This is a genomic window from Phaeocystidibacter luteus (genome assembly GCF_008933115.1).
Lineage (GTDB): Bacteria > Bacteroidota > Bacteroidia > Flavobacteriales > Schleiferiaceae > Phaeocystidibacter > Phaeocystidibacter luteus.
This window is the reverse complement of the sequence record NZ_WBVO01000002.1, coordinates 230,685-288,355: the sequence shown is the minus strand read 5'-3', so window position 1 is coordinate 288,355 and position 57,671 is coordinate 230,685. Positions and strand designations below refer to the sequence as shown.

Sequence of the window (57,671 nt, the reverse complement as noted above, 5' to 3'; positions counted from 1 at the left end):
ATAGAGGCGCAAGATTTGGCCATATTCAACTTGATTCAGAAGAACAGAAAAGGTGTAGTAGTATTGGTGAACAAGTGGGACCTTCTCGACAAGGAAACCAACACCATGCGCGACTTTGAGGCCTTGGTTAGAAAGCGTCTCGCTCCATTTGTTGACATCCCGATTTTCTTCACCTCGGCACTTACACGTCAGCGTGTATTGAAGGCTGTAGAAGAGGCCATGATTGTTCATGAGCGACGTATTACGAAGATTTCTACCAGCAAACTGAATGATAAATTGTTACCGATTTTGAAAGACAACCCGCCGCCAATGACGAAGGGGAAGGAAATCAAAATCAAGTTTATTACGCAGTTGCCGACACACGCGCCATCGTTTGCATTTTACGCGAACTTGCCGCAGTATATCAAGGAGCCGTACAAGCGCTACATTGAGAATCAGATGCGAAAGATTTTCGATTTGAGTGGAGTTCCTATTCAGCTATTCATGAGAAAGAAGTAGAAGAATATGGCACACAAATCTGGATTTGTAAACATCATTGGCAACCCAAACGTGGGGAAGTCAACCACCATGAATGCCATGTTGGGAGAGCGTTTGTCGATTATTTCGCCAAAGGCCCAAACAACGCGTCACCGCATTATGGGAATCCTCAATGAGGAGGACTATCAGATCGTATTCTCGGACACTCCGGGTGTGATTAAGCCGGCATATGCCTTGCAGGAATCGATGATGCAGTTTGTGTCATCGGCCTTTGAGGATGCCGATATATTCATCTATTTGATTGAGATAGGTGAGCGAGCTTTGAAGGATGAGAACTTTTACGCGAAGCTCAAGAAGACCAACACTCCGCTGCTGATTTGTTTGAACAAAATCGACAAGGTAGATCAGGATAAGTTGGAGACTGAAGTAGCGTATTGGAAGGCAGAATTCCCGGAAGCTGAAATCATTCCGTTGAGTGCATTGAACGGCTTCAATACAGACTACTTGTTAGAGCGAATTGTAGCGCTCTTGCCGGAATCGCCTCCATACTTTGGCAAGGATCAGTTGACGGATAGAACGGAGCGATTTGTGGCCAGTGAGATTATTCGCGAGAAGATCTTGATGAACTACAAGAAGGAGGTTCCGTATTCGGTAGAAGTAAATATTGAGGAGTTCAAGGAAGAGGATGACATTATTCGCATTCGTGCGGTTATTTTGGTGGCTCGCGACTCGCAGAAGGGCATTATCATTGGGCACAAGGGAGCTCAGTTGAAGAAGGTAGGCACGGAGTCGAGACTAGAGATGGAGAAATTCTTCCAGAAGAAGATTTTCTTGGAGCAATATGTGAAGGTGAATAAGGACTGGCGGGATGACCAGCGTAAGTTGAAACAATTCGGCTACTAATTCACCTCATTATTTTGCCAGTTTAAAATCTCGTCTTACATTTGCCGTCCCAATCACGAAGACAGTCCCGCACAAGCGGGAGTCAAACATACATCGCGGGGTGGAGCAGTTGGTAGCTCGTCGGGCTCATAACCCGAAGGTCGTAGGTTCGAGTCCTGCCCCCGCTACTAGGAAAAGCCTGAGTTTCGACTCGGGCTTTTTTTGTTTACACCTTCGCCGTCTTCCACTTCCCTCTTGTAAACAACCACAGCGTAAAGATTCCTACTGAGGCTTCGGAAAAGAAGACCGCCCAGAAGACACCTGACTCTGCCCAATCGAGTTCAATAGCCAAGATGTAGGCTAGAGGAATCTGAATCATCCAAAAGAAAACAAGGTTGATCTTGGTTGGGGTTCGAGTATCGCCCGAACCATTAAACGCCTGTACAGAAACCATCCACCAGCCGTAGATGAAGTAGCCATATGCGAGAATTCGTAGCCATTCTCCGCCTATTTCAATCACCCGCGGCTCATCGGTGAAGATGGCTATCAAATCGTAGTTGAAGAAGTAGTAAATCAGCGAGACTGTAATCAGGAATATCATGTTGTACACCCCTACTTTCCAAACGGCAGATTCCGCGCGATCAGGTCTGTCGGCACCGAGGTTTTGCCCCACAAGTGTTGCCGCAGCATTCGACATTCCCCATGCAGGCATCAGGGTGAAGAGCATCACTCGAAGCCCAATTGTAGCCCCAGCAACGGCCTCGCTGCCAACGTCAGCTAAAATGCGCATCACAAAGATCCAAGAGGTCATGGCAATGAGCATCTGACCAATACCTCCAAGTGAAGTTTTGAGGATGTTGAGCATCATTTCACCATGCCACTTAATGTCGTTTAGGAGCACGCGAATATGTTTTCCGCCTTTGGCCAAAATATAGATTTGAACGGCCACAGCTATGCTTCGACCAATGGTAGTTGCAATTGCAGCACCTTCAATACCCATGGCAGGAATCGGTCCCCATCCGAAAATGAGAAGCGGATCGAGAATCATGTTGAGTCCGTTTGCGGTAATGAGCACCCACATGGCAATTGATGCATCGCCTGCGCCGCGGAAAACGGCATTAATAACGAACAGTAGGATAATAATTCCGTTTGCGCCCAACATCCACTGAGTATAGTGGAAACCGGTCGTCTGACTCCATTCATCGCCCCCCATAAGATCGAGCAGCTCTGGGGCGAAAAAGATACCAGCAATGGCAAAGGGTACGGAAATCAATATGGAAAGAAGGATGGCTTGCACGGCCGATTTACCCGCGTCTTCCACTTTCTTTTCTCCGATACGGCGCGCAATGATTGCGGTTACTGCCATGGCCAAACCCATCGCCAAAGAGTAAAGCAAGAAGAGGTATGTTTCGGTGAGTCCTACTGTAGCGACGGCCGAAGAACCCAATTGACCTACGAAATAGATGTCTACGACGGCAAACGTCGATTCCATGACTAGTTCAAGAATCATGGGAACGGCCAAGAGAAAGATGGCCTTCTTCAGGTCGAGGGTGGTATAATCGGCGTCGGTTCCGCGAATGGCATCGCCAAGTGCGCGAAGAAGCGATTTTTTCGCGACCGGCAATTCGGTGCTTTGGTTGGTTTGTTCCATCGGGGGTAGTTTGTGAAGGTAAGATACGACGGAAGAAACTTTGAAGCCTTACGAGCTTCGGGGTTGTGCCGGATCGCTATAAGGTTACAATTAACCCAAAATGATTCATCCCTCCAGATTCAAAAGGTGAAAACTCATTCGGAAAAACAAGACCATACCCGTAGGTAATAAAAAAGGGGCGAAGGTTTAAAGCAACATTTCCTTTAGCATACAATTCATTTGCACCAGCTGGACCATCGTTGTCCCAAATTGATGTTCCCGCCCCTAATCCTAGCATCAAATTAAAACCGTCGGTAATGCGATATACGTTGAAATAAGTATCAACTCCGAGAATCGTTTGGTTCTCTCCTAAGCCAAAGTCCATTTGAACGATACTGCCGTCAAGATACACTCCGATTCCCACGTGAGGTGCGTCATAAAAATCATCGTACCCGGCGGACATGGCAAAGCTTAGGGTTTGAGAATACGTGGCGAAGGAAACCATGCAGAAGGTCAACACGACCCATAACCGTGAAATCATAGTCAGTAGGTTTGCTGATGAAGATAGCGAATATGTCGATTATCAATACCTGCCGCTCTCCTTACTGAAGTATCACCTTTTCGACAACAATGTTTCCAGAGTCATTCTGCAGTGCCACGAAATAAATACCCTTTGGAAGATTGCCAAGCGAAATGGTCGACCGTTCGATTTGTTCTGATATCAACACCTTCCCAGAAATGCTGAGAACCTTGTACTCCTCGAATTTCTCTGACGAAGAGATTGTCAGTTCACCGTTGGTAGGATTTGGGTATAGAAAGGCGTTAGGGCGATTGTATTCAGGAACGTTTATCCCTGTAATTTCAAAGCAACTACTCGTATCTCTACACCCTCCTTTATTCACAATCAAGGAATAGAATCCATTTGCTGAAGGTCTGAATGAAATGTTATCCTCACCCGCAACCACCTTGGCGCTGTCGCATGAATACCATTGGTAGAATGTATGGTTTGAATCAAGAGCGAATAGTTTAGTGCCATTATAGCCGATTCGAGCGTCGAGGGAATCTGTGCAATAAACGGATCTCCAAAGAAAATTCAAGTTGGAATGAGGATATTCAAAATGCCTCTCTTCGAACATGTCATCGTCGCCATCATTGTCGACATCGAAAATCCCAAATCGAAAATACAAGACATCTGTGTTGTTAGCCGGGTCTGATATAAACGTGGTGAAAGTTAAATTACCGGTACCATCATTCATGTAGCCATTAACTCCGGACCAATCTTCATGAGATAGAACGACTTCCATCGCGCCATCACCATTAAAATCTGCCAGCTTTTGAAATTGTCCTTTTGTTGAGAAAGGCACGGTATCCAAAGTAAAGACTCCGAGGCTGTCATTGTAGAAAATATGCAAGGTCTCATCTGGCGTCCCTCCGAGAGGCTCAACTGCCGCTACTATATCCACATCGCCATCGCCATCCATATCTCCTGTTGCCAGGGGGTTTACACGAAAATTTGAATAATCTGGCTGAACAACTTCTGTCAGCGTTCCAAAGCTGTCAACCTCAAAGATCTGATACACCCCTTGTGAATAAGGTGGTCTCCCAATGAAACCCTCTTTTCCGTCATTGTTGAAGTCATCCACGAGAATGCTCCAGTTTGATGTTGACGAAGCAACTGAAATGCTTTGATGTTGCGAAAGACTTCCTGCGGTATTCTTGATTACGTTCACATTCCATCCTCCACCGGTGGATAGGAAATCCTGAACTCCATCACCATCTACATCGATAAAGTAATAGTCATTGCCTGTAAAAGATGCCAAGCTTGACATCATGCCTTGAGCTTCAGCGAAACCACCGTTGCCCGTATTCTTGTAGAGGCGTATACTTATCTTTCTTGACATCAAATCGATATCACCATCGCCGTCTAAATCTCCCGCGAAGTGTAAACCATGATCATCTTGTACCCATGGAGTGCTCGTATTACTTCGTGTGAAATTACCAGTGCCATCATTAAAATAAAGCCATTGCCCGAATCCCTCAGGTTCTATGGCCCCAACTATTGCATCATTGAATCCATCGCCATTAAAATCTGCCGAGCAAAAAGTCGTCCCGGCAGAAACGGTGAATGGACTGTTACAGTTATAACGTAAGTCCAGATTCCCAACTCGTTCGATGGTTGAGAACTGTCCGGTATTCTGAAAACTCATATCAAACTGGACATAATCTGGATCGCCATCGGAATCCACATCGAACTCAAAAGTCCTCCCATTCGTGATGATATGGGGTTGATCGATTTCTGTGAACAACCCTCCACCTCGATTATTAAAGATTTTCGCATGGGTAGTGTATCCAGTTCCCTGTCCGATTAGCAGGAAATCTGGGCGTCCATTGCCGAGAAAATCTTGTTGGAAAAGTGATGGATTCCTTACGGCATCGAACGGACTTGATGACCGTACGGTAAAACTGCCGCTCGAATCGGTGAGGTAAATTTTTACAGACTTGTTGTTCCCTGAAGGGATAAACACGATCAAATCACGAAGTGAATCACCGTTGAAATCATAAATAAAACTATGCGAAAGAAGTCCGGGCACGAACGGGGCTGATGAGGTTGAAGTCCATTGCCCATTGGATGAAACATCATACCGAAGAGCGGCTTCAGGTCCTGAGCTGTATGGGCTTGTAGTGCCGATCATATACACTTCGAGCGCTCCATCTTGATTTAAGTCTTCGATTACAATATCGCAGTATCGTGCGCCGGGGTATGAGTAATCTGGACTTACAGAAAATCCGTTACCAACATTGAGGTGTACATGCGCTTCGACGATATTCAGCGAATCGACGATCCCGCTTTGAACCATGTCTATAAGCCCATCTCCATTCAGATCTTCGAATGCGAATGAGCTTCTGGAAACGCCTGTTTTAAAGTTACTTCGTCTAGTAAAGTTCCCTGAGCCATCATTAATGAACTGATAGAGACGAGTATCCGAATTGACAACCAAGTCCACATCAGAATCGCCATCAATATCTGCGGAATATGCCTGCACATCGACCCAGGAATAATGTCTAATCATACTGATGCCATTACTGGAATCAACTTGATACTTTCCACCTCCCATATTTACGTGTAGGAATGATAATGTATCCCGATTATAGTTGGCGGCGCGATTTACTACGAGCACATCCTTCAACCCATCTGACGTAAAATCGTCTACAACGAAATCACTGCCTTCGGGGATGAAAACATCCAGTTCGATGGGGTTCTGTGGTGCCGGGGCGTGAATTCTTTCGAACGTTAATTGTTGAGCGAGAGCCAGAGTGGAAATCGCGCAAAAGCAAGCAAGAAAAACGAAGCGTTTATTCATGAGAGAGCAATCTAGATGAAGCTGGTTGCAAAGTTTCGACTAAGATAAGTTGTTATTATGTAACGGTCTAGCCAGAAAACACACTGCCCTAAGTTGGAATTACGGAGGAGGTGAAACACGATCTTGAAAAATATGTGCAACACGACCAACTGGTCATATATGCGACCAAAAAATGTCGTTGAACGGAGATTGGCTTGGTAATTTGCCTTTATCAAAATTCATGAACCTATTGCTCATTGAGATGCTTGATGAGCCAGAATAGAAGGAAATGAAGGCTTCATGCCTAAAGAATAACAGAGTTAACAGCCCTTCTTACCTGTATGAGGGGCTGTCCTAGTATAATCCCTATCGTCTAATCTCCCCTATGAAGACCCTACTAAATTTCGTAGTTGCAATCTGTGCTCTATCATCTTTTGGTGGTTGCTCCGCAAGTGGCTCCAATAATAAACACCAAGGGCCACGCGCGACTATCAACTTCAGACTTGAAAAGACTATTGAAATAGATCTTCCTTTTGAGTATGAGGCAGGTTTTAACTTGACTTCTCAAGCATACTCACGAAATGACACAGATTTTGTGTTGCTAGGAGACATGATGGAGGCAAGGTTAATTGAGATTGACTTAAACCACGGGAAGTTCGTGAGGTCAATTCCATTGCCAAGGATTGCGCGTGGACGCTATCCTGTGTTCACTTTTCACTATGTTAACGAGGATACGATTGTGATACTTCCAGATATCAGCAATGAGCATGGATTATATCATGATTCACTGTTATTCTCTATAAACATTCAGGGAATTGAGAATGGTAGTTTCAATCTAAATGACAGCCCATTTATTATGAGTTGGATGGATCGTGATTCATCAAAGGCGACTTTTTTTCATCACTTCAGCCCTATGAAAATGCAGGGGAACACCCTGTTTGTCAACCCACTACCTCTGAAATCAGGAATGACACAGGGGGACATTGAAAAACACGATGTGCCTGAACTTGGCTACTTCAACCTAAATGGTATGAAGGATCTTTACTTCCAACGAATTCAATATCACCCCAATGAAAGAGTAGATACTCAGTTCTATGCCCATGAACAAGAGCGTTTGAACATTTGTCTGCGAGACCCAAATACGATTATGGTATCTCACGCAAACCTACCAGAATTACACCTCATTAATAAAAATACAGGTCAATTCAGTTCGTCCAACGAGACGGGGAGATTCATTCCTGACCCAACCCCATTGAAGAATTCTGTTGTGCAACCTTCATACAACCCAAATAGTACTGTTTTTCGGAACCTGATTTTTGATAGCCAGACAGATTTCAGTTATCGCTTCGCGACTTACCCTTCTGATGAGAATCTTAAGCCAGGCGACCTTTCGGCATTTAGGGCAGACTTTGTTTGGGTCGGAGCTTATGACGATGAATTAAAGCTCATCGCACAAGCCCTCAAACCGAGCTGGTTCAAACTCCATCCTGAACCAATTCTTGTGAATGGGAAATGTATTACCATTGAACAAGATGGGGATCGGTCGAAGTTCAAAATTCAAATTACCTCACTTGACACGGTTAACTTGGCTCAATCAGAGTACTTACTACTGAAAGATAGTCCGACTTCAATGACCCCCGTTGTTTCTGAAGAGGATGTCCATTTGCTCTTTAGAGAACTATCTATTCCTTCTAATTGTGTCGTGCTCACGATTTCTGCACCCTCCTGTCCATATTGTTTAGACTACGCGACCGAATATTTCCTGGCTAACCTGAATCGCATGGAAAGACAAAATGTATTCTTGGTGGCATCCGATGAAAGTGCAAGCCCTCAATTAAGGACGGTGGAGTCGCCAAACATTCTAATTGTTGATAACGGTAGACTAGAGGACATTCTGGAATTGAACATTACAAACCCAGCCTTAATGATTTGGGATGGAAATAAGGTGACGAACACCACTGTTCTCCCTCCTGATCAGGTTACACAGATTGATCAATTACTATCAGAATTTCAATCCTCACTAAGAGAATAAGATCACTGAACTCAGAATCACATTTCTTTCCACACACGACCAACTGGTCATATATACGACCAAAAAATGTCGTTGAACGGTGATTGGCTTGGTAATTTGCCCCCAGTTAGCACCCACTAACTATCACCAACCAAACCAATCAAACCATGATAACAACACATTCATGGCATAGCATTCTATGCGCAACCATGCCGTTCACAAGCTTGACCGGTCAAGACTTGCCAGAAGTTTCCATCTCCGACAGCGTACAGGTGATGTTCTCTTATGATGTACACGAGCTCGCCTATTCTGAATTGGACCCGTACAAGTCCCTTGATTCGGTCGATTTCTTGGATCGTCAGTTCATCACGCCCAGACACAGTCTGTATCGGATTGAAGAAGGAGTTGACGAAAACTTCAACAGCTTCCAATGCATCATCAACAACAAACAGCCGGAACTTGAACCATGGTTTAGAACCAACCGGTCGTGTATTATTGGCCCGAGAAGGACCATCCTTTTCGACGATAATGGTGAGATCCACAGTTCTTTCGAACATTCCGAAGATGAGATAAGCATGCAAGCAGAAATCTCTGAGCAACACCGCAACTCGGGCTACGCTCCTTTTCACCGGTCTTTCCAAGAGGTAGTGGACGATTGGTTGAGTATCGCGCACGAAAATAAAAGTCCGGTCACCGAAACAGATACAGGATGGTTTGTGCAAGAGGCTGATGGCTATATCGTTCTAGATTATTCAGACATGAGTGTGACACACTCTTCCTCACACCACAACAGATCGTATGTGGTTGTCACACTTTATACCGACTTCCAACCCTATGGAATTGTTGTGGAATCTGAAACAACGCGGATTCGGAATCTCGACAACCCCGGTGCACTGACATTCGTAACGCGCAAGGCCTACGCAAACCATACGGTCAATGACCCCAACAACATGATTCTCACCAAGGAGTCATCTGACTGTGCCATAGTATACCCTGTACCTGTAGACGACCTTCTTGAGGTTGAAATTAGTTCTGAGTTAAAGATGGTAGAGCGGATTTCAGTGCGTACCAGGTTCGGCGATTTAATAGACCAAGTTGAACACCCGGAGGTAGTGAATGGACATATTCAGTTGGATGCAAGCAGCTACCCACCAGGTGTTCTTCTTCTGCAGTTGGAGTCAAAGTTTGGACAATGCTTCGTACGGTTCTCAAAAAAGGAGAAGCCATGAAGTTTCTATCCCTATTCTTCATCTGTTTCAGCCTGACAGGCTTAGGGCAGACTACGCTGAACAATGATTCAATTGGGCTTGGCGCGCACAGCGGAGGTCCAAGTGGTCCGCTTCATGCTCCATCGAGCAACACGACGACCAACACTAAGCTCATCTATTGGATTCACGGGTTAGCCGGAAATGCACAATCATGGAACAGAGTGCAAACTTCTACGGAAGATCAGACGGGGAACCCTGTGAATGGCTATCCGACAAGGAAAACGGAAGGTCTCTGTGTGGATTATTCGGGACATGAGAACCTTCGGATTTTCGCTCTTGGTGGCTATGTAAACAATAACTTGATTGAAACCTGGCGCGTCGCGGTGCCTAGACGAGATACCCTTCCTGTTCATAGCAACTTTGTCATCGCTCATAGTCAGGGTGGTATTGTTGCTCGCGCCATGCGCTATCAAAACCTGTACAACCATGGATTATACCCCGTACAATTTGGAGCGCTTGCTTCATTCAATAGTCCGCATGGTGGCGCAGAAATTATCGTCCAGACACACCCTTCGAGTGGTGAGGTTCAAAGGTGGATTAACCGCGGCTGCGAGGCGTTCACAGCAGCTGAAGTACAGCAATTGGTTGAGTCTAAATGGTGGGTGGATTTCTTGATTTCCCCAGGTGTCGTTAGAAACTTCTCGTCGAAGGTGTGTGACGGACTGGACGGACTCATCCTCCCTATACTCGTCGACGCCATTCGAAAACCCGTGGCTACGGATTATGCAGTAGGCGCTCCGAATCTTGAAATCCTAAATCAAGCCGCTGTAATTGACACCATAAAAAAGGTGGCGATTGCGGGAATTGAGGAAGACCCGGTACTCTGGCGGATGCTCCATTCCATGACATTTACAAAGGACACCTCCTTGAGCGGACACATCCTTTTCAACGATCCGTTTGGGTTGGACAATGACGACGAACTTCCGCGGACCATTACAAACCTCGTTTCGTTGTATCGCTTTAAAGAGAGGTTTTGGAACACGAGGTCGAAGGGAATCTACCGATACATCTATTGGAACGCACGAGAGAAAGAGACCATCTACAGAGAAGCTCGTCAATGGCTCGAAGGATCTAACATCTGGTGGAAACGCTTCATTGGCGCTAGGGAAGACTCCGCTTACGTGGATGGATATTGGTGTATCTGTCTAGACTCTCCACAACCATTCCATGTGAATACTATCAATGACTGCCGAGGCAACTCCATTCTGCCATGTAACGCCATACCCAACTACAAATGGCATACAACCGAAGTTCCGAGTGATGGGGTTGTAACCCTATCCTCTCAACATGATTACCCAGGTGCGACAAGGTTGACGATGCAGAACACCAATCACATGCAGGCTCGCAACTCCAAAGAAACGATGAGAATACTCAACAACCTCTTCGATGGAAAGCATGGCCACAAATTCAAACTCAAAAGAAAATGAAGAAGCTGGTATTGATTCTTTTTTGCGTTAGCCAGATTATCGCATGTGACCGTCCGGAAGTAGCTACACCCGAGCCAAACAATGAACTAGAAATCCTGTGGTCGACCCGAATCGTCCCAGATGGCCCAGGATTCAACTCTCTGAGCATGAGCCCGGTTTTATTCGAAGATCATCTCATTGTCAATTCCGAATACAACTTTAGGGGATTGACTGCTCCGGTGATTTGGCTTGATACGGCCACGGGAGAAATTGACACCATGTGGTCGGATTACGTGTACCATTGGGACTACTACACGGAGGAGGATCGGGCCGTCATAGGAGACTATCTATTCCTAGGAGGACTATTTGCAGTCGATTGCATTGACATGCGCGATGCCTCTACCCAATGGGGAAGCATGTTTGACGATGGATATGCGGTTTTATACACGCATGACGGCTACCTGTATCGAACCATGAACTATACAAACCCCAACGGCAAGTACTGTGCTGTCATCCTCAGAACTCCAGCAGCAAGTGCAGATTGGGATACCGTTTACACGTATTGCTCTACCACGCGTCTACATCCGTCATTCGTCGCATTTGACTTCGGTGAGCTCTCCTCAGGGGATGAGGTTCTTGTCGCCAAAAGAAGAAGCGAGTATTTATCGAGCAACGCTAATGGTGAGACGACCATCTTCGCTTACAACTTGACGGCTGACTCGCTACAATGGGAAAGTGAAAGGCTTGAAACATTCTGCGGATTTGTCCCGCTTCAAGTACACGGACCTCAAGTTTACGGAATGATCGACTCCAACTTTGTGGCTTTGAGTATGGAAGACGGAAGTGTAAAGTGGAAGACTCCATTACCAGATTGGATGGGCTTTCCTTCAGATCTAAGACACGGAGATTTCCATGTAAGCTCTGGTAAAATAGTCCTCAAAGGGACTTCACCTTACTTCGCTTGTTTGGATGCCGAGGATGGGACGCTGCTTTGGACTACAGAAGACGGCTATTATCACAACCTGAACAGTCGGTTTGTAGTTTACCAAAACCGGATTTACTGCTCTAACGCCGGTCTCGCAATTGTCGATTTGGAAACAGGCCAAAGAATCGTGGACAAAGAAGTATGTGACAAGCTTGGGTACATTCAGGGAGACATAGTTCTTGACCCCGAACGAGGGGTCATGTACATGCAAAATGGGAAGGATGCACTTTGTGTTAGAATTCCCAAGTAGGTAAGTTTTGTGTTAAACCAGCATGTACTTTTAGTCTGGTGATTGTGGAGATTTAGGCAATCGACACATCACCAGACTTTTCACAGAATTAGCTCGTATCTTTGCAACATGACACTAGAAGAAAGAATCACAGCCGACATGAAAACGGCCATGAAGGCTAAAGACCGTGAGAAATTGGAGGCACTTCGCTCCATTCGCGCAGCCATTCTCAACGCAAAAACCGAAGTTGGTTCAGGCGGAGAGTTTGATGACAACCAAGGCATGAAACTTCTTCAAAAGTTGAAGAAACAACGCGATGATGCCGCCGCAATCTACCGTGAGCAAAATCGTGCTGACCTTGCCGAAACTGAAGAAAGTCAATCTGTAATTATTGGCGAATATCTTCCAGAGATGATGTCAGCCGAAGAACTTTCGGCCGCAGTTGCCAAGATCATTGCCGACTCTGGTGCCCAAGGGATGGGTGACATGGGAAAGGTGATGGGAGCAGCCTCAAGCCAACTCGCTGGCAAAGCAGAAGGAAAGGAAATTGCGAACGAAGTTAGAAAGCAACTTCAATCGTAACCTTATAGAATTTCAGTGTGAAAAGGTCGACGTTCGTCGGCCTTTTTTCGTTTCTCACTACCTTGGTAATATGAGAATCGCACTCCTTTCACTCGCCTTCATTTTCCAGTTCACTGTCTCCGCGCAGTCTTTCACCTCACAGATGGTTGAGCACGACGGTTTCAAACATCATATCAGAATCGCTGGCGAAGGCAGTCCTATCCTACTGATCAACGGCGGACCAGGAATGAATTGCAACGGTTTTGATCACATCGGTTCCATCCTTGCGAAAAACCACACCGTCATTCTATACGATCAGCGCGGAACTGGATTATCCGTATCAGAAGATCTCGATTCAAGCGACCTCACCATGGAGGCCATGGTTGAAGACATCGAAGCCATACGTAAACATCTCGGTTACGAGAAGTGGATTTTGATGGGACAATCTTTCGGTGGGGTCTTGAGCTATCACTACGCAGTTAAGTATCCAGAGCGAATTACCGCTATGATTCAATCTAGCTCTGGCGGAATGGACCTAGAGGTGCGAGATAAAATTCTTGTAAATGAACGTCTGACCTCAGACCAGCGGGATTCCCTCACCTGGTTTCGAGAGCGAATGACCAGCAATGACGATCGTTACGCTGAAAAATATCGCATGTACCTAGGTTGTGCCTACGTGTACAATGACGAATTCGCTCCAATAATAGGTGAAAGACTTGCGGAAGCCAACTTAGATGTCAATCGACTTATTTGGGCCGATCTTGAGAGAATCGAATTCGATGTCAAGGAAGAAATGCTAACATTCCAACAGCCTGTATTAATCATACAAGGGGAATATGACATGATTGACATATCCATTGCAGAGCTACAACACGAAATCCTACCCGATTCAAGATTAGTCATAGTTCCAGAATCTGGACACTACGGATGGTTGGATAATCCAGATGTATACTTGAGCAGCATCGATCAATTTCTTGATGAACTAGAAGAACAGCAATGAAAGTCTCTTTTACAGTTTCCCTGTTTTTCGTCGCACTCGCAATCTACGGCCAAAGAACGTCATCTGAAGTTATAGACAAATCGGCAACAGTCGCGAGTGTAGCCACGCTCAATGATTCCTTCAATGGTTCATTCGCTCCAAATCGCGATAACTACCTCTCTTTTGGTTTTGACTTTAAACTGTGGCATAAAGACCTCTTCAACCTCCACATCTCAGATATCGGCTACACCAACAGAAGTCGGTCTGACACAACCATGGCCGGCAGAATGGATGAGATTAGACTTCTTGCACAGTTCAAGGTCGTCGAGTACAAGGGTATCAATGTTTATCCGACAGCCGGACTAGTGCTGAGCGGAAACCTCGGGGGTAGATACATTCAAAATTCAATACATGAAAATGTTGGCGAACCTATTGTCACGGTTGAATACGACTATGAGGATACTCGCGCCAACACATTAGTAGGTCTCTACCTAAACAACAGATTGAACCTCATCGAAAGCGGCATCAATGTCCATCTAAAGAATGAATTGTGGTACTATGAAGTGATCAACTATTCCAATCACCTTCACATAGGCACCAACGTGGAAACAATACCGAATTCCTGACCATCACGAATCACTTGTATTTGGGACTAAACATTGTGATTGACACGTGATGGAGAGGTTTGTGCACTGTGAGATGTTGATATGGCGGTGAGCAGCTGAAGCACGAAGCGCAAGTAAACGTTTGTATCCGTTTATCATACGACTTAGGTCGTGGATCCCTCGTATCTTGATCTCTGGGGAGGAGGAGTGGCGGCCCCCGGTTGATTCTCCCCAAACGCAGACCCATTTTCATCCCACGAAAATGCATCTTCCCCTTCAACAACCTCCAATTCTGAAAACCTAAATCGATTCACCATCAGTGACACAAATGTCACCACAGTTATCGAACTCAGTGGCATAAGAATAGCAGACAATAGTGGACTCAATAATCCCATTAAGGCGAATGAAAGACCTGCAATATTGTAGGCGAATGACAAGCCAAAACTCCAGTAGACAATTCTACGCGTGTATTTGGAGAGTTTAAAGAACTCTGGCAAACGACCGAACGACTTGGCATGCAAAATTGCATCGCTTGCTGGGGTGAAGTTGTTAATATCTTCGGCTACACTTATGCCAACTTCTGCCTGGTTCAAAGCCCCAGCATCATTCAACCCATCGCCGATCATAACAACCTGATTCCCCTCACTTTGCATATCTGCAATTACATTGAGCTTATCGTGCGGTTTTTGTCTGAATTTCAACTCTACTCCTGCGCCGAAAAGGCTTCGCAAAGCCATTTCTTCGCCATTATCGTCCCCTGTTACCACAGTCTGACCAGCCCAATTCTTCATCTGGTTTATCACGGCTTTGGTTTCCGACCTAAAGGCATGAAGAATATGGAAATGACCTATCAGCGTACCGTTCCGTTTTACCCAAACTTGACTCGCATTCGCTTCAGGAGTAGCATCAGCTCCGAGCCAGGAAGAAGAGCCCAAGCGATAATCAACACCGTCAACCGTTCCGATGACGCCCTTCCCTACAACCTCCTCGAAATAGGACACTCGTTTCGTCCCGTTGCCGAGAAAAGCCGATATCCTCAAACTCAAAGGATGTTTTGATGAATGCATTAACGCAGATAAAGCGGCTCTATCATCCTCATTTAGCGATTCGCCTAACCACTTGACTTTGCTCTTTGCCACACTGGTGAGCGTACCCGTTTTATCCCACACAATCTTATTGATGTCCGCTAACGCTTCTACAACTTCAGCCCGCTTCAGGTAAAGTCCTTTGCGCCCCATCAAGCGAAGAGCATGGCCGTTCGCAAATGGAGCAGACAATGCCAACGCACAAGGGCAGGCAACGATGAGGACGGCAGTGAATACTTTTATGCCCACAACCCAGCTCTCATTCAAAGCCCAGAAGGCAAAGGCACCTAGAGCCAGAGTGAGAATCACCACAACGAAGTACTTCGATACCCTGTCGGTGAGAGTCTGAAACTTATCCGCCTTGTTTCCGTCAAAGTTCTGATCATTCCAAAGCTGTGTGAGGTAACTCTGATCCATCGGTCTTTCAACTAATATCTCAATAGCTCCGCCGCACTGCTTCCCTCCCGCAAAAACACGGTCGCCAATATTCTTCTTTTCGGGGGTCGATTCACCGGTCACAAACGCATTGTCGATGACTGCATTTCCACGAAGAATCTTTCCGTCAACAGGAATAATCTCTTCATTTCTAATGTAGATCAACTCTCCCTTTTCTAGCTTTTGAACAGGCTTGATGCTATGTGAGTCATCCTTATTGACCACCGTAATACCTAAAGGGAAGTAACTCTTATAATCGCGTTCAAAAGAAAGTGACTCATAGGTCTTACGTTGGAATAGTTTACCAAGGAGCAAGAAGAACATCAAGCCTGCAAGCGAGTCAAGATATCCACTCCCCAAACCTGACGTTATTTCCCAAGTACTTTGAAGGAAGAGTGCAAGAATTCCGATGGCGATTGGTTGATCGATATTAACTCGACGAATACGAATCCCACGATAGGCATTGGTAAAGTAATCCCGAGCAGAATAAGTGATAACTGGAAGGGTTAGCGCCCAGCTGAGCCACCTGAAAAAGGTTGAATACTGTGCTAGGGAATCATCTTCCGGATAAAAATACTCAGGCAAGGCCATCAGCATGATATTGCCGAATGCAAAAGCCGCAATACCAAATTGGTAAATAAGTCGCTTATCCTTGGCTACTTTCTCGCCTTCACCCTCTGCGTCAGCCAAGCGAATGTGAGGGGGATACCCGATTTGCTGAAGTAGTTCAGCGAGCTCCTTCAAAGTCAATTCACTTTCCTTGAAACGAATGTGCGCCGTTCGCTTAGAAAACTCCACGCGCACGCTTATAACCGCATCGTTTAACTTGTGCAACCGCTCCAGTAACCACAGGCAAGCACTGCAATGTATGGCCGGAAGGAAAAGTCGAACCACACCTATATTACCATCGGAGAAGTCCATGACCTCCGACCGTATTTCGTCATTCTCAAGAATACTAAAATCGGCAGCGTCGGCTACGGGATTACCGCTCCTATCCTTCTTCGCATAAAAGGATTCCATCCCGTTCGCCCACAATATGGTATAAACGGATTTGCAACCGTGACAGCAGAACACCTTATCGTCTAAAGTGATCTCCGATGTACACGGGTCCCCGCAGTGATCGCATTTTAATGATTCCGACATGTGTGTGTCCGATTGTATACCAAAGGTCATGGATGAGATTTCCAGAAACCATGACAAACGTCACATTCACCTAAAAAATAACTTGAATATGATTTGGAACAATTCTATCTTTGAGTTGTATGTCAAGTAAGACCACACACAACCCAGTACCCTTTGACTGTGCGAATTGCGGTAAAAGGCACCTCTCACTTTTCAAGGACTTGACTTCAGAAGAAGTCGATGAACTCAACAACGTCAAGGCTTGCACTTCCTTCAAGAAGGGCCAAATCATGATGAGCGAAGGGAGTCGACCAAACGGCGTTTTCTGTATTCATTCTGGGAAAGCAAAACTGCATCGTCTTGGACAAAACGGCAAGGATCAAATCATTCGCTTTGCAGTGAATGGTGACCTTATCGGATACCGCTCACTCCTCAGTGAAGAACCCCTTTCAGCTACCGTTGAAGCTCTCGAAGATGTGCACGCATGCTACATTCCAAAGCAAGTGCTGTTCTCCTTCCTCGAGAAAAACCCCAAGTTCTCTTTGAACATCCTTCGCATGGCTTGTCATGAACTTGGCGAGGCAGGTAAATTGATCACCGACATCGCCCAAAAATCCGTTCGAGAGAGATTGGCCGAGGTCCTTCTCATGCTCAAAGCTCAGTTCGGCTTGAATGAAGAAACTGGTGCAATCGACATCACCCTTACTCGCGAAGAGATTGCGAACATGGTCGGCACAGCCACCGAATCCGTAATCCGACTCATTTCCGAATTCAAGGGTGACGGCCTCATCGAAGTGAAAGGCCGAAACATTACCATTCTAGACGAAGCTCAGCTCGTTCGTGTAGGCAAGGTCTTCGACTGATTCCCCTTATTCTTTTCTCGTTTGGGCGTCTACCACCGCCATAGCTACAATGTTCACAATCTCGCGAACACTTGCACCCATTTGCAACACGTGGGCAGCCTTGTCTAGCCCGATGAGAATCGGACCAATTGCCTCAGCAGCACCAAGAGACTGGAGCAGTTTGTAAGAAATGTTTCCACTCGCCAAATCCGGGAAGATGAAAATATTTGGCTTGTGATTCACAAGATCAGAGAATGGGAAAACCTCCTCTAGAAGTTTGTTATTCACCGCAAAGTTGGCTTGCATTTCTCCGTCTACAATAAGATCTGGATGTGTCTGCTTCAGCTTTTCAACGGCCTGGTTCATCTTGGACGGAACCTTCCCATGGTGGCTACCAAAGTTTGAATAGCTCAACAATGCCACCTTCGGCTTCAGGTTAATTCGCTTGACCGTTTCAGCAACACTCAATACGATATCCACAATTCCGTCTACGTCAGGCTCCTCGTTTATCGTCGTATCCGCAAAGAACAACGGTCCGCGTTTCGTAAGCATGATGTACATGCCAGCAACGCGGTTTTGTCCATGCTGACCAAAGATTTCAAGTAGGGGTCTGACAGCCCGTGGATACTTTATAGTTAGGCCTGTAATGAAGGCGTCGGCATCGCCGTGCTTCACCATCATTGGACCATAATAATCGCGGTTCTTCATGAGGCGACGTGCCTCGTACTCCGTCACACCTTTACGTTTTCGATCATCGTAAAACTGTTTCGCATAAACCTCGCCTTTTTCGGGCATGGTTCGCGGATCGACAATCTCCATATTCTCAGCTATACCAAGATCGTACTGCTTGTCAATCTGCTTGATGCGCTTTTCATCACCCAACAAAATCGGAATAGCAATTCCTTCTTCGTAGGCGATCTGAGCTGCTTTTAGCATTTTGAAATTATCCGCCTCGCTGAACACTACACGCTGAGGATTTGCACGTGCTTTTTCCATCGCTAGGCGAATGAACTTATCATCCCTTCCCAAACGAGTAATCAACTCTTCTTTGTAGCGGTCCCAGTTGGTGATTTCCTTTTTGGCAACACCAGACTCCATAGCAGCTTTGGCAACGGCCATCGCTACAGTATGAATCAATCGCGGGTCAAAAGGCTTTGGAATGATATACTCTCTGCCGAAAGACATGTTTCGCATACCGTACGCGAGGTTCACAATTTCCGGAACGGTTTCTTTGGCCAAATTCGCAATGGCGTAAGTTGCTGCCAGCTTCATCTCTTCATTGATCTTGGTCGCCCTTACATCAAGCGCACCACGGAAAATGAATGGGAATCCAAGCACATTATTTACCTGATTCGGATTATCGCTTCGGCCTGTAGCCATGATAATATCCTTACGAGCCGCAATCGCATCTTCGTATGTGATTTCAGGGTCTGGATTCGCCAATGCGAACACAATTGGGTCCTTAGCCATTGATTTAACCATGGCCTTGGAAAGAACGCCGCCACGCGACAAGCCAACGAAAACATCTGCATCCTTTACCGCTTCTTCAAGCGTATTCAGCTTGGTATCCGCAGCGAACTTTTGTTTCTCGGGAGTCAGATTCTCTCTATCGGTCGTAATAACCCCTTTGCTATCGAGCATCAAGAGGTTTTCTTTCTTGACACCTAATGAAAGATAGAGTGAAGCACAGCTAACCGCGCTCGCACCGGCCCCATTGAAAACAACGCGAACCTTAGCTATATCCTTTTCAACTAGTGATAATGCGTTCAGCAAGGCCGCACCTGAAATGATTGCCGTACCGTGCTGGTCGTCGTGCATCACTGGGATATCGAGCTCCTCTTTCAGGCGCTGCTCAATTTCAAAACAATCAGGTGCCTTAATATCTTCGAGGTTGATGCCGCCAAAAGTGGGTCCGAGCGCTTTTACCGTTTGGATAAAGGTCTCCGGATCCTTTGCATCGAGCTCTAAATCGAACGTGTCGATATCCGCAAAAATCTTGAATAGCACACCTTTACCCTCCATCACAGGCTTACTGGCAAGCGGACCTATATCACCTAATCCAAGCACGGCGGTTCCGTTTGAAATAACGGCAACCAAGTTTCCTTTAGCCGTATACTGATAGGCCGTTTCAGGATCTTTTTCAATTTCCTTGCAAGGCTCAGCAACACCAGGTGAATAGGCAATACTGAGGTCTCTCTGCGAGTTGGACGGTTTCGATGGAATGACCTCGATCTTTCCAGGTCTGGCTCCCTCGTGATAGTCCAATATATCTTGCTTGCGAATCTGATTCTTCTTAGCCATAGTAGGGATGGATGTAATGTGCAAAGGTACGAAGGTGTCTTCTACAACGCCTTCTTAGTAGAGGAAGTTCTCGAATGGGAATCTTTCGGCATGAATTCCTGAAACAATGCGATAAATAGATTCTCGCAGGGCATCCATGTTCTGCTTTTTCTCAGCTGAAATGAAAACGGCATTTCCGTCCATCTTCGCCATCCATGTACGCTTCCAATCGTCAATAGTAAAGTAGCGCTCCTCTAAATCTTCCTCAGGATCAATGACTTCCGGCTCTTCATGCTTATACAAGTCAATCTTGTTGAAGACCATAATCGTCGGCTTCTCCTGACCGTCAATTTCGCCGATAGTCTTGTTCACCGATTCGATGTGCTCCATGAAATTACTGTGCGAAATGTCTACCACATGCAGCAACACATCTGCTTCGCGAACCTCATCTAGCGTACTCTTAAAACTTTCAACAAGCTGAGTTGGAAGCTTCCGGATGAACCCCACTGTATCAGATAACAAGAATGGCAAATTGCCGATGACCACTTTACGAACAGTCGTATCGAGCGTCGCGAAGAGTTTGTTCTCAGCCAAGACTTCACTCTTGGCCATACGGTTCATCAGGGTGCTTTTACCAACGTTGGTATATCCAACAAGTGCCACACGAACCAAGCTACCGCGATTTCCGCGTTGAGTAGCCATTTGCTTGTCGATTTTCTCCAACTTCTTCTTCAGCAAGCTGATTTTTTGTTGGATAATCCGACGGTCGGTTTCAATCTGGGTTTCACCCGGACCACGCATACCAATACCCCCTTTTTGTCGCTCCAAGTGAGTCCACATTCGGGTCAACCGAGGTAGGAGGTATTCGTACTGTGCAAGTTCAACCTGGGTACGGGCGTAGCTCGTTTCGGCTCTAGCCGCGAAAATATCGAGAATCAAGTTCGTTCTGTCGAGCACCTTGCATTTAAACATCTGCTCGATGCTCTTCAGTTGAGAAGGTGTAAGCTCATCATCAAAAATGGCTACATCAATATCTTCACTCTTGATATAGCTTTGAATCTCCTCCATTTTACCCGTGCCCAAGAAGGTCTTAGGATGAGGAGTATCCAACTTTTGAGTAAAACGCTTGATTGAATCTGCTCCTGCGGTATCCGCTAAGAATTCGAGTTCATCCAGATATTCCGCACTCTTTTCTTCATCTTGCCACCTGTTGACGATTCCAATCAGGACGGCCCGTTCGCGCTCGGAAGTTCTTGGCTTGATCTCTATCATGCACCTGGGAGTTCAAATAGACGATCCCAAGGCACTCTGCTGAGCAACAGCAAGAATCCAAGTCCGAAGAATATCATACCGTGACGGTATTTCGCCGCATCCGTATCCTTGCGCTTCAATCCCGATCTACCAATAGTGATTAGGATGATGGCAATAATATTAACTGCAATGTGCTCCACCGCGTAGAAGCGCGTGAATGAATCCGACATCACATTCCCTGCTTCAAAAGCCTTAAAGCCAAACGGTGAAACGAAATACAAAACGAGACCAACTACAAGCTGTAGATGGGAGAAAATCAAACTAAATAGAGAAAGCTTTTGTGATCCTTTGCCAAACTCACGCTTGCCTGCAACTCCCATAACCATGTTTACCACAGTTAGGAGCAATACGATCAAAACCAATACGGCCAAAAGCCAGTGTGTATGAAGTAGTCCTTGGTACATCTTCTAAAATTTTACACAAATGTACGAACCATACAGAATCACTCACTCCGTTTTTTTGGGCATTCACTACATTCGGTATTAGAACAACCTACAGGCCGACCTACATTCGCACCATGGCATTTCTCAGACGAAAAGATTACTACTACATCATCTTTATCAGCCTCTTCCCAGTTGTGTTTTTCACTTCTGTGGAGTTTCTGTCTACTGGATCAACATCCAGAGAATTGTCGTCGGGCCTCTACACCATTGCCTACTCAACCATTGTCACCATCGGGCTTTACGTCATTAATTCGTTGATTGTCCGATGGCTTCAAATTCATCATCCCTGGCAAAATGGAGCTGCCAAACGAATCATTCTTGAATCGATATTATCCATCATCTTAAGTGGCGCCTGGCAGGCCTTTGTAATTTTCTTGAGCTTGGAATTTGTGGGCGGAGTGCGCAACGTTCGCGCTCATTACGTCAACAACATCGTATTCGGACTCGCCATTACCTTCTTCGTTCTCCTCATAATGGAAGGGGCCTATTTCTTCAAGCTTTGGAGAGATAGTTTGACGCGCGTTCAGCGCATGGAAAAGCAGCAGCTTCAAGCCCAGCTCGACCAACTGAAGGCACAAGTACAACCGCATTTCCTTTTCAACAGCTTGAACACGCTTTCGGCCATGCTCGAAATCGAAAAGGACATTCCAAGAGCAATCCGGTTTATTGATGAATTTTCGCTTCTCTACCGACGCATCCTCGAAAAGAAAGATGTGCACATTGTCACTCTAGAAGAGGAACTACGCTTCGTCGATGCCTACCTCCTACTTCAAAAAGAGCGATTCTCCACCGCATTAGATGTTCAAATTGATATTGACGAAGCCGATCGCGAGAAGTATATCCTCCCCATGGCTATTCAAGAATTACTTGAAAATGCCATCAAGCACAACCGGATGTCGAGGGCCGAACCGCTAAAAATCAGAATCACTTCCGAGTTGCATCACCTCTGCATTAGCAACCCTAATCAGCCAAAAGCACATGCCCCGGCAAGTACGGGTACAGGTCTATCAAACCTGAACAAAAGACTTCGACTCCTTGGAGCACCCGTTATGAGCATCGATAACGGAAGCACATTTCGCGTTTGCATGCCTTTGTTAACCGCGGAAAGCCTGCGCAACGAACCATCGACATCAAACCCTACCGAATCATGAATGTTTGGATACTCGAAGACGAAGAGCTCGCCGGTAAAAAGCTCGCACTCCTCACACAAAAACTACTTCCAGAAGCGGTAGTTGCCGACCCTATTGAGAGCGTTTCGGAGGCCATCGAAAAATTCCAAAAGGGGCAACCCGATCTGCTGTTGGCGGACATCCATCTGAGTGATGGATTGAGCTTCGAATTGTTCGATTCCGCACAGGTCAACTGTCCGGTTATATTCACCACCGCATTCGACCAGTACGCACTAAAGGCATTCGATTTAATGAGCGTCGATTACCTTCTCAAACCAATTTCCGAGGAGAATTTGCAACGCGCATTCAACAAACTTGAGCGTTTTAGAAGTGGAGCGAACGAAGCCCGAGAACTCTTCGGAATCCTCAAAAAATTGCAATCGGGAGAAACCGCTTATCAAGAGAGGTTCCTCGTTCCAGAGGGGCAACACTTTACGCTCATCAAACAAGACGAAATCGCCCATTTCTTGGGAGACGGGAAGTTTACCTTCATTATCGACAAACAAGGCAAGGAGTACCTCATCGACTACAATCTTAGTCAGCTTGAAGAGAAGCTCAACCCCAAAATCTTTTTTCGACTCAACCGTGCGATAATCACCCATATCGACAGCGTGAGCAAGGTTCATCCTTATGGTCAGAGTCGATTACTTGTAGACCTCGTTCCGGCATCAAAAAAGGAAGCCATAATTAGTGCCGATAAGAGCCGAGCATTTAAAGAGTGGCTCGGTAATTGAAAATGGGTTGACGACTCAAACCCTGCTGCGGAGCATTCACTCCATCTTGACGGTTATTCATGCGCTTTTGGTTTATCAACAAGTTCCCAAACCTCAACTTTGACCAAAACACAAAGCACAGACCATGAAACGACTATTAACCCTCATTGCTCTTGCGGCTACCTTCATCGCCAGCGGACAAGACCTAAATCAGACTGTCCGAGGAGTAATCACCGAAAACTTCACCTCCACTCCTATCCCTGGAGTAAAAATCACAATCACACACCAATCGGAACTCGTCTTTGAGGCAGTTTCAGATTTGGACGGCAAGTTCAAACTAGACAATGTCCCCGCCGGAAGAATAGAGTTGCTTGCTGAGAACTTCGGATATCAATCCGTGAAAATCGCCGACATCGACCACAATGCCACAAGAGAAACTGTCCTGGAAATCAAAATGAAGGAAGGCACTCAGACGCTTGGCGAAGTTGAAGTGACCGCCAGCACGGCTATGCGTCCAAAGAACGAAATGGTAACCCTTAGCGCTCGAACCTTCTCAATCGAGGAAACACAACGCTTCGCGGGTGGAAGAAACGACGTGGCTCGAATGGCCGCCAAACTTCCAGGAGTACAGAATTCTAATGACGCGGTGAACGACATCGTGATTCGTGGAAACAGTCCCAACGGACTTCTATGGCGACTTGAAGATCTCGACATCCCCAATCCAAATCACTACGGCAAAAGCGGTCAAACCGGCGGACCGGTAAGCATGCTCAACAATAACGTCCTTCAAAATTCCGACTTCCTTACTGGCGCTTTTCCGGCATCATACGGCAATGCACTTTCTGGCGTGTTCGACCTTCAAATGAGAAGTGGAAACAACGAACGGCATGAATTCATTGGTCAGGTTGGATTCAACGGATTCGAAGCAGGCGCTGAAGGCCCCTTGGGTAACGGTTCTTACCTAGTGAACTACCGCTACAGTGTTCTAGGTATTATGGCTGCCATGGGCCTCGAATTCGGAACAGGAACTGCCGTTCCGGAATATCAAGACCTAACCTTTAAGGTTACACAGCGCCTTTCCGAAAAGACGAGTATCAGCGCCTTTGGATTGTGGGGTAAATCGAAAATTGACTTCGTGAGAGACCCCGAAGACGACGAGGACCTGTACGGTGCAACCGGAACCAACACCTACTCTAGGAGTCAACAAGCGGTTATGGGAATCAACATTTTTCATAACACCAGCGAGAATTCGATGCTGAAACTTACACTGGGTACGGGAACGCTTTGGGACAACGATTACTTAGACACTCTCGACACCCAAGGTGATGCACACGCTTTTTATGGAATGGACTTCCGAAACACTACGTACTCGGCAAACTTGCACTGGCAATACCACATCAATTCAAAGCACGACTTACAGATTGGTATTCGGAACGACATTCACGAGTTCGACATGCTTGATTCCGTATACTCCTTTGGTGATGGATACGTGAACCCAACTGACATCGCGAATTTCACCAGCCTTCACCAGCCTTATGTTGAATGGCAATATCGTCCAGCAACACGTTGGACCGTGAACTCTGGCCTTCATGCTCAAATCCTCAGCTTAAATGGCTCAGCTATGCTGGAGCCGAGGGTGGGTGCAGAATATGCTATTGATGATGCAAATGCTGTAAGTGCGGCTTATGGCCTTCACTCCCAAATGGCCCCTGTGAATCTATATTATAGAAATGTGGCAGATGACCTGGGTGGAAGCTATCAGCCGAATCGAGATCTCGACTTTCAGAAAAGTCATCATTTTGTACTCGCCCATAAGTATACCTTCTCACCCACGCTTCGTTTTAAAACTGAGGTCTACTTTCAGAGACTCTACGATGCTATCACGCAAGAGTCCCCCAGCGCTTTTTCACTCTTAAACGGCGGCACATTTGGTGGTGTGCCTAATGACGCTTTGAACAACAAGGGAGAGGGTAGAAACTATGGGATTGAACTTTCGCTTGAACAGTATATGGTTCGCGGATTCTACCTCTTTACAAGTGTTAGCATATTCAATAGCGAGTACAAAGGAAGCGATGGAGTTTGGCGAAAAGGAGCTTTTGCGAGTGATTATGTAGCCAACATCGCAGGTGGGAAAGAGTTCGTCATCACGAAAGACCCAAATGCCTCAAAGCGCCATAGCATAACGGTTGATGCATCCATGAACGTGGCGGGTGGTCAACGATATACTCCGATTGATGTAGACGCAAGTAGAGCAGCGGGACAGACTGTTTATGATGAGGACAACGTGTATGGGCTTCAGCTTCCAATGTATTTCCGAGCGGATGTGCGCATTGCGTACCGACTTCAAGGTAAGCGAACTACGCAAGAGTGGGCGCTAGATGTTCAGAATGTCTCGAATCGTCAAAACGTGCAAAATGTACTTTGGGATCCGGCAGCCGAGGAAGAAGTAAGTATATACTCCATCGGCATGCTTCCGATGTTCCAATGGAGGATTTATTTCTAAAAATCTGAAGTCGGAGTATAGGAAAGTTCACGGGCATTGTCTAACTTCAATGTCCCATGCAAACGAAAGCTACATCTCTACTTGAACGTTTGGGTATGCGTCACGCCGACGTAGAAGGCCCAATGTGCTTATGGTCTCCGGATAACAATAAGTTGATTACGGGATACAAGCGCATCAAGAATCGTTTGCGGAAGACTGAATCTCCATGAAGAAACTTCTCTATAGCATATTAATAATCGTCATCATTTTGGTGGCGATTATTCTTTTTAGGACATCGATGGCCGAGGATTATCAACCCGCTGTCAGAACGACCGAACTGAGAGTCCAACCGCTAGATAGCGCTGCAAACAGACTTGGCGAGGCTATTCAATTCAAAACGATCAGTCACCACCCGGCCATGATGGATTTGGAAGCCTTCAACGGTTTCGGTGCCTGGATGCGCGAAAGCTATCCCGGTATATTTCACACCATGGAGGTAGACACCGTGGGTACGCATACCTACATTCTCCACTGGCATGGGGTGACTAGTGAGAATCCCATCTTACTAATGGCTCATCAAGACGTAGTTCCGGTGGACCAAAGCGGGACAAGTGAATGGAAGGCCGACCCTTGGAGTGGACAAATCGTGGACAACTACGTATATGGACGTGGCACCTTGGATGACAAGGGCTCTCTAGTCACTATTCTGGAAGCGTGCGAAGCACTTATCCGCTCTGACTTTCAGCCGGCTCGAGACATTTGGTTTGTATTTGGTCAAGATGAAGAAATTGGAGGAGCGAATGGCGCAGAGCTTGCGGCCGCATGGCTTGAAGAAAAAGGACTTCGTTTTGATTGGGTGCTTGATGAAGGAGGCATAATTTCCAGTGGAATCATCCCAGGGGTTGAAAGCCCAGTTGGTCTAATAGGAACGGCTGAAAAAGGCTATATCAGTATTGATATTGAAGCGAATTACGAAGGCGGCCACAGCAGCATGCCGAAAGACACGAATGCTATTCTAGTTCTTGCGGATGCGATTGATAGGTTAAGTGCATCTCCATTCGAACCCACACTCGAAGGTCCGATGGAAGGCTTCCTAAAATACGTTTCTCCGCATTCCGGATTCACCATGAAAATGGCTGCTAACAACCAATGGTTGCTGAAGAGCGTGATCCTCAGCACCTACATGAAATCGCCAAGCGGCGCGGCGTTAGTTCGCACGACTTGGTCGCCTACAATAACCAGGGCGGGTATTAAAGACAACGTAATTCCTGGAAAAGCCATTCTCACTTGCAACTCGCGCATCATGCCGGGCGAATCTGCAGAAAGCGTGCTACAACATTACAAGGATGCGCTCGTGGGTTTGCCCGTAACTATTTCCATTCATGATGACTTGGGTATAGATCCGTCTCCCGTTTCCGCATATGACTCCGAGGCATTTGAATATATAGGTGCTACGGCAAGGACCACTTTTGCTGATGAAAACCTGATTGTGGCACCCTATCTAGTTCTTGGCGCAACGGATGGAAGGCAGATGTATTCCGTGAGCGACAAGGTTTACCGCTTCTATCCATTTATGTATGAAAGTGACGATTTATCTCGACTTCACGGATTGAATGAAAGGGTTGGAGTTGAAGCAATAGACAATGCCATTAAGTTCTATATCAGACTCATATCCGAGCTTCCGGAAGCATAGAGTGCAGAGAAATTTGTAAATTCTGCCTGCTCAAACCAATCAAACATGACAGATCAGAAGTACAATACTTTGCGGGAATTCTATCCCTTTTATCTGACGGAACATCTCAAGAAGACAACCAGAATCTTACATTTTACAGGAACCGGCCTTTTACTTATTTCATTCTTGCTTTTTCTGAGCACAATGAATTGGTGGTTCTTTGCCGCAGTCCCTTTCATAGGGTACGGCTTTGCATGGGTAGGTCACTTTTTCTTCGAGAAGAACAAACCCGCTACCTTCAAATACCCAGGATACTCCTTGGCGAGTGATTTTATCATGTTTTGGGAATTGCTAACTCGTCAGATTAGCTTCGACGGCACCAAATAAAAAACCCCGCAAATTGCGGGGTTCTTCTTTTGTGCTATGTGTAGTATCACTTGAACGCGTTTTCGCCAGTGATATCCAAACCTGTGATAAGCAAGTGAATATCGTGTGTTCCTTCGTACGTGATTACTGATTCTAGGTTCATCATGTGGCGCATAATGCTGTAATCGCCAGAGATACCCATTCCTCCAAGAATCTGACGCGCTTCACGAGCGATTTTGATGGCCATTTCAACGTTGTTACGCTTAGCCATAGAAATCTGTGCACTTGTGGCGCGACCTTCGTTCTTGAGAACACCGAGTCGCCATGCGAGCAATTGCGCCTTGGTAATTTCGGTAATCATTTCGGCCAATTTCTTCTGTTGGAGTTGGAACCCAGCAATCGGCTTGCCGAATTGAATGCGTTCTTTTGAGTAACGAAGCGCTGTATCGTAGCAATCCATTGCGGCGCCAATTGCACCCCAAGCAATACCGAAACGAGCACTGTCCAAGCAGCCCAAAGGAGCACCTAGTCCAGACTTATTTGGAAGAAGGTTTTCTTTAGGGACCTTCACGTTGTCAAACACAAGTTCGCCGGTTGCACTTGCACGAAGGCTCCACTTGTTGTGGGTTTCTGGAGTAGTAAATCCTTCCATACCTCGCTCGACAATAAGTCCGTGGATGCGTCCTTCCTCGTTCTTAGCCCAAACAACGGCTACGTCACAGAATGGTGCGTTCGAAATCCACATCTTGGCGCCGTTCAACAAGTAATGGTCGCCCATGTCCTTGAAGTTCGTGACCATGCCGCCCGGGTTTGACCCAAAGTTAGGCTCGGTAAGACCGAAGCTTCCGAGGAATTCGCCTGAGGCAAGTTTTGGAAGATACTTTTTGCGCTGCTCTTCGTTACCGTACGCGTAGATCGGGTACATCACCAATGAGCTTTGCACGGAACAAGTAGAACGAACACCTGAATCGCCGCGCTCAATCTCTTGCATCATAAGACCATAGCTAATCTGGTCTAGACCAGGACCGCCATATTCCTCAGGAATGTAGGGTCCGAAAGCGCCAACTTCTGCTAAACCAGAAATGAGTTGCTTAGGGAACTCTGCACGCTGAGCGTAGTCTTCGATGATAGGAGTAACGTCTCTCTTCACCCAGTCGCGAGTAGCCTGACGAACCAACTTGTGTTCGTCGCTAAGGAGATCGTCTATGTTGTAATAATCCGGAGATTGAAACAAGTCTTGAGCCATTGTGTTACATTTTGAACGACAAATGTAAGAGTTAGGAGCCTGAGGGCAACCTTTATTTTGGAGTTTCCGTACTTAGAGCAGAACTAAACTTTCAATCAATGAAACAATCTTTACCCATCGTCGCATTAATCGGCTTAGGAATTTTGGGTTTATCCCAAGTAGGTATCTCAAATTCTGGAGGATCTCCAACTGGCAGAAGTGGAAGTCCAGCCTCGAGCAACAGAACATGTTTATCCTCAGGATGCCACTCCGGAGGTGCGGCTTCAACACAAAACATCACAATTACTTCAGACATTCCCGCTACGGGATTTGAGGAAAACACCAACTATACGATTACCATTTCGGCTGACGCCAATGGAGGTCAAGGTACGCGCATTGGATTCGCCGCCAGTGTAGAGAATGCTGGTGGAACACATCAGGGAACGTTGACCTCAGCGGATGGTCGCACAAACGTATTCAACGACTTTGCAACTCACACTTCTACTTCACTTTCGCCAACAGCGGGGGTGAACTCATGGGACTTGACATGGAACAGTGGTACGGCTGAGGACCAGTCGACTGTATATGTTGCCGTGAACTTTGCAAATGGCAATGGTACAACTTCGGGAGACCAGGTAGGAACACAAACCTTGGTACTTGATAAGGCTTCGGGCATTGGTGTGGAGGAATTCACAATCAGCGACATGAAGCTTTACCCGAATCCAGCGGTGGAAGAATTGCACTTGGACTTTAGCCTTGCTTCTTCTAACGAGGTTGTGTACTCCATTTTCGGAATGGATGGAAGAGAAATCATGAACAAAAACGAAGGCCTCCTTGGCACGGGAGACCACACGCTCAACGTACCTGTTACAGAGCTTGAAACCGGAACCTATTTGATTCACATTCAAGCAGGCGATCGCGTTCTCGCAGAGCGGTTCATGGTTCAATAAAACGAACTATCGCTTCACACTTGAGTCCTCGTCTTTTTGGCGGGGACTTTTTTTTTTTTGAGGCGTCGGGCGCGAGGCTTGAGGCTTGAGGCTTCAGACCATGGGCTTGAGACCTTAGATGACAGGCGTAAGGTATAAGTTCACAAGGACATGTTGCAGGGTTACTTCGATTAGGGGGCTGGCTAGCCCCTCCCCGGTCTCAAGCTACGGCACTCTGCTGGTTATAGTCGTGTGGTAAACGTTTACAAACGGATAGTTATACACCTATTGGGGTGTGAGTGAGGTGTCAACGATTTGTCCACCGGATGTCCCCGCTTTGTCCACCTGAGAATCAATCTCCATTCAATAAAAGTTTGAAACTTCGCCACAGGGGGTGGGGGTGGTCCCAGCTGAGGCCTTAGGCTTGAGGCTTCAGGCTTCAGGCTCCAGGCTTCAGGCTCCAGGCTTCAGGCTTGAGACTTCAGGCTTGAGACTTCAGGCTTGAGACTTCAGGCTTGAGACTTCAGGCTTGAGCCTAACACGTCACTTTCAACTCACCAAACCCAACGTCATTAACACCTTACCAATCACTTCTCACAGCGTCGTTCCGCCCCACCACAAACAACCAGCCTCCCACTCATTGATAATCGCCAACTCGCCTATCGCCTATCGCCTGTTGCCTCTTGCCTTTCATGTCCCTACCTTTACCCCATGGACCAGATCCCCGTAGTTCTCACCCCAAACATTTGGATGTTTTCGCTGCTTGCAGCGGGCACTTTGTTGTTGGGGGCGTTGCGCTACAGTTATCCTCAGCAGTTTGCTGGACTTTGGCGCGCGGCCATTCGTCCGACCGACGCACAGCGCCGTGAGGTACGGTTCGATGCCTTCAACATGTCACTTGAAATTTGGGCCATTCTAGCTATCGCACTGAGTGTACTTTTGATTCAATCTGACCACGTTGTGTTCTCTGATTGGGCCATTTTGATTCGATATGCCCTTTTGCTCGGCATTTTTCTCACACTTCAAGGCACTATTTACCAACTTGCGGGCTTCATTTTTGAAGATGGAGAGGCTTATGCAGCTGCATGGAGAGAAAAAAGTCAGTTTTTAAGATGGTCCGCCATCTGGCTTACACCCCTAATCTGGTGGTTGGCATTCGCCGGTGAGTACAGAGCGGCCGTGGGATACGTGGGTGCGACACTACTTATCGTGCTCTATTTATGGTCGTTAGCTAGACTAACAATCGTATTGTTCAGACAATCTCGACTACGTTCTTATCACAATCTTTTGTACCTTTGCGCCTTGGAAATAAGCCCTGTACTCATTATCGCTTTAATGATGTGACAGGCGTGTAATAATCAAGAAACGCAGCGCTAGAACATGACGAAGGTAAAGACCATTTTGGTGTCACAACCTGAGCCGAAGACGGAAAACTCTCCATTCCACATGTTGGCTTCTAAGCAAAAGGTGAAAGTTGACTTTCGTCCTTTCATTCACGTAGAAGGAGTTTCTGGTTCGGATGTAAGAAAGGAGAAAATCAATCCAGCTGATCACAACGCGATCATCTTCACTTCGAAGAATGCCGTTGATCACTTCTTCCGCATCTGCGAAGAAATGCGCATCGCTGTGAGTAATGATTTGAAGTACTACTGTATCTCAGAAGCCATTGCTTATTACCTACAGAAGTACGTAGTATACCGCAAGCGCAAAATTTATTACGGAAACGGAACTATCAAAGACTTGATCCCAATGCTCAAGAAGAATAAAGGCGAGAATTTCTTCCTTCCTTCTTCTGACATTCTCAAGCCTGAAATCCCGAATACTCTCGAGGAAAACAAAATCCAATTCACTCGCGCCATCCTGTACCACACCGTTGCAAGTGACTTGAGCGACTTGGCCGACGTGTATTACGACATCCTCGTGTTCTTCTCTCCTGAAGGAATTCGTTCCCTCATGAAGAACTTCCCAGATTTCAAACAAAACAACACGCGCATCGCCGCCTTCGGTACTTCTACCGCCCGCGCCGTTGAGCAAGAAGGATTGCGTCTCGACATCCCAGCCCCAACTCCTGAGGCACCGTCAATGACCAAGGCCATCGAAGAATACATCAAGCAAGTGAATAAGTAATTTACACTTGAACTGACAATTAATCCAGGCCCTGCGAAGGTGCCTGGATTTTTTTTGCCCTCACGCCAGCACCACACAAACTATTCTTTCGCCGTACCTTCGAACCCATGCCGCGGTTTCCCAAAACAGAACGCCTCACCAACAAAGCTCACTTTGAATCGCTCATCAAAGGAGGCATATCCGTTGGCGCATATCCCATCCGTTTAATAGTCAAAGAGCTTCCACTTTCTACCGAAGCTCCCTATCAAATCGCATTTGCCGTCGGAAAAAGAAGGTTTAAAAAGGCCACCGATAGAAATCATATGAAACGCAGACTCCGCGAAGCGTGGCGCCTAAACAAAGAGGACTTCCTCTCCCTGCTTCACCGAGCTCTCAACGCTGAAAAACTAGCCATCCTCATCGTCTACACCAGCGAAGAGAAAGAGTCTGTAGAGAAGCTTGAAAAAGCACTCTTCAAAGCACAAGCGCGAATTCTTGAAAAAATTTCCCGTAGCTCAGCGCAGTGACATACTGCAGGCCCACGTTTCAGCGTTAAAATCGTATCTTTCAACTTCTGCACTTGAATAGAAATTCCTCCCAACTTATGAGGTTGATTAACAGCACAGCGAAAAAAGTAGCTTTCGTAGGGGCGTTGGTTCTGATGACCGGAATCTTCTCAGCCTGGAAGCTCGATTATTTCGAAATAAACAAGCAACTCGACATTTTCACCAACCTATTCCGCGAGGTGAATATGTACTATGTAGACGAAACCGAGCCAAGCATGCTGATGGAAGATGCCATCAACGAAATGCTCAATGATCTCGACCCTTACACCGTTTACATCCCTGAAGACGATGTCGAGAATTTCAGAATCCAACAAACAGGTCAGTACGGCGGAATCGGCGCAACCATTCGCGTTATTGGCGATTACGTGGCCATCGAACAACCTTATAAAGGCTTTGCTGCCGACAATTCCGGACTAAAAGCCGGCGACCTTATCATTTCCATTGACGGGAAAGACATGAAAGGCGCCAAAACCTCTGACGTAAGCGCACTCCTCAAAGGAACACCTGGATCAACAGCAGAACTCACTGTACGTCGGTACGGAGAGGACATGCAGATCACGCTTACGCGAGAAGAAATTCAAGTAAAATCAGTTCCATACTATGGCATGCTCAACGAAACTACCGGATACATCGTCCTGCGTAGCTTCACAAACAAGGCAAGCCCTGAAATCAAAGCGGCGATTCAAGACCTCAAGAATAATCACGGTATGCAATCGCTTGTTCTCGACCTCAGAGGCAATCCTGGCGGCCTACTGAATGAGGCCATAAACGTTTCAAACCTCTTCATCGACAAAGGCCAAGAAGTGGTAAGCACAAGAGGTCGAATTCGCGAACTTGACCAAGTGTATCGCACTCTACGAAATCCACTCGACACCGAAATGGAGCTCGCAGTACTCATAGACCAAAGCTCCGCTTCCGCATCTGAAATTGTAGCGGGTACGATTCAAGATTTAGACAGAGGTGTTATTGTGGGCCGACGTTCATTCGGAAAAGGTCTCGTACAACAAAGTCGCCCTCTCAGCTACGGTGCTCAAGTGAAGATTACCATAGCCAAATACTACACCCCTTCAGGAAGATGCATTCAAGCCATTAATTACGCCGAGCGCAATGAAGACGGTTCGGTCGCAAGAATTCCAGACAGCCTCAGAACCTCCTTCACCACACAAAATGGAAGGACCGTTCTCGATGGAGGCGGAATAGATCCCGACGTAGATGTCGAGTTCGAAAAGATGAGCGGAATCCTCTATTCACTTATTATCAACGGTCACCTATTCGAATACGCTACGGAATACGTTCGTACCCATCCTGAAATATCAGCTCCTGCGGAATTCAGCCTCTCCGAAGCAGAATACGGCGAGTTTGTCAACTTCTTGTCTGACAAAGAGTATCACTACGATACGGAAACGGAAAAGTTCCTTGAGCGCTTGAAGAAGGCCGCCGAAAGAGAAAACTACAACGAAGATTTGGCCGATGAGATCGCCACTTTAGAAAGAGCTGTCGCCGATCGTAAGGATGACGACCTTCAAGCTTTCAAAGACCAAATCAAACATGTTCTCGAGCGTGAAATCGTAGGCAGATACTACTACGAAAGCGGCGAAATAGAGTTCATGCTTCGCGATGATGAAACAGTTCTCGAAGCCATTCGACTTCTGAACGATAGAACAGCATATGACGAAATCCTTTCGCCAAAAGGTTAGTCAGTGGAGAAATGATATGAAGCTGCGAGCTATCTCTACGGAGATAGTTACCGCAGCTTTTGTTGTTCTTCTTCCTTTTCAATGGGACTTCCCTCCCATCTCTTTATTCATCATGCTTTTGGGCGTAGTGTTTCTCTTTTTTCTGAATAGAGATTACGCGTCCAACCTTCGCAAATCCACCTTCTTTTGGCCCATCCTTGCCTATTATGCACTGGTAGCCATCGGACTGACGTATTCAGAATATCCCGATGAAGGCGCTAAAGACCTGCAGGTTCAAATAGCACTCATTGCCTGGCCATTTGGGTTGGGATGTCTGGCGGCCTTGAATACAGAAGCCATCCACCGCATCCTCTGGTATTTTGTGCGCGCCACGGCCCTTTCATGCATCCTTCTGTTAGGCCTGGCCTTGTCTAATTATCTTGAAGACGGTCAAGTTCGGCACTTCTTTTACAAGCATTTGTCGGCCTGGGAGCTCGTACCTCAACACTACTTGTCGATGTACATCAGCTTCGCATTACTCATCATTCTAAACCGAGTAATCAACCGACGAAGCACCATCAACAAACTGCGTCTCGTTGAGATTCTACTATACGGTTCCGTCTTCTTGGCTATGCAGGTTCTGCTTTCAGTTAGAATTCAGCTTATCGCCCTTCCTTTGGCATTATTACCGGTTATCTATTCTGGTCTCAGGACCGGATTACTGACAAAAAAGATGAAGCGAATCGGTGGGCTCTCTATCGTCGCACTCGTCGTGGCTTTCATCTCACTTCCGGGCACCCAAAGAAGAATTGTGGAAACCTATCACGAAATTCGATCGTTCAATCGGGTCGTTGAGAAAAAGCAAACGAATCATCGCGTTTACCTGTGGAAATATGGAACTGATGTGATTTCAGAAAACTGGCTAATCGGTACTGGAACTGGCGGCGCCAATGAAGCCCTTCACATCAAACTGCAAGATTGCCAGGCTAAGTTCTGGGACGGGGAAAAGGTCTACTATCTCTACGATAAGAAATACAACGTACACAATGTGTTCCTCCAAGCTTGGATGACGCACGGCCTCGCAGGATTCATCTTAGTAATCCTGATTCTCTTTGGCCCACTGATTAGGGCTCTCAGGCAAAAAGATCAAATGGTAGCTGGATTCCTAATCCTCGCCATAGTGAGCTTTGCAACCGAATCGATGTTGGAGCGACAAGCCGGTGTGCTTTGGTTCGCAGCTTTCTATGCCCTCCTGGTTGTAAACCAGAGAAGAGAGGTGATTCCAGAGATAAAGAAAGCTCCGTGAAAACGCACGAAGTACGATTCGGTAAGAATCGCCAGACCAATGTAAACCACCCAGCACAACAAGAGGATATCTCTATTCTTAATCGCTGAAGCAAGAGGCAAAAGGAAGATCGAGATCATGAAGAGCAAACCCAGAATGCCTATCGTTACAGCGGTCTGCAAGTATTGATTATGGCAATTGTAACTCCGGATAAGGGCAAACTCATATCCCACTTCTTCATATTGATTGTTGAGCTCCTGTTGAACATCACCAACCCCAACTCCAAGCAGAAGGTTATCTCCCCAAACTGAAGCGCCCATCTCCCAAAGAAAAAAGCGCGAATTAGACTGCGGGACTCCATCATCCGAAGTTTGAACCTCTTTGGCCACATCTTCATCGAATCTAGTTGGGATGAAATCAGCAACATAAAAGACCATCAACAATACGAGACTCGCCAAGCTTCCAAACAAAAATCTCCGGCTCTTCTTTACAACTGCCGCAAAGCCCCCTAAACAAGTAGCTGCCGCAAAGGCCAAGATGTTCATTCGCCCTTGCAAAACCCACAGCATCAACACCATAGATGCAATGAGTACCCAATCCAACACTCCGTGTTTAGATTCTGAGCTCAACCAGATGAAGATGGCGAGGACAATGTAATTCATGAAGTAGGCACGATGTACGAATGGCAGACTTAACTGACTTCCCGCAATTGATTCGATAAAGCTCGACTCGGCCATTGCATTGTATGCATCTACCCCCATGAACACAAATGAAACGAGAAGGGTAAGACGTAAATCCACATAAAGATCTGCCCTAGAATAGCCCGTAGCCGAAAGCACATTCGCAATGAAAGGAAGAAGCAGGAAACTAAGCTGAACTTCCACCCCTCGCGTGGCGCTCTGAGCGTCAGATGACCACAGAATACTGCTCAAGAGCAACACAAAATATCCTAGAAATGGCCACAGCAAACGCACGTTTAACTTCACCTTTTGGAAAATAAGCAGAAGGATGCTCATCGCGGTAGAGAGCCCCATACCTATCGCTGCCCCGGTGGGCCAAACCACCGAAACAATAAGCGTGAAGGCAAATATGTAGCGCAGTGCTCTAGCCATATTAATCTTGATAGTAAACCCGCTTTACCCTCCCGGAAATGGACGTAAGTATCTCATACGGAATGGTTCTAGTTCGCTCAGCAAACTCGTAGATTGAAATGTGATCTCCGAAGATTTCAACATGATCGCCTTCTCTGCAATCGATGGTGGTCACGTCAACCATGATCATGTCCATGCAAACTCTTCCGAGAATGGTAGCACGCTGACCTTTTAGCCAAACCTCTCCTCTACCATTACCCAGTCTTCGATCGATGCCATCGGCGTAGCCCACTGGAAGCGTAGCCACTTTCATGGCATGCTCGGCTTTGAATGACCTTCCATATCCGACCGTATCTCCCGCGCCGATTTGATGAATTTGAGAAATCTTCGTCGTCAATCGACTCACCCTTTCCAAGTGATGTCGTTCCCACGAAACTGATGAAACACCGTAGAGTCCAATCCCAAGTCGAACCATATCCAACTGGGCATCGATATAATTATGAATGCCCGATGAATTCAAGATATGTCGGATTACGGGGTAACCCAATCCCTCCATCAATTCTTCCGAAGCCTTCTCTAACTTGGCGATTTGTCCACGTGTAAATTTTTCCTCAGATGTATCATCGCTCGCCGCGAGGTGAGAAAATACAGTTGCCACGCGAAGACCTGGCATAGCAAGTAACTCGTCGACTAGCAAACCAACCTTATTCGGCTCAAAGCCGAGACGGTTCATACCGGTTTCAATCTTTATATGGACCGGAACAGCGGCAGCAAGGACATCACTTTGAGCGTGTTGAACAGCCCTATGAAACGCTCGGAGCAAGTTGAAGCTGTAAATCTCTGGTTCCAGTTTGTACTTAATGATCTGGTCGAAGCTGTCTTCACCTGGATTCATCACCATAATTCTGGTCTGAACCCCAGCTTTTCTCAATTCCACTCCTTCATCAGCATAAGCAACCGCAAGCCAATCTACATGATGAAACTCCAGCACATTGGCGATTTCGTGATACCCAGCTCCATAACCAAATGCCTTTACCATGGTCATGATTTTGGTCTCCGGGCGCAATAACTTGCGGAAGTAACCAAGGTTATGAGCGATGGCTGATAAGTTGATTTCGAGAACCGTATCATGAGCGCGCTCCTCCAAAATGTGGGCGATATTTTCGAAAGCAAAATTTCGAGCTCCTTTTAACAAAATGGCGGAATCGCTCAAATCGTAAATGGGCATTTCGGAGATGAAGCTCTGCGTACTCGGGTAGAAATAGGAGGGAATTTCAAATGTATCTTGATGAGCGCTAATAACAGGTCCGATGCCAATAAGCATGGATATATTGCGCTCCTTCAGCATTCTTGCCAATTGAGGATAAAGCACGCTCTCGTCCATACCGCTCTGTTCCAGGTCCGATAGGATGACGATTCTGCGGTTGTGTTGCTGCTGTTGACGCAAAAAATCGAGGGCAATGCGAATCGATTGAGGATCCGAATTGTACGCATCATTTATGAGGGACGAACCGCGTTGAGCGCTCTTCAATTCGAGTCGCATCGCTACTGGAGAAAGACGCTTTACAGCATCAACCAGGATCTTTGGCCCAACCCCAAAGGCAAGCGCAAATGTGAGTGCGTGCATTGCATTCTCAACAGATGCACCGTCGGTGAAAGGCAAATGAACCTCCAACTTTGAGCTCTTCCAGCGAAGGTTGAGTTTGGTGCCTTCCGCATCTTCGCTTTGGCTTTCAATCCAGCAGTCGGATTCCTCCTGTGTTCGTCCCCACGAAACCAGTTTGACCGTGCCTGATCCAAACTTAGTTCGAATGGCATTGGCAACCATCGTGAAATCAGAACAATATATAAGATGCTTCGAACGCTCGAATAAGGTCAGCTTTTCATTCAGCTTGGTTTCCAAATCTGGAAAGTGCTCCTGATGGGCATCCCCGATATTGGTAAAAATGCCCCACTCTGGATGGACCATGGCTTCGATGTTCTCCATCTCCCCCATCTGGGAAATACCCGCTTCAAACACACCAAGTTGGTGTGTACCCCGCATGTAGAACAGGCTCAATGGAACACCGATTTGGCTATTGTAACTTCTTGGGCTTCGAACAATTCGAAACTCCGAATTCAGCATTTGATGTATCCACTCCTTAACAACGGTTTTTCCGTTGCTACCCGTGATAGCAAGCACGGGATAGTTGAATCTCGAACGCCAAGCAGCTGCAGCATCTTGAAGAGCTTCGAACGTACTCTTCACTAAAATGAACGTGGCCTCCTCTCGATGAATCTGTGGAATGTGATCGACCACAAAAACGCGGACACCCTTGGCAAAAAGCTCGGGAATATAACGGTGACCGTCATCCTTTAGAGACTTCAGAGCCACGAAAATGGTATCGCTGGGAAAGCTCAAACGGCGAGAATCCGTGAGTACTTGTCTTACCAACAAATCAGGATTTCCATGAACTTCTCCGTTCATGGCGGAGGCAATGTCAGATATCTTCCAACCTTCGCCGATCATTTGCCTTTTTTCTCTTGTTGGAGCTTGAGAAACGCAGCTCTACTCACCGGTTCGTACTCGTCTTGTTCACCAAGAAGCACAACGGATTCACCCAACACCTTGCGGTGTGAATAATGGGCCAGGTTACCGGTGTGAACACAGATGGCGTGCACTTTCGTCACATACTCAGCTATAGCCATGAGGTGCGGCATCGAACCAAATGGCTTGCCGTTGAAATCCATGTCTAGACCGGCAACAACGACGCGCATTCCTCTATTTGCCAATGTGTTACAGACGTCTACAATAGCCTCATCGAAGAATTGTGCCTCATCTATTCCGACCACATCCACATCTTCACTTACGTGGAGGAGAATGTGTTCGGCGCTATCTACCGCGGTAGAGTTTACAGACTTCTTATCATGGGAGACAACTGCCGAATCGTGATAGCGTTTATCTACCGAAGGCTTAAATATTTGCACCTTTTGCTTACCAATTAGAGCTCTATTCAATCTCCGCAACAACTCCTCCGTTTTACCGGAAAACATCGAGCCGCAGATGACCTCTATCCAGCCAGTGTGGTGCTTATGATTAACTGTGTTTTCGAGAAACATTTTGTACTTTCCAACCGCGTTTTCAAACGAAAGCAAAGCTAAGAAAAGCCATTCGCAAAAAGTCGCTACATGTCGCAGTTCAACAAGGAGACCTTAAACCAACTTTGTCGGGAAATATTAGACCTCGACGGATCGATTAACCCTCAAATCCTCAAGAAGTTGGAGGAACTGTACGAAGAAGCGCTACTTGCCAATTACCTCGAAGAGCGCAAAAACGCACTCAACACTCTCCAAAAAAGAGTGATGGAAAGGGCGGCAGCCTCAGCCGATTCGGAAGATACAAATATCCCAGCTCCAAAGGCGGAAGCTCCAATACAACCTGTGAAGGAAGAGCAGCCCTCACGACAGTTTGGAGATGAAGTAAAAGTGCTTCCCCATCCTGAAGGCCCACCTAAACCAGCGCCGAAGCCAGCGCCTGAGCCAGTTGCTAAAGAGCAACCTGCTTCCGAACCAGTAAAAGAAGATGCTCCAAATGCTCAAGAGCCTGAAAAACCGAAGGCTGTAGAACCACCAAAAGAAGTCGTCGAAGCCCTAGAAGCTAAGAGTTCCTCAAATGGAAGCTCAAGACTTACAAAATTGAATATCGGCCTGAACGATCGCATTGCTTTCGTGAAACAATTATTCATGGGTTCGCAAGAAGATTACCAACGTGTAATCAGTCAAATCAACACCATGGACGACTACGATGAAACCATCGACTTCGTTCAAAATGTGGTGAAACTTGACTACGACTGGAGCGAAGTAGAGGAAACCGAGCAACGATTGATGGACTTAGTTGCCAATCGTTTCAATAAGTAGGCGACCTTTGCGCCATGCTATACATCGTTCCCACACCGGTAGGAAACTTGGAAGACATGACCTTCCGAAGCGTGCGCATCCTGAAAGAGGTTGAACTCATCCTGGCTGAAGACACCCGAACTTCAGGCTTTCTGATGAAGCATTACAGCATCGACACGCCTATGCGGTCGTACCACATGCACAACGAGCACAAGGTTGTTGACTCCATTGTAGACGAGCTCGCCGCTGGGAGAAACATGGCGCTCGTTACCGATGCAGGAACTCCGGGAATTTCCGATCCAGGCTTCTTACTCGTAAGAGAGGCTGCCAAAAGAGGCATCGAAGTACAAACGCTTCCCGGCGCCACGGCATTTGTCCCGGCGCTCGTAAATAGCGGATTGCCCTGTGATCGCTTCACCTTTGAAGGATTCCTCCCTCCAAAGAAAGGTCGACAAACCAAGTTCAAATCATTGGCGGACGAAACGCGAACTATGGTGTTCTATGAAAGTCCACATAAACTCATAAAGACACTAGGGGATTTCGAAACCTATTTTGGCGCCGACAGACCGATATCGGTTAGTCGAGAAATCAGCAAGAAATTTGAGGAAACGATTCGCGGAACCGTTTCAGAAGTAAAAGCACATTTCGAAACCAATGCCCCAAAAGGAGAATTCGTGGTAATCTTAGGCGGAGCCTAAACCATACTCCTGAACAACTGTTGACATACTAATGACTTCAGCAGCTGATAAAAGCACACGCGCCCTTCACGAATGGTTCAATGTAAAAGGCCACCCTTTCACTATTGCCGGACCTTGTTCGGCTGAAAGTGAAGAGCAGGTCTTCGAAACGAGCCGTCAACTTGTCGAAAGCGGCAAAGTCTCCGTGATTCGCGCAGGTGTATGGAAACCTAGAACTCGTCCCGATTCATTCGAAGGGATTGGACCAAATGCCCTGCCATGGCTGCAACGCGTGCAGTCCGAACTGAATGTTCCTGTAGCGACCGAAGTTGCAAATGCACGTCACGTAGAGCATTGTTTGAAAGCCGGAATTGATGTCCTATGGCTAGGCGCTCGTACCACGGTCAACCCCTTTTATGTCCAGGAAATATCCGAGTCCCTCAAGGGGGTAGACGTCCCAGTATTGGTAAAGAATCCCATTCACGCCGACCTAGGATTATGGATGGGAGCTATTGAAAGGTTGGAAAAAGCTGGCGTGAAGAGAATTGCTGCTATACACCGCGGATTCTTTGCTGAAAACAGTGCTCCATTCAGAAATGAACCCAAGTGGGAAATGAGTTTTGCCCTGCGCGCAAAAGCACCAGAAATTCCCATCATTTGCGACCCTAGCCACATTGCGGGTGCGCGAGATTTAGTTGAACAGGTGAGTCAGACCGCCATGGATATCAACCTGGATGGGCTCATGGTAGAATCGCACATTACGCCAGATAAAGCGCTTAGCGATGCCGCGCAACAGGTTACGCCTGCTTCGCTTTCAGCTATGATTGATCGGTTGATCATCCGAAGTGCAGAACCTAGAAATGAAGAAGCGCATAGTCAGCTCGACGCTCTGAGAAACTCGATTGACGAAATTGACGAAGACATTGTGGAGCTGCTCTTCAAGCGAATGGATGTAGTAGACACCATTGGGAAAGTGAAAGTGGAAAACGACATATCCATCTTTCAAATGGACCGTTGGTTTGAGATACTTGCCAAGCGCGGGTTGCAAGGAAAGAACCTAAACTTGAGTCCGGCACTCATTCAAGAACTCTTCCAAATCATCCATAAGTACAGCGTTGAACGTCAAAATGAATCTTTCAACAAGAAAGATTGAAACGAGAACCGTTTTAAACGTTTACCACACGACTTCATCCCGTAGCCTTTTGTAAAATTGCTGAAGCATATGAGTTCACAGCAATCTTATAGATGGATATCCAACGCGCTCCCCAGCTCGAGTGAGTTTGAGCAGCTGCGCGACAGTCTGAAGTTTGACGAAATCCTTACTTCCATATTATGGAGTAGAGGTGTGAGAGACTTCGAGGCGGCGCGAAGATTCTTCCGACCTTCTACCGACTTTCTGCACGACCCATTTCGGATGGCCGATATGGAAAAGGCGGCAGCACGCGTTATTCGCGCAATCGACAGTGGTGAGCGCATCATGGTTTATGGCGATTACGATGTAGATGGGACAACCGCTGTGGCTCTTGTTTCAAGTTACCTGGATGATTTTACGGATCATGTGGTCACTTATATTCCCGACCGCTACAAGGAAGGATATGGTCTTTCTGAAGAGGGCATTCGAACCGCAAGCGACAACGACATCAGCGTAATTATTGCGCTTGATTGTGGCATCAAGGCCCACGAACAAGCGAAGTTAGCCCGAGAATTGAGCATTGACCTTATCATTGGTGATCACCATACTCCGGGCGCGAGCTTGCCAGAAGCCTATGCAGTGCTAGATCCAAAAAGGAAGGATTGTACATACCCATATAAAGAACTTTCCGGTTGCGGTGTTGGCTACAAACTCTGCGTTGCTATTGAAAAGTTACGCGGAAGAGACGGAAGCGCTTTGCATGCGCATTTGGATTTGCTCGCCATCAGTATAGCTGCGGATATCGTTCCCATTACCGGCGAAAACAGAGTGCTGGCCCACCTGGGCATGGATGTATTGAATATGCAAGACCGGCCCGCCATACGATTGATGATACAGGCAGCGCAAAAGAGTAAGTTCACGATTACGGATGTGGTCTTTACCATTGCGCCAAGGATCAATGCGGCGGGGCGAATTAAGCATGCATCGGCAGCAGTCGAGCTTTTGAAGTCTAAAGATGGACTTGAAGCTCAGCGTGTTCTAGGAGAAATAAATCAACACAACACGGAGCGCAAACAACTTGACTCTGCGATAACCGATTTGGCGTTAGAGCAAATTGAATCGCTTTCGGAATATGAACACTCCACGGTTGTATATCACGAGTCGTGGCACAAAGGTGTGATAGGTATTGTGGCTTCACGATTAATTGAAACACATTATCGTCCTACGGTCGTATTCACCAAAAGCAATGGGGTCTTAGCGGGAAGTGCACGCAGTGTTATCGGCTTTAATTTGTACGATGCATTGGACGCGTGTAGTGAACAACTCATTCAATTTGGAGGGCACATGTATGCGGCGGGAATGACGATGGAAGAAGAACGATTGTCAGAATTCCGAACCGCGTTTGACCAATACGTGGCCAACAACTTGAAAGAAGAGCAGAAGACCCCTGAGATACATATTGATGCAGAGCTGAACTTGGAAGAGGTGAATAATCAGTTTTTGAGGAGACTGAAGATGTTTGAACCACACGGACCAGGCAATCCGCTTCCAATATTCTCTATGAAACTGAATGGCGTAAGCGGAGTCAGAGTGATTGGTTCGAACAAAGACCACCTGAAATTCACTGTAGCAGGAATGGACTGTATCGCGTTCAAGATGGCCTCATGGGAAAAAGAACTTCATGATGGAGATTTGGAAATCGCTTTCCATATTGAGGAAAACGAATTCAGGGGTAGAGTTAAACCTCAGCTTCGCGTGTTGGATATACGACGAGTATAGACCTTACTTTCTCCCAGACCTCAAACTCCCATCTTCGTAGAATCTATCCTCAAAGGAATCTTCTCTATCGTAATCCGACTTGAGGATTAGATAAACCATTCGGATTGTGAAAATTGGGAGCACCAAGCCAAGAAAAAGGGCTAGTCTTTCGCTCCAATCGAAAGGGAGCAAAAACAAAATCATGTAAAATCCGACTGCGGCGGAGAGGCCTGAAATCCAAGCGACTATGTTCTTTGGTAATGGGCTCATACTGATATAACATCCTGATTGCCATTTGGTTCGCGTTGTGTATGCGGCAAACCTAACGGTTAGGCTGTGTTGTAATACTGCCCTAACTTTGTGGCATGATTGAGATTGGAAGAACCTTAGTTTCTGAGGACATATTGGAGAAGGACTTTGTATGCAATTTATCGGCATGCAAGGGGGCGTGTTGTGTAGAGGGTGACTCTGGTGCCCCTTTGTTGAAGGAGGAGACGGTTAAATTGGAATCTATTCAATCTCAATTAGAACCGTACTTAAGAGATGAAGGCAAGAAAGCCATTCGCGAGCAGGGCAGTTGGTTGACTGACTCCGATGGTGATATGGTGACGCCTTTGGTAAATGATGCCGAATGTGCGTATGTCGTTTTCTCGGAAGATGGCACTACGCTTTGTGGCATTGAAAAGGCGTGGAAAGACGGGGTTGTGGACTTCCGCAAGCCGGTGTCTTGCCATCTCTATCCGATTAGAATTACAGAGTACCGCTCGTTCGATGCGGTCAACTATGACAAATGGGACATTTGCTCTCCGGCGTGCACGCTGGGTGAGGAATTGAAGGTGCCGGTATATCGATTTGCGCGTGAGGGACTTGTGCGCAGATATGGTGAAGAATGGTACCGCGACTTAGAGGAAGTTGCGGAAGCATGGTTAAACCGATCGTAGGAAGTTCATTTCGGACGAGGTTTTTAACAATCGGTGTTCATTTCTTTCCCCAACTTTTTGCGATTTCGAGTTGCATTTTTTCTATCTCAGAAAACATCACGCTTTCAGCTAAGGGCAGTTTTGAAGACATGTTGAAAACTCCTACAAATTGTGAATAACCACTCCTTGTTTTGGGGAGCATCATTTTCAAGATTTGTAATAGAGCATGACGCAGACCCCGCTGTCCATTGCATGCTCGCGACTTTCTAAAGTCCTGACAATCAAGAACATAATTTCTATTAATCGACGCTCTGAGAGGAAGCGTCCCTAGATAATTAACGCTATGAGCCAGGTAGAGGAACCAATTCTAAAGGAGAACAAAGACCGCTTCGTTCTCTTTCCAATACAGCACCACGACATTTGGGAGTGGTATAAAAAATCTGAAGCTAGTTTCTGGACAGCAGAGGAAATTGACTTGCATTCTGATTTGACGGATTGGGAGAACAAGTTGAATGATGATGAGCGATACTTCATCAAACACATCTTGGCGTTCTTCGCGGCTAGCGATGGGATCGTAAATGAGAACTTGGCTGAGAACTTCGTGAATGAGGTTCAATATACAGAGGCGAAGTTTTTCTATGGATTCCAAATCATGATGGAGAACATTCACAGTGAGACCTACTCGTTGTTGATTGATACCTACATCAAAGACCCGGCGGATCGTGACCGTCTGTTCCACGCTATCGACACGTTTGATGCGATTAAGGAAAAGGCAGACTGGGCACTTCGTTGGATTGAGTCTCCATCGTTCGCAGAAAGATTGATTGCCTTCGCAGCGGTTGAGGGCATTTTCTTCTCAGGTTCTTTCTGCTCAATTTTTTGGTTGAAGAAGCGCGGCTTGATGCCAGGGCTTACCTTCTCTAACGAGTTGATCTCTCGTGACGAGGGTATGCACTGCGACTTTGCTTGTCACCTTCACAACCATCACCTCGTGAACAAAGTACCGAAAGATCGCATCAAGCAGATCATCACGGAGGCTTTGGATATCGAGCGCAAGTTTATCACAGAATCACTACCGGTTGACCTCATTGGTATGAACTCTCGTTTGATGGTTCAGTACCTCGAATTCGTGGCTGACCGCCTATTGGTAGAACTCGAATGCGAAAAAGTATTCAACGTCTCCAATCCATTTGACTTCATGGAAATGATTTCACTAGAAGGAAAGACCAACTTCTTCGAGAAGCGTGTATCAGACTACCGCAAAGCGGGTGTAGGTACAGGAGCAGCCGACGAGGAGAAGCAGGAGAACACCTTCAGCTTCGACGACGATTTCTAGACCATAAGTCCCCCAAAAGTTCAACACTCCACCCAAAATCCTACACACATGCACGTAATTAAAAGAGACGGCCGCAAGGAAGCCGTCAAGTTCGACAAGATCACGGCTCGCGTACAGAAGCTATGCTACGGTTTGGGCCCTCTGACTGACCCAGTGGCAGTAGCCATGCGTGTGATTGAAGGTCTCTACGACGGCGTTACTACTTCTGAACTCGACAGCCTTGCTGCTGAGATCGCCGCTTCGATGACCATCAAGCACCCAGACTATGCTCAGCTAGCAGCACGCATCGCCGTGTCTAACCTTCACAAAAACACCACGAAGTCCTTCTCGGAAACGATGAAAGACCTCCACGATTACGTGAACCCAAAAACGGGCAAGAAAGCTCCGTTGATTGCCGAAGACGTGCATGAAATTATCCAAGAGAATGCCGAGTTCCTAGATTCAGCTTTGATCTACGACCGCGACTTCTCTTACGATTACTTCGGTTTCAAAACTCTCGAGCGTTCTTACTTGCTCCGCCTAAACGGGCAAATCGCTGAACGCCCTCAGCATATGCTAATGCGTGTGTCTATCGGAATTCACAAAGACGACCTTGAAGCTGCGGTGGAGACCTACGAGCTCATGTCGAAGAAATTCTTCACACACGCCACTCCTACCCTCTTCAATGCGGGTACCCCTAAGCCACAAATGTCAAGCTGCTTCCTCCTTCAAATGAAAGATGACAGCATCGACGGCATTTACGATACACTAAAGCAGTGCGCAAAGATTTCACAAAGTGCAGGTGGAATCGGACTAAGCGCTCACAATATTCGCGCAACGGGATCTTACATCCGCGGTACCAACGGTACTTCCAACGGTCTAGTTCCTATGCTTCGCGTATTCAACGATACAGCTCGTTACGTTGACCAAGGTGGAGGTAAGCGTAAAGGATCATTCGCTGTATATCTCGAGCCTTGGCACGCAGATATCTTCGACTTCCTCGATTTGAAGAAGAACCACGGTAAGGAAGAACTCCGTGCACGTGACTTGTTCTACGCACTTTGGATTAACGACTTGTTCATGAAGCGTGTTGAAGAAGACGCAGAATGGACCTTGATGGATCCAAATGAGTGCCCGGATCTCTATGATACTTACGGCGAGAAGTTCGAAGAGCTTTACACCTCATACGAGGCTCAAGGTAAAGGTCGCAAGACGATCAAGGCACGTGAGCTATGGCAGAAAGTTATGGAGTCTCAAATCGAGACTGGAACTCCATACATGCTTTACAAGGATGCGGCCAACGAGAAGTCTAACCAAAAGAACCTCGGAACTATTCGCAGCTCGAACCTCTGTACAGAGATCATCGAGTACACTGCTCCAGATGAAGTTGCAGTTTGCAACCTTGCATCTATTGCACTTCCGATGTTTATCGAAGACGGTGAGTTTAACCACCAGTTGTTGTACGACGTGACCTATAAGATCACGAAGAACCTCAACAAGATCATCGATCGCAACTACTACCCAATCCCTGAAGCGCGCAACAGCAACATGCGCCACCGTCCAATCGGAATCGGTATTCAAGGTTTGGCAGACGCGTTCATCATGCTACGCTACCCATTCACTTCGGATGAAGCTAAGCAGTTGAACAAGGAAATTTTTGAAACCATCTACTTCGCATCATTGAAGTCTTCAATGGACATCGCGAAGGAAGACGGAGCTTACGAGACTTGGGAAGGTTCGCCTATCTCTAAAGGTGAATTCCAATTCAACATGTGGGGAATCTCTGAAGACAACCTCAGCGGACGTTGGGATTGGAAAGATCTTCGCAAGAATGTGATGGAAACAGGTGTACGCAACTCACTCCTACTCGCTCCAATGCCAACGGCTTCAACAAGCCAAATCCTTGGAAACAACGAGTGCTTCGAGCCTTACACCTCCAACATCTACACCCGTCGCGTTCTATCAGGTGAGTTCATCGTCGTGAACAAGCACCTCCTACTCGACCTCGTGAAGTTGGGTCTTTGGAATGAGGATATCAAGAATGAAATCATGCGTGCAAACGGTTCTATCCAGCACATTGATGCCATTCCTGAAAACATCAAGGAACTCTACAAAACAGTTTGGGAGCTTTCTATGAGAGACATCATCGACATGGCAGCCGATCGCGGTGCCTTCATCGACCAGTCTCAGAGCTTGAACCTCTTCATCGAGGCACCAAACATGGGTAAACTAACTTCTATGCACTTCTACGCGTGGAAGAAAGGTTTGAAAACAGGTATGTACTACTTGCGCACCAAGGCAGCTTCAGCGGCGATTAAGTTCACCGTATCGAAGCAAGCTAAGTCGGAGGTTGAGCCTGTTACCGAATCTAAGCCAGAAGTTGAAGCGCCAGCAGCACCATCTGCAGCCGAAGCAGCAGCAAACTCACAAGCTGAAGTGAACGCTCAGAAGCTAGCCCAAGCACAAGCTTCAATGACTATGGAAAACACGGTTGCACTTCCAGAAAAAGGAAAGTCGTACACCGAAGAAGAAATGATTTCATGCTCCATCGACAATCCTGATGAGTGCGAAGCCTGTGGCTCTTAATCATTTCGCATAAACGTTCATAGCGTACCGGAAAACGGTGAGAATGACCCTGACTTGCGCAAGCAACGTCAGGGTTTTCTTTTACCTTCGACCCATGAAGGCAGAACAAAAGTTCATGGCGGTCTTAGTCTGGCTAATCACCGCCTACGCATTCCTGTGGTTTGGACAGCTCTTTGTGGATTCAACTGCGGGATGGGTTGCTGCCTTGATTATTCTATCATTGGGTGGAATTCTCGAGTTTTCGAAGCGCGAGACATCAAAAACGCAAGTGCTCCTCACTTGGGTGCTATTCCTCTTTGTTTTTATTCTCTCAATGTTCACACTCTCTGTCATTTTCTCCTTGGCATACGGCATGCTTTTGGTAAGTCTAGGATGGAACAGAAAAGAACAACTCTATTCGCTATGGTCAAGAGACTGATATTCATCTTCACAATTGCACTTTCCATTCACTCGAATGCACAAACGGCAGCTGCAGATAGCGTTATGCAGGTTGTTCTAGAGGCGTTGACACTAGAGGAGCATACAGTCAACGGCAACGTAGATTCACTCTTACAGAAGGGTTCTTGGGAGGCATTGGCATATTGGGACATGTCGGATCCGAAAACCGTAGAATCTCTGCAAGAAGCGGTGGGTGACCGATATGCATTCTCAGGAACGGAATTCATGATACAATTCATCGACCCAAATAACCCGAGACAGATTGGCTTGACGGTAGAGGGCTACTTCCAGAGAAAAGGGAACTTTATAGAGCTTTACAAAACGGAAACTGGTCCTCGTCAAAAGCTTGAAATATGGTATATCGATGAGCGTTACATGGTGATAGAATCGGATGGGCTGAGAATTTTTCTAACCCATGAAAACAGCTACTATCTGATAGATTGACCTTATCTTTACACAGTATTTACGTTGCACCACCAAAGCAGAAGACATGTCTGATCAAGAGACGCTCGAAATCGCCAAACTTCAAGGAGAAATTGAATCTTACCTAAACTTGGGTTCCACTTCTATCATTTTCGATTATCAAGACAAGGGAAAGCAAATGCGTCTGGACGTTATTACCGTAAACCCACGTCACGATCAGAGCTTCTTATTTCAATCTTCTTTAGGCTACGACAAGGTCGATGTTCTCAAGAAGATGTTCGATTACGTCAAAACGTACAAAGAGAAGGAGAACACGTACACTATCCAGTGGGCGATGCGTGAAAAAGAAGAACTCCACACCTCGTATTTCCGCGCTAAAGACATCCCAGAAGCAATTGATAAGCTTCATTACGGAAGAGATCCAAACGGCATCGTGATCTTTTCAGTAGTCATGAACCCTATTTCGTAGTATTCGTCCTACCGCTCAGCCCTCATTTAGATTGAATTCATTAACTTCAAGATGAACAATCCTAAATGAGTAGTTATGGCAGACCCTAGAGATCGACGGTCATATTCCCAGCGACAAGCCGTACGGCAAAGAGCGAAGCGCATGCAGCGTCAACGCAAAAGAAAGCGCACGAAAGCAGAATGGGCGCAAATCATCTTCGTTATTGCACTCATCATTGTCATCGTTATCGGGTCTATCTTCTTTGCAGACAGCTTGTAAGGATTTGGTTACAAATGAAATTATTTTGTAAATTCATTTCCGAACAACTACAATCTACTGATTATGAAAGCAATCAACTTACAAATCGCGGGCGTGATTTTTATAATCGCGCTAATCGTAGGTTTTGCAATCACCATGTCAGAATACGTATAGCGCAGTGACTATCTTTGCAGCATGTCTATTGCCGCAAGAATAATCACAGCCATCGTGTTCATTACCATTGGCGTGGGGTTCTTTACCCGCGACTCTGAAACCTTTTTGCGCCACGCATTCCCAGCCGGAATGCTGGCGTTTGCTTTTTTATGGGTTCCGTTCATCCTATTTTATCGATACGACCTCAAGACCAACCAGCGCGAAAAATACATCGCCAAGCTGGAGAAGCGCGGCATCAAAACAGATGAAAACAGCGGTAGATGGTGGAATTTGGTAGACAAGACCGAAGAATACCTGAAGAACCCCGACGACGAAAAGGGAAATAAATTCTAGGAAGGAAGCACGATAATGTGCTGCGGCGCACCGTCCATCATCCTCCAGCCGTGTGATTCGTCCTCTGCTACAGACAATTCACCTCGAGATTCAACAGGAGGCCAAGCAATCCATTCCCAGCGATTTTCAAGAAGGCTGCAACCTTTAGGAACTACTCCATCCGTGTACATTCCAACTTCTGCATCATCACAAATCAGAGGATGAGAAAACTTCCCATTCTCCGGTTGAAATATTCGTCCACGCGAAAGAACACGATGATCAAAGTCTATTTCCGGAAAATTCTCCGCAACGTACATTCGCCCGAAGTCTAGCTGCCTTTTGAACTTGGCCATACGGTTCTCGAGCACATCCTGCTTATTTGGACCAACGACACGAAGATTCCCATCCTCAAAAAGGTAGAGATAGAATTTCACAGAAACCTCGAGGTGTAATCCCCTTCCCTCCTTGTCTCGCATAAGAATGTCTAGCTCGGTCAACTGTTTCTTTTCTTCAAACATTCCCACCCCCGTAGCCAGTACCTGATAGTCGGGATGCGCATTAAACAACGCGAACACAACACGCTCAAAAATTCGTCCCATTCTCAACCTGGTTTCGTGCAAAACGGCCGCGGTGAATTCTAAGTTGGTAAGTAGACGATTCCTGTCGAGCTTTCGTTTAAAATCATCATCAAAATCCCAGTTCTCTGCCATATTGAAAAAGGCGGGAGAATCCAGAATCCAATCGGCTATTCTCAACAGATCTTTTGGAGTGGGGGCGCTCATGAGCGAGAAGATATTACATTTATAGCGTGAAAAGAATTTGGACAATCATAGGAGGGGTTAGCGGATGGATACTAGGCGGCCCCATTGGAGCATTAATTGGCGCTGCGGCAGGTGAATACCTAACGTCTACGGACAGCAGCGAAAAGAAAGAAAGAGAAGCCAGAAGGTTCACCACCGGTGGAAAAAGAACGGGACGTGACCATACGCAAGCAGGGGATTTTCACCTGAGTTTACTTGTCCTCTCCGCGGTAGTAATCAAGGCCGATGGAGTGGTAGACCAACGCGAGCTAGACTTCGTCAGAAGCAAGTTTGTTTCACTTTTCGGGAAGGAAAAGGCAAATGAGAGCTTTCGAATCTTCAAAAGTTTAGTGGATAAGGACATCCAAACCGCTCAAATCACAGAGCAGATTCGTAGAAACATGGCCCACTCTGGCCGACTTCAACTCGTGCATTTCCTCTTTGGAATTGCCTTGGCTGATGGATCCGTAGATGCAACCGAGCTCAACGTGATTCGCAAAATTGCTCGTAACCTCTACATCAGCGATGCCGACTTTGAGTCGATTCGCGCAACGTACAATCCTGCAAGCAACCTTGAATCCGCTTATAAAATCTTAGAGATTGACAACAATGCCACGGACGACCAAGTGAAAAAGGCCTATCGAAAGATGGCCGTGAAATACCATCCGGACAAACTCCAACATTTAGGTGAGGATGTAATTAAGGCAGGTCAGGCTAAATTCTTAAAGGTTCAGGAAGCCTACGATAGTATTTGCAAAGCACGGGGCATTTAATCCGCAGGAATGTGCTCTTGTGGCCCGAGGTGGCGTGGCTCTGTACCCAAAACATACACGTCTAGCACCATTTTCGTTCTAGCCAATGCTTCGCGAATTCGGGTCTTGAGTCCAAACCCAACGGGAACATCCTTTGCATTGAAGCCAATGGCATGAATACCTTTTGCCCGGGCAATGTACGTTGCACGTTGGTTGTGAAAAGCCTGACTGATTACAATCACTGAATCTTGCTGGAAGACTTCTTTAGTTCTCACCATGGAATCAAAAGTCCTTAGTCCGGCATAATCAAGATGAATTCGGTTGGGTGGTACACCGTTCTCCAACAGGGCCTTTCTCATTTCCTCAGGCTCATTGTAATAGATGGTTCGATTATCTCCGCTTACCAGAATTCGATCAATCTTGCCTTTGAGAAATAAGCGAGTTGCGGCGTCAATCCGGTATTTGAAATAGAGGTTATCACGACCGTCTACAAGTTTTGGCGAAGTACCCAATACTACCCCGACGTGTGCGTGAGGGGTTTCTTCAACTGAAGAATAGCAATACGCGGTAGTTTTATGCGTAACATGCCGGTCGGCCAAGAGCACAATGACTACCAAAGCCACTCCTATTCGGAGGATTCGGCGGAACCATATGCTCTTGAATAATCGGATCATGATGCTTGATTGAACGGAAAAGATAGTGCGCAATTATAGGTCGCTCAAAATCTTTCAAATATTATTGAAAATGGTCCAGATTAATTGGGCCTTTGCTACCTTTGAGGCCATCGCATGGCTTCCATCGACCACATCAAAAAACCCATAGCGGGAGAAATGGCCGCCTTTGAACCTAAGTTCAAAGAAGCCATGAAGAGCAAGGTTGCCCTGCTCGACCGCATCACCCATTACATCGTTCGTAGAAAGGGCAAGCAACTGCGCCCTATGCTCGTGTTCCTCACCGCTAAAATGCACGGCGAAGTAAACGAGTCTACCTACCGCGGCGCAAGCCTCATTGAGCTGATGCATACCGCCACATTGGTACATGACGACGTTGTGGATGACGCAAACATGCGTCGTGGTTTCTTCAGCATTAATGCCCTTTGGAAGAACAAAATTGCCGTTCTCGTGGGCGACTACCTCTTGTCAAAGGTGCTCTTGCTAGCGGTTGACAATGACGAAAGCCAACTCCTTCAAATTGTATCTACCGCAGTTCGAGAGATGTCTGAAGGCGAACTTCTTCAAATAGAAAAGGCCCGACGCCTCGATATCAATGAAGACGTTTACTTCGAGATTATTCGTCAAAAAACCGCATCTCTGATTGCCAGCTGCTGCGGTGTTGGAACAGCTAGTGTTGGAGCAGATGCAGACACCGTCAAAAGAATGCGCCAATTCGGCGAGTGGTTGGGCATAGCGTTTCAGATTAAGGACGACCTCTTTGATTACGAAGCAAGTAATAAAACTGGGAAGCCAACAGGTATCGATATCAAGGAGCAAAAGATGACCCTGCCTTTGATCTACGCACTTAACAATGCGTCTAGTTCTGATAAGAAACGAATTATCAGAATTGTGAAGAAACATCACGACAATCCCAAGAAGGTGGCTGAGGTTATCGCTTACGTTCAACAAAGCGGTGGTATTGAATATGCCACTCAACGCATGAATGAATACAAGGAGAAGGCACTGGAAATACTGGCCTCCTATCCAGAGTCGGAGTACAAAACGGCGATGACTGAATTGGTCGATTACGTAATCGAGCGCGTCAAGTAGTATCATACTCGACCGGAGCCCTCCTTTCACACTTTCAAATCTCACTCCAAGCCAGCGTTTTGCGCTATCTTGCACATCTAACACAAACGGAATGAGACAAACAACTACGCTTCTTGTACTACTCTTCGCCCCGCTTTTCGCACTTGCGGGTCCTGGTGATACAACTGTGGTAAGAGCCATGGATCACCTTGACATGACATGGTATGGCAATTACCGTGACACGGCCATCCTGCCGGACGGAAATACGAGCTACAACAAAATTCTGATGGTGTACACCATGGGATGCGCCAGCAACGGATGCAGCGATTGGGACTACACAACTGCTATCCATCTCTACGAACCTACCGGAGCGCTCGATTCAAACGTAGCTTCAATAGATACCATTTCTACGAACCCTTTGGTTATAGATACCACTTGGAACGTCTTCGAAGTGAAGCGCATTTGGGAACTGGGCCGCGTTATTACTCCATACGGAGGCTACATGCGCCAAGGTTCGGCCGGATACGACAATAACTGGGAGCATCCCTTTGTGTTTGACGTCACGGATTACGCCCATCTCCTAAAAGATACGGTTGCCTTTTCGGCAATTTATAAAGGTTGGTCTAGCGGCTTTAGCGCGACCGTCGATTTCATCTTCATCGAAGGAACAACACCCCGTCCTGTCGTGCAAATGGACAGGGTTTATCACAGCTACGGGCAATACATTCAAACCTCAACTTTCGAAAACACACACTTGCCTCCGCGAAAAGTAGCGGCAAATGCGGCGGCTGTAGATGGACAATTCAGATTCACACCAACAGGTCACGGCTTCGTGAATTCACTCAACTGTGCGGAGTTCTGCAACCGACACTTCACGTTGTACAGAGATGGTAGCCAAGTGGCTCGTCACGATATGTGGAGAGACGATTGTGGAATGAATCCTATTTATCCACAAGGAGGAACTTGGCTCTACGACAGGGCGAACTGGTGTCCGGGCGACGATGCCATCATCTTTAAAGATGAAATCGGAGCAATTGACGCAAATACACAGGATAGTATCGAACTTAATATTGATGTGGAAGCATATAGTTACACTGTTCCATCTGGAGAAACGCCGGCAGGATATGAGCTCCACGGCGTGCTAGTGCAGTACGGTGACTTTCAAATTGATGTCGACGCCGAATTAACCGAGATTATTGCGCCAAACCTCGAAGATGAGTACCGCAGATACAATCCAGCTTGTAGAGAAGCGATAGTTCGAATTACAAATCGAGGTGGAGATGCCCTTACCAACGCAACCATCCGTTATGGAATTCCAGGAAGTTGGATTCAGGATATGGCGTGGACCGGTAACTTGGAGTTTGGAGAGTCTGAGGTGGTATACCTCCCAATGGTTGGACCTTGGCCGTGGGATAATGCTCAAAGTGCAGAATTCATGGCGCAAGTGGTCGTGCAAAACGATGAAGTAGCCTACAACAACATGAAGCATAGCAGCTTTGAAATTCCAGTGGTACACCCTCACAACCTAGTGGTGGTAACGCGTACGAATGCAGCCGGAGCAGAAACTCACTGGGAGCTTTACGACGATGCCGGAAGCGTTATTGCAAGTCGCGATAACATGGCGAGCAACCAGTTCTTCTACGACACCCTCGACCTTGCTAGCGGATGCTACGAATTGAGAATTATGGATCGCGGAGAAGATGGACTCGCTTGGTGGGCGAACAACGACGGAGCAGGATACGTCCAGTTGCGAAACAATGGCGGCACAAATCCACTCTTCCTAAAACTTCCAACTGATTTTGGAACGGAGTACCGACACATGTTTACCATTGGTGGGGAGCTATCAACTTCATCTGAGACACTAGATGAATTCCTCGACGTAGCACCAAATCCATCGAACGGCGTATTTGAGATGCTCTACAGTGGAAATGGAGCTGTTGAAAGCTGGACTGTTGTAGACATGCAAGGCCGACCTATTCAAACAGGGAAAGCTGAAGCGACTCGAACCATGATTGACCTCTCCGGAAATCCGAGTGGAATTTACTTCTTGAATGTCATCACCAATGAAGGTGCAATCACCAAGAAACTTGTACTGAACTAGATTCAGGATCATTAACTTATTGAAAAGGCCGGTGCTGAAATAATTCAACACCGGCCTTTTTCTATGTAGATGGTTTAATCAGTCTCGTTGTTGTCGTTCTCCAAAACTGTAGAGAATACTATTGATAATAGAAATCAATAGGCTGAAGAACACGGCCCACCAGAAGCTATCTACTCCGAAGCCGTCAATCCAATCTGCTGCTACGTAGATTACTATCGCATTGATCACAAATAAGAATAGTCCAAATGAGAACAGCGTGAGTGGCAGAGTGAGGATAATCAGCAACGGTTTCAGCGTCACATTTAGCAGCGCAAGCACCGCTGCCACTATGATTGCCTTGGTTGGACTTGCTACATGAACTCCGGTTAGGAGGTACGACGCGAGTAAAATACTCAACGTGTTTACCAGTAGCGAGATAAAAATATTGCGTGGTCGGTTAGACTCGTAACGAATTTCCATACATCGAATCTACGACTTTTTTACCTTGGTGTCCTCAAAGTCATTCCCATGAAAAAACTTGCATTATTGGCTGCGGTAGCTATGGTAGCTTGCCAATCGCCTTCCGACAAAAACACGGACTCAACTAGCGGTGATATGAATCAGAAATATGCCGAAGACATACACAGCTTCTCAAAGCCGAATGAGGCAGCGGTGAAGCACTTGGACATCACTTTGGATGTCGATTTTGAAACAAAGATGATCACTGGCATTGCCGACTGGACTATCGAAACTGCAGAAGGAGCTGAGGAAATCATCTTTGATACCGACATGCTCGACATCGAAAGTG

At 46.6% G+C, this 57,671-nt stretch carries 53 protein-coding genes and 1 tRNA gene (2 of these 54 cut by a window edge); 39 read left to right on the top strand and 15 right to left on the bottom strand.

Translation table 11 applies throughout. The annotated features are described in order from the left end of the window. The 3 genes from der to F8C67_RS05085 form a co-directional block, all read left to right on the top strand. Positions 1-498, top strand: partial view of a ribosome biogenesis GTPase Der gene (gene der / locus F8C67_RS05095; protein WP_151666727.1) — the 3' end only. Its footprint begins 813 nt before the window's first position; 498 of the gene's 1,311 nt are visible here — the last part of the coding sequence; its start codon lies off the left edge, out of view; the stop codon is at positions 496-498. Positions 499-504: 6 nt separating this feature from the next. Beyond that, a complete protein-coding gene (era, locus tag F8C67_RS05090; RefSeq protein ID WP_151666726.1) occupies positions 505-1,380 on the top strand; it encodes a GTPase Era in 876 nt (291 codons plus the stop codon). A 94-nt stretch (positions 1,381-1,474) separates the two neighbouring features. Continuing rightward, positions 1,475-1,547, top strand: a tRNA-Met gene (locus F8C67_RS05085). A 38-nt stretch (positions 1,548-1,585) separates the two neighbouring features. Here the strand turns inward: F8C67_RS05085 and F8C67_RS05080 are convergent. The 3 genes from F8C67_RS05080 to F8C67_RS05070 form a co-directional block, all read right to left on the bottom strand. Further along, a complete protein-coding gene (locus F8C67_RS05080) occupies positions 1,586-3,010 on the bottom strand; it encodes an MATE family efflux transporter (RefSeq protein ID WP_151666725.1) in 1,425 nt (474 codons plus the stop codon). Between the two features lie 76 nt (positions 3,011-3,086). Next, positions 3,087-3,530: a hypothetical protein gene (locus F8C67_RS05075; protein ID WP_151666724.1), complete on the bottom strand. Its 444-nt coding sequence runs from the start codon at positions 3,528-3,530 to the stop codon at positions 3,087-3,089. A gap of 61 nt (positions 3,531-3,591) precedes the next feature. Continuing rightward, complete coding sequence (locus F8C67_RS05070) at positions 3,592-6,351, bottom strand: T9SS type A sorting domain-containing protein (protein WP_151666723.1); 2,760 nt, start codon at positions 6,349-6,351, stop codon at positions 3,592-3,594. A 364-nt stretch (positions 6,352-6,715) separates the two neighbouring features. Here F8C67_RS05070 and F8C67_RS05065 point away from each other — a divergent pair, with 364 nt between their 5' ends. The 7 genes from F8C67_RS05065 to F8C67_RS05035 all read left to right on the top strand — a co-directional run bounded on the left by F8C67_RS05065 (position 6,716) and on the right by F8C67_RS05035 (position 14,395). Then, positions 6,716-8,362, top strand: a complete 1,647-nt coding sequence (locus F8C67_RS05065) for a DUF4221 family protein (protein ID WP_151666722.1) — start codon at positions 6,716-6,718, stop codon at positions 8,360-8,362. 146 nt (positions 8,363-8,508) lie between these two features. Next, entirely contained in the window at positions 8,509-9,570 is a 1,062-nt protein-coding gene (locus F8C67_RS05060) for a hypothetical protein (protein ID WP_151666721.1), read from the top strand. Next, positions 9,534-11,036, top strand: coding sequence for a lipase family protein (locus tag F8C67_RS05055; protein ID WP_170266371.1), 1,503 nt, complete (start codon positions 9,534-9,536; stop codon positions 11,034-11,036). The genes F8C67_RS05060 and F8C67_RS05055 overlap by 37 nt, the downstream gene beginning before the upstream one ends. Next, positions 11,033-12,250 carry an outer membrane protein assembly factor BamB family protein gene (locus tag F8C67_RS05050; protein ID WP_151666719.1) on the top strand — a complete coding sequence of 406 codons (1,218 nt, stop codon included), beginning with the start codon at positions 11,033-11,035 and terminating at the stop codon, positions 12,248-12,250. Before F8C67_RS05055 ends, F8C67_RS05050 begins: the two co-directional genes overlap by 4 nt. 108 nt (positions 12,251-12,358) lie before the next feature. Continuing rightward, entirely contained in the window at positions 12,359-12,811 is a 453-nt protein-coding gene (locus F8C67_RS05045; RefSeq protein WP_151666718.1) for a GatB/YqeY domain-containing protein, read from the top strand. A 70-nt stretch (positions 12,812-12,881) separates the two neighbouring features. Continuing rightward, positions 12,882-13,790, top strand: a complete 909-nt coding sequence (locus F8C67_RS05040; RefSeq protein WP_151666717.1) for an alpha/beta fold hydrolase — start codon at positions 12,882-12,884, stop codon at positions 13,788-13,790. Further along, complete coding sequence (locus tag F8C67_RS05035; RefSeq protein WP_151666716.1) at positions 13,787-14,395, top strand: hypothetical protein; 609 nt, start codon at positions 13,787-13,789, stop codon at positions 14,393-14,395. Before F8C67_RS05040 ends, F8C67_RS05035 begins: the two co-directional genes overlap by 4 nt. 143 nt (positions 14,396-14,538) lie before the next feature. Here F8C67_RS05035 and F8C67_RS05030 read toward each other — a convergent pair whose 3' ends face one another. Further along, entirely contained in the window at positions 14,539-17,037 is a 2,499-nt protein-coding gene (locus F8C67_RS05030; protein WP_170266370.1) for a heavy metal translocating P-type ATPase, read from the bottom strand. A gap of 119 nt (positions 17,038-17,156) precedes the next feature. On the opposite strand from F8C67_RS05030, the gene F8C67_RS05025 reads away from it, so the two are divergent. Then, positions 17,157-17,879 carry a Crp/Fnr family transcriptional regulator gene (locus F8C67_RS05025; protein ID WP_151666714.1) on the top strand — a complete coding sequence of 241 codons (723 nt, stop codon included), beginning with the start codon at positions 17,157-17,159 and terminating at the stop codon, positions 17,877-17,879. Positions 17,880-17,885: 6 nt separating this feature from the next. Here F8C67_RS05025 and F8C67_RS05020 read toward each other — a convergent pair whose 3' ends face one another. The 3 genes from F8C67_RS05020 to F8C67_RS05010 are packed head-to-tail and all read right to left on the bottom strand — an operon-like array spanning position 17,886 to position 21,853. Next, a complete protein-coding gene (locus tag F8C67_RS05020; RefSeq protein ID WP_151666713.1) occupies positions 17,886-20,159 on the bottom strand; it encodes an NADP-dependent malic enzyme in 2,274 nt (757 codons plus the stop codon). Between the two features lie 54 nt (positions 20,160-20,213). Further along, the gene (gene hflX, locus F8C67_RS05015; protein WP_151666712.1) at positions 20,214-21,410 is read right to left on the bottom strand and encodes a GTPase HflX; all 1,197 of its coding nucleotides are present in this window, start codon (positions 21,408-21,410) and stop codon (positions 20,214-20,216) included. Further along, positions 21,407-21,853: a hypothetical protein gene (locus F8C67_RS05010; protein WP_151666711.1), complete on the bottom strand. Its 447-nt coding sequence runs from the start codon at positions 21,851-21,853 to the stop codon at positions 21,407-21,409. The genes hflX and F8C67_RS05010 overlap by 4 nt, the downstream gene beginning before the upstream one ends. A 113-nt stretch (positions 21,854-21,966) precedes the next feature. On the opposite strand from F8C67_RS05010, the gene F8C67_RS05005 reads away from it, so the two are divergent. The 6 genes from F8C67_RS05005 (at position 21,967) to F8C67_RS04985 (ending at position 28,315) form a co-directional block, all read left to right on the top strand. Then, complete coding sequence (locus F8C67_RS05005; protein WP_151666710.1) at positions 21,967-23,043, top strand: sensor histidine kinase; 1,077 nt, start codon at positions 21,967-21,969, stop codon at positions 23,041-23,043. Next, the gene (locus tag F8C67_RS05000) at positions 23,040-23,795 is read left to right on the top strand and encodes a LytR/AlgR family response regulator transcription factor (RefSeq protein WP_151666709.1); all 756 of its coding nucleotides are present in this window, start codon (positions 23,040-23,042) and stop codon (positions 23,793-23,795) included. The genes F8C67_RS05005 and F8C67_RS05000 overlap by 4 nt, the downstream gene beginning before the upstream one ends. A 124-nt stretch (positions 23,796-23,919) precedes the next feature. After that, complete coding sequence (locus tag F8C67_RS04995; protein ID WP_151666708.1) at positions 23,920-26,277, top strand: TonB-dependent receptor; 2,358 nt, start codon at positions 23,920-23,922, stop codon at positions 26,275-26,277. A 56-nt stretch (positions 26,278-26,333) separates the two neighbouring features. Continuing rightward, the gene (locus F8C67_RS14285) at positions 26,334-26,486 is read left to right on the top strand and encodes a hypothetical protein (protein ID WP_170266369.1); all 153 of its coding nucleotides are present in this window, start codon (positions 26,334-26,336) and stop codon (positions 26,484-26,486) included. Then, complete coding sequence (locus F8C67_RS04990) at positions 26,483-27,949, top strand: M20/M25/M40 family metallo-hydrolase (protein WP_151666707.1); 1,467 nt, start codon at positions 26,483-26,485, stop codon at positions 27,947-27,949. Before F8C67_RS14285 ends, F8C67_RS04990 begins: the two co-directional genes overlap by 4 nt. Positions 27,950-27,994: 45 nt before the next feature. After that, complete coding sequence (locus F8C67_RS04985; protein ID WP_151666706.1) at positions 27,995-28,315, top strand: DUF962 domain-containing protein; 321 nt, start codon at positions 27,995-27,997, stop codon at positions 28,313-28,315. Positions 28,316-28,361: 46 nt separating this feature from the next. Here F8C67_RS04985 and F8C67_RS04980 read toward each other — a convergent pair whose 3' ends face one another. Then, complete coding sequence (locus tag F8C67_RS04980) at positions 28,362-29,540, bottom strand: acyl-CoA dehydrogenase family protein (RefSeq protein WP_151666705.1); 1,179 nt, start codon at positions 29,538-29,540, stop codon at positions 28,362-28,364. A 98-nt stretch (positions 29,541-29,638) separates the two neighbouring features. Between F8C67_RS04980 and F8C67_RS04975 the strand changes: the two genes are divergently transcribed. From F8C67_RS04975 to F8C67_RS04950, 6 genes are all read left to right on the top strand, one after another. Continuing rightward, a complete protein-coding gene (locus F8C67_RS04975; RefSeq protein ID WP_151666704.1) occupies positions 29,639-30,469 on the top strand; it encodes a choice-of-anchor V domain-containing protein in 831 nt (276 codons plus the stop codon). Between the two features lie 690 nt (positions 30,470-31,159). Continuing rightward, positions 31,160-31,792: a DUF4271 domain-containing protein gene (locus F8C67_RS04970; protein ID WP_151666703.1), complete on the top strand. Its 633-nt coding sequence runs from the start codon at positions 31,160-31,162 to the stop codon at positions 31,790-31,792. Positions 31,793-31,828: 36 nt separating this feature from the next. Continuing rightward, entirely contained in the window at positions 31,829-32,575 is a 747-nt protein-coding gene (locus F8C67_RS04965; RefSeq protein ID WP_151666702.1) for a uroporphyrinogen-III synthase, read from the top strand. Positions 32,576-32,682: 107 nt separating this feature from the next. Further along, positions 32,683-33,081 (top strand): ribonuclease P protein component, encoded by a 399-nt coding sequence (locus tag F8C67_RS04960; RefSeq protein ID WP_151666701.1) that lies wholly within the window; start codon positions 32,683-32,685, stop codon positions 33,079-33,081. A 77-nt stretch (positions 33,082-33,158) separates the two neighbouring features. Further along, positions 33,159-34,817, top strand: a complete 1,659-nt coding sequence (locus tag F8C67_RS04955; RefSeq protein WP_151666700.1) for a S41 family peptidase — start codon at positions 33,159-33,161, stop codon at positions 34,815-34,817. Continuing rightward, on the top strand, positions 34,789-36,102 hold the full coding sequence (locus F8C67_RS04950) for an O-antigen ligase family protein (protein WP_151666699.1): 1,314 nt from the start codon (positions 34,789-34,791) through the stop codon (positions 36,100-36,102). The genes F8C67_RS04955 and F8C67_RS04950 overlap by 29 nt, the downstream gene beginning before the upstream one ends. Here the strand turns inward: F8C67_RS04950 and F8C67_RS04945 are convergent. From F8C67_RS04945 to F8C67_RS04935, 3 genes are read right to left on the bottom strand one after another with little or no spacing between them, the layout of a single operon-like run. Then, positions 36,039-37,193 carry an O-antigen ligase family protein gene (locus F8C67_RS04945; RefSeq protein WP_151666698.1) on the bottom strand — a complete coding sequence of 385 codons (1,155 nt, stop codon included), beginning with the start codon at positions 37,191-37,193 and terminating at the stop codon, positions 36,039-36,041. The two genes, F8C67_RS04950 and F8C67_RS04945, sit on opposite strands and share 64 nt — an antisense overlap. Position 37,194: 1 nt before the next feature. After that, a complete protein-coding gene (locus F8C67_RS04940) occupies positions 37,195-39,681 on the bottom strand; it encodes a bifunctional UDP-N-acetylmuramoyl-tripeptide:D-alanyl-D-alanine ligase/alanine racemase (protein ID WP_151666697.1) in 2,487 nt (828 codons plus the stop codon). Beyond that, positions 39,678-40,271 carry a thymidine kinase gene (locus F8C67_RS04935; RefSeq protein ID WP_151666696.1) on the bottom strand — a complete coding sequence of 198 codons (594 nt, stop codon included), beginning with the start codon at positions 40,269-40,271 and terminating at the stop codon, positions 39,678-39,680. Before F8C67_RS04935 ends, F8C67_RS04940 begins: the two co-directional genes overlap by 4 nt. 69 nt (positions 40,272-40,340) lie before the next feature. Here F8C67_RS04935 and F8C67_RS04930 point away from each other — a divergent pair, with 69 nt between their 5' ends. From F8C67_RS04930 to recJ, 4 genes are all read left to right on the top strand, one after another. After that, complete coding sequence (locus F8C67_RS04930; RefSeq protein WP_151666695.1) at positions 40,341-41,069, top strand: hypothetical protein; 729 nt, start codon at positions 40,341-40,343, stop codon at positions 41,067-41,069. A 14-nt stretch (positions 41,070-41,083) separates the two neighbouring features. Continuing rightward, positions 41,084-41,746, top strand: a complete 663-nt coding sequence (rsmI, locus tag F8C67_RS04925) for a 16S rRNA (cytidine(1402)-2'-O)-methyltransferase (RefSeq protein ID WP_151666694.1) — start codon at positions 41,084-41,086, stop codon at positions 41,744-41,746. A 31-nt stretch (positions 41,747-41,777) separates the two neighbouring features. Beyond that, the gene (locus tag F8C67_RS04920; RefSeq protein WP_151666693.1) at positions 41,778-42,878 is read left to right on the top strand and encodes a chorismate mutase; all 1,101 of its coding nucleotides are present in this window, start codon (positions 41,778-41,780) and stop codon (positions 42,876-42,878) included. 69 nt (positions 42,879-42,947) lie between these two features. Continuing rightward, positions 42,948-44,636, top strand: coding sequence for a single-stranded-DNA-specific exonuclease RecJ (gene recJ / locus F8C67_RS04915; protein WP_151666692.1), 1,689 nt, complete (start codon positions 42,948-42,950; stop codon positions 44,634-44,636). A gap of 3 nt (positions 44,637-44,639) precedes the next feature. Here recJ and F8C67_RS04910 read toward each other — a convergent pair whose 3' ends face one another. Continuing rightward, positions 44,640-44,885 (bottom strand): hypothetical protein, encoded by a 246-nt coding sequence (locus F8C67_RS04910; protein ID WP_151666691.1) that lies wholly within the window; start codon positions 44,883-44,885, stop codon positions 44,640-44,642. 95 nt (positions 44,886-44,980) lie between these two features. Between F8C67_RS04910 and F8C67_RS04905 the strand changes: the two genes are divergently transcribed. From F8C67_RS04905 to F8C67_RS04870, 8 genes are all read left to right on the top strand, one after another. After that, on the top strand, positions 44,981-45,556 hold the full coding sequence (locus F8C67_RS04905; protein WP_151666690.1) for a DUF3109 family protein: 576 nt from the start codon (positions 44,981-44,983) through the stop codon (positions 45,554-45,556). Positions 45,557-45,878: 322 nt separating this feature from the next. Further along, the gene (locus F8C67_RS04900; RefSeq protein WP_151666689.1) at positions 45,879-46,871 is read left to right on the top strand and encodes a ribonucleotide-diphosphate reductase subunit beta; all 993 of its coding nucleotides are present in this window, start codon (positions 45,879-45,881) and stop codon (positions 46,869-46,871) included. A gap of 48 nt (positions 46,872-46,919) precedes the next feature. Beyond that, entirely contained in the window at positions 46,920-49,436 is a 2,517-nt protein-coding gene (locus F8C67_RS04895; protein ID WP_151666688.1) for a ribonucleoside-diphosphate reductase subunit alpha, read from the top strand. Positions 49,437-49,530: 94 nt separating this feature from the next. Further along, entirely contained in the window at positions 49,531-49,854 is a 324-nt protein-coding gene (locus tag F8C67_RS04890; RefSeq protein ID WP_151666687.1) for a hypothetical protein, read from the top strand. Next, positions 49,839-50,318 carry a hypothetical protein gene (locus F8C67_RS04885; protein ID WP_151666686.1) on the top strand — a complete coding sequence of 160 codons (480 nt, stop codon included), beginning with the start codon at positions 49,839-49,841 and terminating at the stop codon, positions 50,316-50,318. Before F8C67_RS04890 ends, F8C67_RS04885 begins: the two co-directional genes overlap by 16 nt. 46 nt (positions 50,319-50,364) lie before the next feature. Next, positions 50,365-50,766 carry a hypothetical protein gene (locus tag F8C67_RS04880; protein WP_151666685.1) on the top strand — a complete coding sequence of 134 codons (402 nt, stop codon included), beginning with the start codon at positions 50,365-50,367 and terminating at the stop codon, positions 50,764-50,766. A gap of 75 nt (positions 50,767-50,841) precedes the next feature. Then, complete coding sequence (locus tag F8C67_RS04875; RefSeq protein ID WP_151666684.1) at positions 50,842-51,024, top strand: hypothetical protein; 183 nt, start codon at positions 50,842-50,844, stop codon at positions 51,022-51,024. A gap of 174 nt (positions 51,025-51,198) precedes the next feature. Then, positions 51,199-51,510, top strand: coding sequence for a hypothetical protein (locus F8C67_RS04870; RefSeq protein WP_151666683.1), 312 nt, complete (start codon positions 51,199-51,201; stop codon positions 51,508-51,510). Here the strand turns inward: F8C67_RS04870 and F8C67_RS04865 are convergent. Then, positions 51,507-52,271: a DUF1853 family protein gene (locus F8C67_RS04865; protein WP_151666682.1), complete on the bottom strand. Its 765-nt coding sequence runs from the start codon at positions 52,269-52,271 to the stop codon at positions 51,507-51,509. The two genes, F8C67_RS04870 and F8C67_RS04865, sit on opposite strands and share 4 nt — an antisense overlap. A 26-nt stretch (positions 52,272-52,297) precedes the next feature. Between F8C67_RS04865 and F8C67_RS04860 the strand changes: the two genes are divergently transcribed. Then, a complete protein-coding gene (locus F8C67_RS04860) occupies positions 52,298-53,062 on the top strand; it encodes a TerB family tellurite resistance protein (protein ID WP_151666681.1) in 765 nt (254 codons plus the stop codon). Here the strand turns inward: F8C67_RS04860 and F8C67_RS04855 are convergent. Then, a complete protein-coding gene (locus F8C67_RS04855; protein ID WP_151666680.1) occupies positions 53,059-53,715 on the bottom strand; it encodes a SanA/YdcF family protein in 657 nt (218 codons plus the stop codon). The genes F8C67_RS04860 and F8C67_RS04855 overlap by 4 nt on opposite strands. Positions 53,716-53,829: 114 nt before the next feature. On the opposite strand from F8C67_RS04855, the gene F8C67_RS04850 reads away from it, so the two are divergent. Both F8C67_RS04850 and F8C67_RS04845 read left to right on the top strand, forming a co-directional pair. Next, positions 53,830-54,804, top strand: coding sequence for a polyprenyl synthetase family protein (locus F8C67_RS04850; RefSeq protein WP_151666679.1), 975 nt, complete (start codon positions 53,830-53,832; stop codon positions 54,802-54,804). Between the two features lie 91 nt (positions 54,805-54,895). Beyond that, positions 54,896-56,884 carry a T9SS type A sorting domain-containing protein gene (locus tag F8C67_RS04845; protein WP_151666678.1) on the top strand — a complete coding sequence of 663 codons (1,989 nt, stop codon included), beginning with the start codon at positions 54,896-54,898 and terminating at the stop codon, positions 56,882-56,884. Between the two features lie 78 nt (positions 56,885-56,962). Here F8C67_RS04845 and F8C67_RS04840 read toward each other — a convergent pair whose 3' ends face one another. Further along, positions 56,963-57,343, bottom strand: coding sequence for a phage holin family protein (locus F8C67_RS04840; RefSeq protein ID WP_151666677.1), 381 nt, complete (start codon positions 57,341-57,343; stop codon positions 56,963-56,965). 48 nt (positions 57,344-57,391) lie between these two features. On the opposite strand from F8C67_RS04840, the gene F8C67_RS04835 reads away from it, so the two are divergent. Continuing rightward, on the top strand, positions 57,392-57,671 hold the 5' portion of the coding sequence (locus F8C67_RS04835) for a M1 family metallopeptidase (protein WP_151666676.1). Its footprint extends 1,595 nt past the window's final position; the window shows 280 of its 1,875 coding nt (coding positions 1-280); it begins with the start codon at positions 57,392-57,394; its stop codon lies beyond the right edge, outside the window.

What these genes read in the sequence shown, in the direction of transcription:
- era (WP_151666726.1), top strand. Translation starts at nt 505, where the DNA reads ATGGCACACAAATCTGGATTTGTAAACATCATTGGCAACCCAAACGTG.
- F8C67_RS05080 (WP_151666725.1), bottom strand. Translation starts at nt 3,010, where the DNA reads ATGGAACAAACCAACCAAAGCACCGAATTGCCGGTCGCGAAAAAATCG.
- F8C67_RS05075 (WP_151666724.1), bottom strand. Translation starts at nt 3,530, where the DNA reads ATGATTTCACGGTTATGGGTCGTGTTGACCTTCTGCATGGTTTCCTTC.
- F8C67_RS05070 (WP_151666723.1), bottom strand. Translation starts at nt 6,351, where the DNA reads ATGAATAAACGCTTCGTTTTTCTTGCTTGCTTTTGCGCGATTTCCACT.
- F8C67_RS05065 (WP_151666722.1), top strand. Translation starts at nt 6,716, where the DNA reads ATGAAGACCCTACTAAATTTCGTAGTTGCAATCTGTGCTCTATCATCT.
- F8C67_RS05060 (WP_151666721.1), top strand. Translation starts at nt 8,509, where the DNA reads ATGATAACAACACATTCATGGCATAGCATTCTATGCGCAACCATGCCG.
- F8C67_RS05055 (WP_170266371.1), top strand. Translation starts at nt 9,534, where the DNA reads ATGCTTCGTACGGTTCTCAAAAAAGGAGAAGCCATGAAGTTTCTATCC.
- F8C67_RS05050 (WP_151666719.1), top strand. Translation starts at nt 11,033, where the DNA reads ATGAAGAAGCTGGTATTGATTCTTTTTTGCGTTAGCCAGATTATCGCA.
- F8C67_RS05045 (WP_151666718.1), top strand. Translation starts at nt 12,359, where the DNA reads ATGACACTAGAAGAAAGAATCACAGCCGACATGAAAACGGCCATGAAG.
- F8C67_RS05040 (WP_151666717.1), top strand. Translation starts at nt 12,882, where the DNA reads ATGAGAATCGCACTCCTTTCACTCGCCTTCATTTTCCAGTTCACTGTC.
- F8C67_RS05035 (WP_151666716.1), top strand. Translation starts at nt 13,787, where the DNA reads ATGAAAGTCTCTTTTACAGTTTCCCTGTTTTTCGTCGCACTCGCAATC.
- F8C67_RS05030 (WP_170266370.1), bottom strand. Translation starts at nt 17,037, where the DNA reads ATGTCGGAATCATTAAAATGCGATCACTGCGGGGACCCGTGTACATCG.
- F8C67_RS05025 (WP_151666714.1), top strand. Translation starts at nt 17,157, where the DNA reads ATGTCAAGTAAGACCACACACAACCCAGTACCCTTTGACTGTGCGAAT.
- F8C67_RS05020 (WP_151666713.1), bottom strand. Translation starts at nt 20,159, where the DNA reads ATGGCTAAGAAGAATCAGATTCGCAAGCAAGATATATTGGACTATCAC.
- hflX (WP_151666712.1), bottom strand. Translation starts at nt 21,410, where the DNA reads ATGATAGAGATCAAGCCAAGAACTTCCGAGCGCGAACGGGCCGTCCTG.
- F8C67_RS05010 (WP_151666711.1), bottom strand. Translation starts at nt 21,853, where the DNA reads ATGTACCAAGGACTACTTCATACACACTGGCTTTTGGCCGTATTGGTT.
- F8C67_RS05005 (WP_151666710.1), top strand. Translation starts at nt 21,967, where the DNA reads ATGGCATTTCTCAGACGAAAAGATTACTACTACATCATCTTTATCAGC.
- F8C67_RS05000 (WP_151666709.1), top strand. Translation starts at nt 23,040, where the DNA reads ATGAATGTTTGGATACTCGAAGACGAAGAGCTCGCCGGTAAAAAGCTC.
- F8C67_RS04995 (WP_151666708.1), top strand. Translation starts at nt 23,920, where the DNA reads ATGAAACGACTATTAACCCTCATTGCTCTTGCGGCTACCTTCATCGCC.
- F8C67_RS14285 (WP_170266369.1), top strand. Translation starts at nt 26,334, where the DNA reads ATGCAAACGAAAGCTACATCTCTACTTGAACGTTTGGGTATGCGTCAC.
- F8C67_RS04990 (WP_151666707.1), top strand. Translation starts at nt 26,483, where the DNA reads ATGAAGAAACTTCTCTATAGCATATTAATAATCGTCATCATTTTGGTG.
- F8C67_RS04985 (WP_151666706.1), top strand. Translation starts at nt 27,995, where the DNA reads ATGACAGATCAGAAGTACAATACTTTGCGGGAATTCTATCCCTTTTAT.
- F8C67_RS04980 (WP_151666705.1), bottom strand. Translation starts at nt 29,540, where the DNA reads ATGGCTCAAGACTTGTTTCAATCTCCGGATTATTACAACATAGACGAT.
- F8C67_RS04975 (WP_151666704.1), top strand. Translation starts at nt 29,639, where the DNA reads ATGAAACAATCTTTACCCATCGTCGCATTAATCGGCTTAGGAATTTTG.
- F8C67_RS04970 (WP_151666703.1), top strand. Translation starts at nt 31,160, where the DNA reads ATGGACCAGATCCCCGTAGTTCTCACCCCAAACATTTGGATGTTTTCG.
- F8C67_RS04965 (WP_151666702.1), top strand. Translation starts at nt 31,829, where the DNA reads ATGACGAAGGTAAAGACCATTTTGGTGTCACAACCTGAGCCGAAGACG.
- F8C67_RS04960 (WP_151666701.1), top strand. Translation starts at nt 32,683, where the DNA reads ATGCCGCGGTTTCCCAAAACAGAACGCCTCACCAACAAAGCTCACTTT.
- F8C67_RS04955 (WP_151666700.1), top strand. Translation starts at nt 33,159, where the DNA reads ATGAGGTTGATTAACAGCACAGCGAAAAAAGTAGCTTTCGTAGGGGCG.
- F8C67_RS04950 (WP_151666699.1), top strand. Translation starts at nt 34,789, where the DNA reads ATGACGAAATCCTTTCGCCAAAAGGTTAGTCAGTGGAGAAATGATATG.
- F8C67_RS04945 (WP_151666698.1), bottom strand. Translation starts at nt 37,193, where the DNA reads ATGGCTAGAGCACTGCGCTACATATTTGCCTTCACGCTTATTGTTTCG.
- F8C67_RS04940 (WP_151666697.1), bottom strand. Translation starts at nt 39,681, where the DNA reads ATGATCGGCGAAGGTTGGAAGATATCTGACATTGCCTCCGCCATGAAC.
- F8C67_RS04935 (WP_151666696.1), bottom strand. Translation starts at nt 40,271, where the DNA reads ATGTTTCTCGAAAACACAGTTAATCATAAGCACCACACTGGCTGGATA.
- F8C67_RS04930 (WP_151666695.1), top strand. Translation starts at nt 40,341, where the DNA reads ATGTCGCAGTTCAACAAGGAGACCTTAAACCAACTTTGTCGGGAAATA.
- rsmI (WP_151666694.1), top strand. Translation starts at nt 41,084, where the DNA reads ATGCTATACATCGTTCCCACACCGGTAGGAAACTTGGAAGACATGACC.
- F8C67_RS04920 (WP_151666693.1), top strand. Translation starts at nt 41,778, where the DNA reads ATGACTTCAGCAGCTGATAAAAGCACACGCGCCCTTCACGAATGGTTC.
- recJ (WP_151666692.1), top strand. Translation starts at nt 42,948, where the DNA reads ATGAGTTCACAGCAATCTTATAGATGGATATCCAACGCGCTCCCCAGC.
- F8C67_RS04910 (WP_151666691.1), bottom strand. Translation starts at nt 44,885, where the DNA reads ATGAGCCCATTACCAAAGAACATAGTCGCTTGGATTTCAGGCCTCTCC.
- F8C67_RS04905 (WP_151666690.1), top strand. Translation starts at nt 44,981, where the DNA reads ATGATTGAGATTGGAAGAACCTTAGTTTCTGAGGACATATTGGAGAAG.
- F8C67_RS04900 (WP_151666689.1), top strand. Translation starts at nt 45,879, where the DNA reads ATGAGCCAGGTAGAGGAACCAATTCTAAAGGAGAACAAAGACCGCTTC.
- F8C67_RS04895 (WP_151666688.1), top strand. Translation starts at nt 46,920, where the DNA reads ATGCACGTAATTAAAAGAGACGGCCGCAAGGAAGCCGTCAAGTTCGAC.
- F8C67_RS04890 (WP_151666687.1), top strand. Translation starts at nt 49,531, where the DNA reads ATGAAGGCAGAACAAAAGTTCATGGCGGTCTTAGTCTGGCTAATCACC.
- F8C67_RS04885 (WP_151666686.1), top strand. Translation starts at nt 49,839, where the DNA reads ATGGTCAAGAGACTGATATTCATCTTCACAATTGCACTTTCCATTCAC.
- F8C67_RS04880 (WP_151666685.1), top strand. Translation starts at nt 50,365, where the DNA reads ATGTCTGATCAAGAGACGCTCGAAATCGCCAAACTTCAAGGAGAAATT.
- F8C67_RS04875 (WP_151666684.1), top strand. Translation starts at nt 50,842, where the DNA reads ATGGCAGACCCTAGAGATCGACGGTCATATTCCCAGCGACAAGCCGTA.
- F8C67_RS04870 (WP_151666683.1), top strand. Translation starts at nt 51,199, where the DNA reads ATGTCTATTGCCGCAAGAATAATCACAGCCATCGTGTTCATTACCATT.
- F8C67_RS04865 (WP_151666682.1), bottom strand. Translation starts at nt 52,271, where the DNA reads ATGAGCGCCCCCACTCCAAAAGATCTGTTGAGAATAGCCGATTGGATT.
- F8C67_RS04855 (WP_151666680.1), bottom strand. Translation starts at nt 53,715, where the DNA reads ATGATCCGATTATTCAAGAGCATATGGTTCCGCCGAATCCTCCGAATA.
- F8C67_RS04850 (WP_151666679.1), top strand. Translation starts at nt 53,830, where the DNA reads ATGGCTTCCATCGACCACATCAAAAAACCCATAGCGGGAGAAATGGCC.
- F8C67_RS04845 (WP_151666678.1), top strand. Translation starts at nt 54,896, where the DNA reads ATGAGACAAACAACTACGCTTCTTGTACTACTCTTCGCCCCGCTTTTC.
- F8C67_RS04840 (WP_151666677.1), bottom strand. Translation starts at nt 57,343, where the DNA reads ATGGAAATTCGTTACGAGTCTAACCGACCACGCAATATTTTTATCTCG.